The sequence below is a fragment of the Shewanella decolorationis S12 genome (assembly GCF_000485795.1).
GTDB lineage: Bacteria > Pseudomonadota > Gammaproteobacteria > Enterobacterales > Shewanellaceae > Shewanella > Shewanella decolorationis.
This window is the reverse complement of sequence record NZ_AXZL01000053.1, coordinates 57672-114530: the sequence shown is the minus strand read 5'-3', so window position 1 is coordinate 114530 and position 56859 is coordinate 57672. Positions and strand designations below refer to the sequence as shown.

General features: G+C 48.6%; 47 protein-coding genes and 1 rRNA gene (1 of these 48 cut by a window edge). 19 read left to right on the top strand and 29 right to left on the bottom strand.

Features of this window, described 5'->3' with window-relative positions:
* The first annotated feature begins 199 nt into the window (after window positions 1-199).
* Together rrf and SHD_RS05595 are read left to right on the top strand one after the other, a co-directional pair.
* Window positions 200-315, top strand: a 5S ribosomal RNA gene (gene rrf, locus SHD_RS05600).
* Window positions 316-549: 234 nt separating this feature from the next.
* Window positions 550-3000, top strand: coding sequence for an EAL domain-containing protein (locus SHD_RS05595; protein WP_023266207.1), 2451 nt, complete (start codon window positions 550-552; stop codon window positions 2998-3000).
* Here SHD_RS05595 and SHD_RS05590 read toward each other — a convergent pair.
* Together SHD_RS05590 and SHD_RS05585 are read right to left on the bottom strand one after the other, a co-directional pair.
* Entirely contained in the window at window positions 2957-3970 is a 1014-nt protein-coding gene (locus SHD_RS05590; protein WP_023266206.1) for an alpha/beta fold hydrolase, read from the bottom strand. The two genes, SHD_RS05595 and SHD_RS05590, sit on opposite strands and share 44 nt — an antisense overlap.
* Window positions 3971-4072: 102 nt before the next feature.
* A complete protein-coding gene (locus SHD_RS05585) occupies window positions 4073-5878 on the bottom strand; it encodes a DUF885 domain-containing protein (protein ID WP_039977632.1) in 1806 nt (601 codons plus the stop codon).
* A 211-nt stretch (window positions 5879-6089) separates the two neighbouring features.
* On the opposite strand from SHD_RS05585, the gene add reads away from it, so the two are divergent.
* Entirely contained in the window at window positions 6090-7085 is a 996-nt protein-coding gene (add, locus tag SHD_RS05580; protein ID WP_023266204.1) for an adenosine deaminase, read from the top strand.
* A gap of 71 nt (window positions 7086-7156) precedes the next feature.
* On the opposite strand, the gene hemN is transcribed toward add, so the two are convergent.
* From hemN to SHD_RS05555, 5 genes are all read right to left on the bottom strand, one after another.
* Window positions 7157-8533, bottom strand: coding sequence for an oxygen-independent coproporphyrinogen III oxidase (hemN, locus tag SHD_RS05575; RefSeq protein ID WP_084294842.1), 1377 nt, complete (start codon window positions 8531-8533; stop codon window positions 7157-7159).
* Window positions 8534-8791: 258 nt separating this feature from the next.
* The gene (locus tag SHD_RS05570) at window positions 8792-9259 is read right to left on the bottom strand and encodes a DUF2489 domain-containing protein (protein WP_011624631.1); all 468 of its coding nucleotides are present in this window, start codon (window positions 9257-9259) and stop codon (window positions 8792-8794) included.
* Between the two features lie 68 nt (window positions 9260-9327).
* The gene (gene yihI / locus SHD_RS05565; protein WP_011718820.1) at window positions 9328-9882 is read right to left on the bottom strand and encodes a Der GTPase-activating protein YihI; all 555 of its coding nucleotides are present in this window, start codon (window positions 9880-9882) and stop codon (window positions 9328-9330) included.
* 82 nt (window positions 9883-9964) lie between these two features.
* Window positions 9965-10603: a class I SAM-dependent methyltransferase gene (locus SHD_RS05560; RefSeq protein ID WP_039977643.1), complete on the bottom strand. Its 639-nt coding sequence runs from the start codon at window positions 10601-10603 to the stop codon at window positions 9965-9967.
* Between the two features lie 823 nt (window positions 10604-11426).
* The gene (locus tag SHD_RS05555; RefSeq protein ID WP_023266200.1) at window positions 11427-12050 is read right to left on the bottom strand and encodes a c-type cytochrome; all 624 of its coding nucleotides are present in this window, start codon (window positions 12048-12050) and stop codon (window positions 11427-11429) included.
* A 169-nt stretch (window positions 12051-12219) separates the two neighbouring features.
* On the opposite strand from SHD_RS05555, the gene yihA reads away from it, so the two are divergent.
* A complete protein-coding gene (gene yihA / locus SHD_RS05550) occupies window positions 12220-12879 on the top strand; it encodes a ribosome biogenesis GTP-binding protein YihA/YsxC (RefSeq protein WP_023266199.1) in 660 nt (219 codons plus the stop codon).
* Between the two features lie 974 nt (window positions 12880-13853).
* Here yihA and polA read toward each other — a convergent pair.
* Window positions 13854-16622 (bottom strand): DNA polymerase I, encoded by a 2769-nt coding sequence (gene polA / locus SHD_RS05545; protein WP_023266198.1) that lies wholly within the window; start codon window positions 16620-16622, stop codon window positions 13854-13856.
* Between the two features lie 385 nt (window positions 16623-17007).
* On the opposite strand from polA, the gene elbB reads away from it, so the two are divergent.
* Window positions 17008-17664: an isoprenoid biosynthesis glyoxalase ElbB gene (elbB, locus tag SHD_RS05540; protein WP_039977630.1), complete on the top strand. Its 657-nt coding sequence runs from the start codon at window positions 17008-17010 to the stop codon at window positions 17662-17664.
* A gap of 76 nt (window positions 17665-17740) precedes the next feature.
* On the opposite strand, the gene glpG is transcribed toward elbB, so the two are convergent.
* From glpG to SHD_RS05515, 5 genes are all read right to left on the bottom strand, one after another.
* The gene (gene glpG, locus SHD_RS05535; RefSeq protein WP_023266196.1) at window positions 17741-18583 is read right to left on the bottom strand and encodes a rhomboid family intramembrane serine protease GlpG; all 843 of its coding nucleotides are present in this window, start codon (window positions 18581-18583) and stop codon (window positions 17741-17743) included.
* Entirely contained in the window at window positions 18580-18885 is a 306-nt protein-coding gene (gene glpE, locus SHD_RS05530) for a thiosulfate sulfurtransferase GlpE (protein WP_011718813.1), read from the bottom strand. Before glpE ends, glpG begins: the two co-directional genes overlap by 4 nt.
* A 98-nt stretch (window positions 18886-18983) precedes the next feature.
* Window positions 18984-20009: an L-threonine 3-dehydrogenase gene (tdh, locus tag SHD_RS05525; protein WP_011627691.1), complete on the bottom strand. Its 1026-nt coding sequence runs from the start codon at window positions 20007-20009 to the stop codon at window positions 18984-18986.
* A gap of 11 nt (window positions 20010-20020) precedes the next feature.
* Window positions 20021-21214: a glycine C-acetyltransferase gene (locus SHD_RS05520; protein WP_023266194.1), complete on the bottom strand. Its 1194-nt coding sequence runs from the start codon at window positions 21212-21214 to the stop codon at window positions 20021-20023.
* 259 nt (window positions 21215-21473) lie between these two features.
* Window positions 21474-22121, bottom strand: a complete 648-nt coding sequence (locus SHD_RS05515) for a TetR/AcrR family transcriptional regulator (protein ID WP_011624620.1) — start codon at window positions 22119-22121, stop codon at window positions 21474-21476.
* Between the two features lie 245 nt (window positions 22122-22366).
* Here SHD_RS05515 and waaA point away from each other — a divergent pair, with 245 nt between their 5' ends.
* Window positions 22367-23641, top strand: a complete 1275-nt coding sequence (gene waaA / locus SHD_RS05510) for a lipid IV(A) 3-deoxy-D-manno-octulosonic acid transferase (protein ID WP_039977629.1) — start codon at window positions 22367-22369, stop codon at window positions 23639-23641.
* 14 nt (window positions 23642-23655) lie between these two features.
* Here waaA and SHD_RS05505 read toward each other — a convergent pair whose 3' ends face one another.
* Window positions 23656-24408 carry a 3-deoxy-D-manno-octulosonic acid kinase gene (locus SHD_RS05505; protein ID WP_023266192.1) on the bottom strand — a complete coding sequence of 251 codons (753 nt, stop codon included), beginning with the start codon at window positions 24406-24408 and terminating at the stop codon, window positions 23656-23658.
* A gap of 88 nt (window positions 24409-24496) precedes the next feature.
* On the opposite strand from SHD_RS05505, the gene SHD_RS05500 reads away from it, so the two are divergent.
* Genes SHD_RS05500 through SHD_RS05490 form a run of 3 tightly spaced genes read left to right on the top strand, consistent with a single transcriptional unit; the run spans window position 24497 to window position 27774 of the window.
* Entirely contained in the window at window positions 24497-25540 is a 1044-nt protein-coding gene (locus SHD_RS05500; RefSeq protein WP_039977627.1) for a glycosyltransferase family 9 protein, read from the top strand.
* A 52-nt stretch (window positions 25541-25592) separates the two neighbouring features.
* Entirely contained in the window at window positions 25593-26678 is a 1086-nt protein-coding gene (locus SHD_RS05495) for a glycosyltransferase (protein WP_023266190.1), read from the top strand.
* A 19-nt stretch (window positions 26679-26697) separates the two neighbouring features.
* The gene (locus tag SHD_RS05490) at window positions 26698-27774 is read left to right on the top strand and encodes a CDP-glycerol--poly glycerophosphotransferase (RefSeq protein ID WP_023266189.1); all 1077 of its coding nucleotides are present in this window, start codon (window positions 26698-26700) and stop codon (window positions 27772-27774) included.
* Between the two features lie 35 nt (window positions 27775-27809).
* On the opposite strand, the gene SHD_RS05485 is transcribed toward SHD_RS05490, so the two are convergent.
* Window positions 27810-28982: a glycosyltransferase family 4 protein gene (locus SHD_RS05485; protein ID WP_023266188.1), complete on the bottom strand. Its 1173-nt coding sequence runs from the start codon at window positions 28980-28982 to the stop codon at window positions 27810-27812.
* Window positions 28983-29298: 316 nt separating this feature from the next.
* A complete protein-coding gene (locus SHD_RS05480) occupies window positions 29299-30369 on the bottom strand; it encodes a glycosyltransferase (RefSeq protein WP_023266187.1) in 1071 nt (356 codons plus the stop codon).
* A 276-nt stretch (window positions 30370-30645) separates the two neighbouring features.
* Here SHD_RS05480 and coaD point away from each other — a divergent pair, with 276 nt between their 5' ends.
* Both coaD and SHD_RS05470 read left to right on the top strand, forming a co-directional pair.
* Window positions 30646-31137 carry a pantetheine-phosphate adenylyltransferase gene (gene coaD / locus SHD_RS05475; protein ID WP_011718800.1) on the top strand — a complete coding sequence of 164 codons (492 nt, stop codon included), beginning with the start codon at window positions 30646-30648 and terminating at the stop codon, window positions 31135-31137.
* 66 nt (window positions 31138-31203) lie between these two features.
* Window positions 31204-32676 (top strand): capsule assembly Wzi family protein, encoded by a 1473-nt coding sequence (locus tag SHD_RS05470; protein ID WP_023266186.1) that lies wholly within the window; start codon window positions 31204-31206, stop codon window positions 32674-32676.
* Window positions 32677-32733: 57 nt separating this feature from the next.
* On the opposite strand, the gene SHD_RS05465 is transcribed toward SHD_RS05470, so the two are convergent.
* Together SHD_RS05465 and SHD_RS05460 are read right to left on the bottom strand one after the other, a co-directional pair.
* Window positions 32734-33741: an NAD-dependent epimerase gene (locus tag SHD_RS05465; protein WP_023266185.1), complete on the bottom strand. Its 1008-nt coding sequence runs from the start codon at window positions 33739-33741 to the stop codon at window positions 32734-32736.
* A 24-nt stretch (window positions 33742-33765) separates the two neighbouring features.
* A complete protein-coding gene (locus SHD_RS05460) occupies window positions 33766-34929 on the bottom strand; it encodes a nucleotide sugar dehydrogenase (protein ID WP_039977641.1) in 1164 nt (387 codons plus the stop codon).
* A 233-nt stretch (window positions 34930-35162) separates the two neighbouring features.
* On the opposite strand from SHD_RS05460, the gene SHD_RS05455 reads away from it, so the two are divergent.
* From SHD_RS05455 to SHD_RS05445, 3 genes are read left to right on the top strand one after another with little or no spacing between them, the layout of a single operon-like run.
* Window positions 35163-35894, top strand: coding sequence for a glycosyltransferase family 2 protein (locus SHD_RS05455; protein ID WP_011624605.1), 732 nt, complete (start codon window positions 35163-35165; stop codon window positions 35892-35894).
* 1 nt (window position 35895) lies between these two features.
* The gene (locus SHD_RS05450) at window positions 35896-36555 is read left to right on the top strand and encodes a TVP38/TMEM64 family protein (RefSeq protein WP_023266183.1); all 660 of its coding nucleotides are present in this window, start codon (window positions 35896-35898) and stop codon (window positions 36553-36555) included.
* Between the two features lie 13 nt (window positions 36556-36568).
* On the top strand, window positions 36569-38293 hold the full coding sequence (locus SHD_RS05445; protein WP_023266182.1) for an ArnT family glycosyltransferase: 1725 nt from the start codon (window positions 36569-36571) through the stop codon (window positions 38291-38293).
* Between the two features lie 61 nt (window positions 38294-38354).
* Here SHD_RS05445 and mutM read toward each other — a convergent pair whose 3' ends face one another.
* From mutM to SHD_RS05405, 8 genes are all read right to left on the bottom strand, one after another.
* The gene (gene mutM / locus SHD_RS05440; RefSeq protein ID WP_023266181.1) at window positions 38355-39170 is read right to left on the bottom strand and encodes a bifunctional DNA-formamidopyrimidine glycosylase/DNA-(apurinic or apyrimidinic site) lyase; all 816 of its coding nucleotides are present in this window, start codon (window positions 39168-39170) and stop codon (window positions 38355-38357) included.
* A 24-nt stretch (window positions 39171-39194) separates the two neighbouring features.
* A complete protein-coding gene (locus SHD_RS05435) occupies window positions 39195-39650 on the bottom strand; it encodes a hypothetical protein (RefSeq protein ID WP_011624601.1) in 456 nt (151 codons plus the stop codon).
* A gap of 81 nt (window positions 39651-39731) precedes the next feature.
* Window positions 39732-40715, bottom strand: a complete 984-nt coding sequence (gene moaA / locus SHD_RS05430; RefSeq protein WP_023266180.1) for a GTP 3',8-cyclase MoaA — start codon at window positions 40713-40715, stop codon at window positions 39732-39734.
* Between the two features lie 16 nt (window positions 40716-40731).
* Window positions 40732-42531 carry a bifunctional molybdopterin-guanine dinucleotide biosynthesis adaptor protein MobB/molybdopterin molybdotransferase MoeA gene (locus SHD_RS05425; protein WP_023266179.1) on the bottom strand — a complete coding sequence of 600 codons (1800 nt, stop codon included), beginning with the start codon at window positions 42529-42531 and terminating at the stop codon, window positions 40732-40734.
* 30 nt (window positions 42532-42561) lie between these two features.
* A complete protein-coding gene (mobA, locus tag SHD_RS05420) occupies window positions 42562-43155 on the bottom strand; it encodes a molybdenum cofactor guanylyltransferase MobA (RefSeq protein ID WP_023266178.1) in 594 nt (197 codons plus the stop codon).
* A complete protein-coding gene (locus tag SHD_RS05415) occupies window positions 43139-43846 on the bottom strand; it encodes an energy-coupling factor ABC transporter ATP-binding protein (protein WP_011718789.1) in 708 nt (235 codons plus the stop codon). The genes mobA and SHD_RS05415 overlap by 17 nt, the downstream gene beginning before the upstream one ends.
* A gap of 3 nt (window positions 43847-43849) precedes the next feature.
* A complete protein-coding gene (locus SHD_RS05410; RefSeq protein ID WP_011624596.1) occupies window positions 43850-44557 on the bottom strand; it encodes an ABC transporter permease in 708 nt (235 codons plus the stop codon).
* Window positions 44554-45378 carry an ABC transporter substrate-binding protein gene (locus tag SHD_RS05405; protein WP_011624595.1) on the bottom strand — a complete coding sequence of 275 codons (825 nt, stop codon included), beginning with the start codon at window positions 45376-45378 and terminating at the stop codon, window positions 44554-44556. The genes SHD_RS05410 and SHD_RS05405 overlap by 4 nt, the downstream gene beginning before the upstream one ends.
* Before the next feature lie 284 nt (window positions 45379-45662).
* On the opposite strand from SHD_RS05405, the gene SHD_RS05400 reads away from it, so the two are divergent.
* Window positions 45663-47045, top strand: coding sequence for a sigma-54-dependent transcriptional regulator (locus SHD_RS05400; protein ID WP_011718787.1), 1383 nt, complete (start codon window positions 45663-45665; stop codon window positions 47043-47045).
* Window positions 47046-49181 carry a sensor histidine kinase gene (locus SHD_RS05395; RefSeq protein ID WP_023266176.1) on the top strand — a complete coding sequence of 712 codons (2136 nt, stop codon included), beginning with the start codon at window positions 47046-47048 and terminating at the stop codon, window positions 49179-49181.
* A 255-nt stretch (window positions 49182-49436) separates the two neighbouring features.
* On the opposite strand, the gene SHD_RS05390 is transcribed toward SHD_RS05395, so the two are convergent.
* Together SHD_RS05390 and SHD_RS05385 are read right to left on the bottom strand one after the other, a co-directional pair.
* Window positions 49437-49904, bottom strand: coding sequence for a GNAT family N-acetyltransferase (locus tag SHD_RS05390; RefSeq protein WP_023266175.1), 468 nt, complete (start codon window positions 49902-49904; stop codon window positions 49437-49439).
* Between the two features lie 99 nt (window positions 49905-50003).
* Window positions 50004-50663, bottom strand: a complete 660-nt coding sequence (locus tag SHD_RS05385; protein WP_039977624.1) for a 7-cyano-7-deazaguanine/7-aminomethyl-7-deazaguanine transporter — start codon at window positions 50661-50663, stop codon at window positions 50004-50006.
* A gap of 242 nt (window positions 50664-50905) precedes the next feature.
* Between SHD_RS05385 and SHD_RS05380 the strand changes: the two genes are divergently transcribed.
* Window positions 50906-51631 (top strand): type 2 periplasmic-binding domain-containing protein, encoded by a 726-nt coding sequence (locus tag SHD_RS05380; RefSeq protein WP_039977621.1) that lies wholly within the window; start codon window positions 50906-50908, stop codon window positions 51629-51631.
* Window positions 51632-51639: 8 nt separating this feature from the next.
* Here SHD_RS05380 and SHD_RS05375 read toward each other — a convergent pair whose 3' ends face one another.
* Complete coding sequence (locus SHD_RS05375) at window positions 51640-52998, bottom strand: isochorismate synthase (protein WP_039977619.1); 1359 nt, start codon at window positions 52996-52998, stop codon at window positions 51640-51642.
* Window positions 52999-53406: 408 nt separating this feature from the next.
* Here SHD_RS05375 and SHD_RS05370 point away from each other — a divergent pair, with 408 nt between their 5' ends.
* A complete protein-coding gene (locus SHD_RS05370) occupies window positions 53407-55674 on the top strand; it encodes a TonB-dependent receptor plug domain-containing protein (RefSeq protein ID WP_023266172.1) in 2268 nt (755 codons plus the stop codon).
* A gap of 1 nt (window position 55675) precedes the next feature.
* Window positions 55676-56859, top strand: the 5' portion of a protein-coding gene (locus tag SHD_RS05365) for an ATP-binding cassette domain-containing protein (protein ID WP_023266171.1). Its footprint extends 184 nt past the window's final position; the window shows 1184 of its 1368 coding nt (coding positions 1-1184); the start codon lies at window positions 55676-55678; the stop codon falls past the right edge of the window.

Below are 56859 nucleotides of genomic sequence, written 5' to 3'. Positions count from 1 at the left end.
GATAGGTCAGGTGTGTAAGCGTTGTGAGGCGTTGAGCTAACTGATACTAATGACTCGAGAGGCTTAACCATACAACCCAGATGGGTTTTACTAAGTAGTACTTAGACGAATACAAACACTTAAGAAGTGCACTCAAACAGCTTTCCGAATTCATTTACTGCCTGCATGAGATAAGACGGGTAAGTAAATAGCAAATTTGCTTGGTGACAATAGCATTGTGGTCCCACCTGATCCCATCCCGAACTCAGAAGTGAAACGCAATCGCGCCGATGGTAGTGTGGGGTCTCCCCATGTGAGAGTAGGTCATCGCCAAGCGCCTAATTAAACAATGAAGCCAGCTGAATAAGCTGGCTTTTTTGTTTTTCGCGTTTGCCATTTCAAGGTTCAATTCTTCAAGCTTGTGTTGAGTTTAGATTCCTAGCTCTTATCCCGTAGATTTTATTATTTAGTCTAAAATAGCGGCACTTATGTTAAGTCTTTTTGCTTAGTCATCGGTTTCCCGTTAGCATACGAGGCGTCCATTTCTTTATTGAAGATATTTGGCTACCCATGCTTCGCAAACTCTCGCTCGCCGTATTGATACCTGCATGTATGCTGGCACTGTATTTAGTGTTAGTAACGGCTGAGTATTTTTATGAGAGTGAGTTGGTGCGTAATGAATTAGCCGATCGCCAAGTCAGCCAGATCAAGCAGCAGTTATTGCGTATGCAAGCCGTGGTGCAATCGGCGCAAGCATTACAAGACATAGAACGGATCGAGCAGGAAGTCTCTCTGGCAACCTTAGATATGAACGTCATGGTTTATATCTTACTGGACGCAAATAGTCGGATCCGCTTTGCAAATCATACCGTTTGGCGTGATAGCAATGCCATCGAGGTTATCGATGGATATGATGTAGTTAAGCATCATGCGGTGGTGCAATCCGGTCAAGCGAGCATTTTGGTGAATCCTGAGCGGTTGTCTATTCAAGCTTATTATCCTGTGGAAGCTCAATATCCCGGCGCTACAGAGCTCGTCTATCTCGAGTCTGATTTAGCGCCTCTAGTTGCGAGAGCTTCTACCGAGTTACAGCAACGATTTATGCGTGTCTGGGGGCTTGGGGCGCTGCTGCTAATCGGTTTTACCTTCGTTTTATATTATCTGCTAATCCGCCCATTCAAGATGTTGAGTCAATCGGCCAAACACGTTGGAACTCCCGAGTTTTCAACTCAAGTGCCTTGGAGCGCGTCCGAGGTTTTATCCCTACAGACAAGTCTGCAGCAGGTTCATGAGCGCTTAGCGCGAGCCGTTAAGCAGCTCAATGACAGTGAGCAACGTTGGTTGTTTGCGGTCGAAGGCTCGCGAAATGGTATTTGGGATTGGGATATACGGACTGGCGAGGTGTTTTTGTCTGATCGCTGGAAGGAAATGATTGGCTATCAGCCTGACGAACTCGAAGGCGCATTCCAGACTTGGGAGAGCCGTTTGCATCCCGATGATAGACAAAGCGTGCTGGATTGCCTACAGGAATATGTCAGTGGCAAGACAAAAGAATTTGAGAGTGTGCATCGTTTACTGCATCGCGATGGCCATTATGTCTGGGTATTCGACCGTGGCATGTTGGTCGATTGGGATCATCTCGGTCGTCCCACTCGCATGATCGGTATTCATGTGGATGTGTCTGAGAGTGAGCGAAACCATGCCGCTATCGCCGAGTTGGTTAAGCAGTCTGAGTCTGACGATAGAATGCTGCCCGAAGCTTTTATGCAACAGTTATCCCAATATATCAGCCAACGACCCTGCACAGGTCATTGGGGCGCGTTATTGTTACTCAATGTGGAAACTCATACTGTTAGCAATACGCTAACACCCCACGAACTTGATCGCTTGTTGTCGCAACTGAATGCGAGGCTCTCAAGTTATTTTGCTGAAAATATCCTGGTATCCCATATCGAGCTTGGGCGTTTTGCCATTTTGACCAAAGAGTTGGCGGCTGACGCTACGATGGCCGGGCGCAGAGCCTTGGCGTTAGCAACCGAGTTAAGGCACATGACGACGCGTCCATTCCATCAAGGCGAGCAAAGTGACAGCTTCAATGCCGATATTGGTATTTGTTTATTGGATTCGGTTGAAACCCTCGCTCCCGAAATCGCACTGCGCCGCGCCGAATTGGCGCTGCAACATGCTCATTCGCTCGAGCAGGCCGGTTGTGCCTTCTATCATCCTGATTTAGAACATATTCAAGATCCCGAATTGTCGTTATGCCAGCAATTAAAGCGTGCGATTACAGACAATCAGTTGTCATTGATGTTCCAGCCCGTTGTGGATATGCAAGGGAAGATAGTCGCTGCGGAAGTCTTATCCCGTTGGCATTTAGCCAACGGTGATATTATCCCCGTCGCTAAGTTTATTGGCCTCGCCGAGCGCCATGGTCTGATTGCATCACTCGATTTAAATGTGGCTACGCGCGTTTGCCAGTTGATTAAACAATTTAAACAGCAGGGCATTAGCCTGCCTCGTTTAACTTTGAATATCAGTACTTTATCTTTCTGCCAAGCTGATTTCGTCGAGCAATTAGTTGCCTTAACCCGTCGCTATGAATTGGATGACAATCAGCTGGGGATTGAGTTAACTGAGAGTGCATTACTAACATCAGCCTCCTTTATTCAGCCGAGGATCAGTCTGCTTGCGGAAGCTGGAATTGCGATAACATTAGATAACTTTGGTGCGGGACAAGGCGCCTTGAGTTGCTTGCGTCACTATCCCTTGAATGAGGTGAAGCTCGATTTACATTGTGCCGCTAACTTAACGACGGATACGAGCTGGGGCCAAGCGCTGATTCAGTCGGTACAAGCCTTTAACTTGTCTATCGTGGCCAAAGGTGTCGAGTCACCACAGCAACAACAACTCTTTAGCCACTTAGGTTGTACCCACTTCCAAGGCTACAATATTGCGCGTGCCTTAAGTGTTAATGACTTTAAACAGCTTGTTTGTCCACGTCCCTTGTTGCGTAGCGTTTAAAAAAGTCGAGCGCGTAATTAAGCGCTTGATTACGGTAGCTATCTTTCTCCATAAAAATCTCATGGGCAGCCCCTGCAATCACTTTTAATTGGCAATTTGAGCTTACCGCCAGATTTTGTGCTGCATTGTCGACAATCTTATCTTCACTGGCCTGCAGGATCAGAATAGGCGTACGGATATGTGCTGTGGCCAAGACACAGGCATCGGCCGCATCTAAAGATTCAGTCAGCCAGCGGTTAGTGGGGGAGCCTAACTGCAGCTTTGGCGCCGCATCGTACAACTCTCGGTAGGCTTGATAACGACTCTGGCAATGGGTGAGATCATTGCCCTTAAAGGGAGCTGCCTTATAGTTTTGCCCGCTGAGGACATAGTTAGGTTCCCCGCCGTTGAGACTGGCATCGAGTTTACTCGCAAGCCAACGGACAAACCCTTTCGGCATAGGTAACTTAATACCATACATGGGAGCGGATAATGCCGCCGCCGTAAACACATCCGGGTGTTGTTTAAGATACAAGGTGCCGATAGCGCCGCCCATAGAATGCCCGAGCAAGAACAGTGGCGAAGTGGCATGTTTGAGTACAACGGTTTGCATAAACAGAGCAAAGTCGTCGATATAGTCGTTGAACCGCCGCACGTGGCCTTGATGGGGATTTGCCGTCATGCGACTCGATAATCCCTGGCCGCGGTGATCTATAGCAAATACCGAATAGCCTTGCTGGTACAAATCAAAAACGAGTTCTTGATACTTTAAGTAGGACTCAACCCGGCCACTGCTGATGACTATGCTGGCATGGGCCTTGGGATGCTTGACCATCATGTAGGCCAAGGTTAATCCATCGGGCGTTTTGAGAGTGTCTTGGACAACGGTTTGCCAGAAGGCTTGCTGTTCAGAAGTATTTAAATCGTGTTCCGTTGAAAAAGCTACCTTGGAAAACTCTTCCCTTGGAAAGTTTAGGGGCGTTTGGCTCATACTCTGTCGCACATCTCGGGCAAAAAGGTTTGCTAGAGTGTATCAGAGAACTGGGGCGGGCAGGAAAGGGAGCAGGAAAATACCCGCTCCCTTGGGATGAGCTTAAATCGCGGCTTTTTGCGCTTCGATAAAGTCGTTAATTTGTTGCTCCAGCACCGACATAGGCACAGAACCATTTTCTAATACCGCGTCGTGGAAGGCGCGAATATCAAATTTATCGCCTAAGGCTTGCTCGGCTTTCGCGCGTAGGCGTTTAATGGTGAGCTCACCAATTTTGTAGGAGAGCGCTTGTCCCGGCCAGGTAATGTAACGGTCAATCTCAGTCGTCACATTGTGGAGCGATAACGCCGTGTTGCTCGCCATAAATTCGATGGCTTGCTCTCGGCTCCAACCTTGGGCGTGCATCCCCGTATCGACAACGAGACGAGCGGCGCGCCACATCTCATAGGTTAGACGACCAAAGTTACTGTAAGGGTCTTGATAGAATCCCGCTTCTAAGCCTAAGTACTCGCTATACAATCCCCAACCTTCACCAAAGGCCGAAATATAGCTGTAGCGACGAAAATCAGGCAATGAGCTCAGTTCGGAGTTGAGTGAAATCTGCAGATGATGCCCGGGCACCGCTTCGTGCAGCGTTAGCGCTTCGAGTTCATAGAGAGGGCGCTTATCTAAGGCGTAGGTATTTACCCAGTAGTAACCCGGTTCGTCATCACGATTAGATCCTGAATAACGGCCTGAGGTGTATTTAGGAGCGATTTCGGCCGGCACCGGCGCGATACCGTAGGGTTTTCGCGGCAATTTACCAAAATATTTGGGCAACATGGCATCGGCTTTTTTGGCAATAAATGCCGCTTCCTTCAGGAGCTGATCCGCACTGGTGGTGTAAAACTGGGGATCGGTTCTTAAGAAATGTAAAAAGTCGGCAAAGCTGCCTTTAAAGCCAACAGACTTAATGACTTGCTCCATTTCCTGGCGGATACGCTTCACTTCTTTTAAACCGAGCTCGTGCACTTCGGCCGAGGTCATATTTAAGGTTGTGTAGTAGCGGACGCGATTCTCATAGAAGGCATCACCATCGGGTAAGCTGTTGGCGGCAATATTTTCCCGAGTGTTGGGCATATACTCCTGAGTCATAAAATCATAAAAAGCCTGATAGGTTGGGAGCACATTCTGCTCGACCGATGCTCGGCCTTCTTGGGTCAGTTGCGTTTTTTGCGCCTCAGTAAAGTGGCTTGGGTATTGAGTAAAAGGCTTGAAATAACTGCTTTTCTCTACCGGTAAGATGTAAGCACTAATGCTGTTTTCAAATCCCTTAAGCGTGGCTTTAGGCGGTGTAATACCTTCCTTTAGTCCTTGTTTTAACCAATGGGTTTGCTGGGCAAAATAGGTCGGTAGTGCCTTGAGCTTGCCTAGGTAGTTTTGGTAATCCTCTAGGGTGTTGAATCGCCCTTGCGCAATGGAGGATATATAGGCGTGGAAGCCACTCTCTGCGGTGATCGGCAGGTAGTAATCCTTGTATTTATACAGGTCGACCTCGTTTTGGATCTGATCTTCGAGGATTTGGGCATTGATTTTATCCTCTTTACTCAGTTTGCTGCGATCCAGCGCTTTCAATTGGGCGAGAATGGCCATTTGTCCCTGATTGAGCTTAGCTAAGGCTTCTGGAGACAGATCTTGCAGTTTACCCGCAGCACTCTTATCCCCCATTCCATAGGCCATTTCTGGGCTGGCACTGAGTAGGAGTTGCCAACTTTGAACCACAATTGCTTGCAGTGCTGGGGCCATAGTCTTGGCTGTGGACTGCGCAACGGCTACCGTTGTTTGTTTGGTGGATTCGATTGGGGGCTGAACCGCGCTACAGGCACTAAGTGCGCAAATCAGTAAGCTTGGGGTAAAGAGTTTATGCATGATTTATCTCGGATATTTTCGTTGTTATTGAACTCATTATGCCTGAGGTTTACCCCAGATTGTTGTACGCATATTAAGCAGAATTGTGACTGAATGTGAATTTAAATCCCGCCCTTAGCTAAGTGCCACCAAAGAATGCGTGTTAAACTTAGGGTCCGCCCTAGACCAAATAACAAAAGCATTGGCTGGGTAGTTCACATAGGGGTTAATTATGATCAATACATCCATTCCATTGGTGGATTTGCATCGTCACTTAGATGGTAACGTGCGAGTGAATACCATTTGGGAACTCGGACACCAACACGGCATTGCTTTACCTGCCGATTCTTTAGAGACTCTCGCGCCATTTGTACAAATTCAGGGGAAAGAAACCAGCTTAGTCGCCTTCTTGAAGAAGCTTGACTGGATGGTGGCAGTGCTAGCTGATTTAGATGCGGTAAAACGTGTCGCCTATGAAAACGTGGCCGATGTGGCGTTATCTGGCCTTGATTATGCGGAGCTGCGTTTTAGTCCATATTACATGGCGATGAACCATAAACTACCGATTGAAGGTGTGGTTGAAGCGGTTATCGACGGGGTGAAAGCGGGCCTGAAAGATTACCAAGTTAAAATCAATCTTATCGGGATTATGTCGCGCTCATTCGGCCAAGCAGCTTGTACTCAGGAGCTCGAAGGCCTGCTCGCCCATAAACAACATTTAGTCGCGATGGATTTAGCCGGCGATGAGCTAGGCTTCCCTGGCGAATTGTTTAACGAGCACTTTAAGCGAGTGCGAGATGCGGGCTTAGCCATTACCGCCCATGCGGGGGAAGCGGCCGGTTCACAAAGTATGTGGCAAGCGATTCAGGAGTTGGGCGCGACACGTATCGGCCATGGTGTGAATGCGATTCACGATCCTAAGCTGATGGAATATCTCGCTAAACACCGTATCGGTATCGAATCTTGCCCAACCAGCAACCTGCACACGTCGACCGTGGCTTCCTATGCGGAACATCCCTTCAGAACCTTTATGGATGCTGGTGTGTTGATAAGCCTTAACACCGATGATCCAGGCGTGAGTGCGATTGATATCAAGCATGAATACCGGATTGCCAAGTCAGAACTGGGACTAAGTGATGCTGAGTTGGCTCAGGTGCAACGCAACGGGGTGGAAATGGCATTTTTATCCGAGAGCGAGCGCAAGGCGCTGTACGCGGCTAAAGCTTAAGTAAACGGCTCTTTTACCCAATAAAAAATCCGACATTAGAGTCGGATTTTTTTATTGGAGATGCGTCTGTGTTAGATCACACGGGAGAACTGTTGTTGACGCGCTTTTTGACGGTAGTAAAGGTCGAAGCACATACAGATATTGCGGATCAACAGACGGCCAGTGGGGCTGATAGTGATCTTTCTGTCGGTTACCTCGACTAACTTATCGTCGATAAAGGTTTGCAGCAGTTTTAAGTCTTCGGCGAAGTATTCCTCAAACTTAATACCTAGTTTTTCGTCCATTTTTGCCATATCTAAATCGAAGTGGCAGATCAGTTGTTTGATCACTACACGGCGGATTTCGTCGTCACGGTTCAGGCTACAACCTTTCCACAGTGCATGTCCGTCTTTGTCGATGGCTTCGTAGTAAGGACGAATGTCCTTCTGGTTTTGCGCATAACAATCGCCGATTTGGCTGATAGAAGACACGCCAAGACCTAGCAGGTCGCATTCTTCTTGGGTGGTATAACCTTGGAAGTTGCGGTGCAGTTTGCCTTCGCGTTGTAACTTAGCCAGCTCATCGTCAGGCTTAGCGAAGTGGTCCATACCGATGTACTGATAACCCGCGCCAGTTAAAGTTTCGATCGTTTGATGCAACATCTCGAGTTTTTGTTTTGGCGAAGGTAAATGTTCATCTTTGATCTTACGCTGCGCGGCAAAACGCGCGGGTAAATGAGCATAGTTGAACACAGATAGACGATCGGGCGACAGGTCTAACACGCGCTGCATGGTGGCGGCGAATGTTTCGGGTGTCTGATGTGGCAGACCGTAAATTAAGTCGATATTGGTTGAGACAAATCCCATGGCCTTGGCTTTGGCCATTAAATCGAAAATAAATTGCTCGTCCTGCTCACGGTTAACCGCGACTTGTACTTCTTTATTGAAGTCCTGCACCCCGATAGAAATGCGGTTAAAGCCCGCTTCTTTTAAGGTATCGAGCATTGAAAGCTCAATCTCACGCGGGTCAACTTCGATAGAGAACTCACCTTCAGCGGCAAAGTTAAAGTTAGCCTTGATTAAGTCGGTTAACTTCAGAATTTGCTCAGGATTTAAGAAGGTTGGAGTGCCGCCGCCCCAGTGCATTTGGGTGACTGTGTAGTGCTTAAACAGCGGAGCGCGCTTAATAATTTCGTGGCTCAAATACTCGATATATTGATCGGCCTTGTGGGCGTGGCGAGTAATAACTTTATTACAGCCACAGTAGTAGCAAAGTTTGGCGCAGAAGGGGATGTGAATATACAGCGACAGTTTGTCACTCTTACTGTTTTCAATCGCCGTTAACAGGTTTTGTTCAGTGAATGAATCATCGAACTCCAGCGCCGTTGGGTAAGAAGTGTAACGGGGACCGCTGTAGTTATATTTTTCGATCATCGACTGATCCCAGCTTATCTGAGTGGGCTGCTTCAAGGCGTGTCCTCCGAGGGTAAATTAGCAACAAGCGAAGTATGCAAGGTTCTTAGCCAAATAACCTTGATCTAGGTTGTAAAAATGATGTCTGTCCTTTTAGAAGTTACGCAATATCTATGAAAAAGGAGCTAATGTCTGTTGTTTTTTGGAGGTTTTGTGCACAGGCTCACGTGAAGCCGTACTCTGTGTGGGAAAAGAAATGCGGGAGCGATTGGGCCTCAAAGCCAAGGTTTTGGCCTTGAGGTTAATGTCGTCAGCTTAATGTGGGGCTTTTAATTGATAATTTGAGAGCTTTTTGGCATCGGCAGTAATACCCTCGGCCAGTTCAGCTTCAGATTTCATGCGGACAAAATCGAGCTTCATGCGTTCTTGCTTTGGCAGGGCTTGGCGAGCTTCCATAATCGGGTGATCTTTAATCAGCTCAAAGTGTTGGAAGAATGCTGGGAACTCAGGTGCCACGCGCTCGCTTAAGGATAAAATTTCAAATAAACGGCCAATCCTCACTACGCCTTCAGAGATTTCGCAGCGGTCGTCAATCATGGCGGTGGCGATATAACGAATATCTTCTAGTACTTGGGCGCGCTTCGCGTTAGCCGCTGCTTCACGCTCGGCAGTGAGCGCCTGTTGGCGTTGTTTCTGTTGCTTGAGCTTGAGGAGTAAGAAAGTGGCGTAACTACTGAGGGCAACAATGATGATAAAACCAAGCAGGATAAGAGTGGTAGACACGTAAACTCCTTGTTTAGACTGCATAAAAACAAAGGCTGAGCGCTTTGTTTTTATGCATATTCTAAGATTTAAAACTTATCTTGATAATCTTTTAGTAGGTCGGCACCGGATTCAAAGCGATCGAACAGGTCATCATCTGAATCGACTTTAGATTTTTTCGCTGGCGCTTCATCTTCTAACTCATCGCTGATACCCAGTTTAATCATCAGGGCTTCAATCTTGTTCAGCTGCTGATCTAACCATTGTTGGTCGTCATTGCTTAAGTTACGGCCTTCTTCCAGCATATCGAGTAACTGGTTCAGTCTTGGATCTTCTTCCAGCTTCAACAGTTTTTGCTCGTCGGTTAACTTGGGTTGCTTAACCTTAGGTGTGGCTGGCTTTTCTGTTGCAGTTGGTAAGGCCAATGCCACAGGCTTTTTGCTGCCATGGCGAGGATCTTTCTTCTGTGCAGCCTTTTTCTGTGGTGCTTGAGCCTGGATCAGCGCCTCATTATGACGACTGCCAGACTTGTTGCCCTTTTCGGCGCGCTTGCCAGTGACTTCTGCACGGTCCTGCTTTTTCACTCTTGGCTGTAATTTAGGGCTATTCTCGCCGCCCTTGCGTGTTTTCTTGCTACGAGACATGATTTTCTCAATTGTTTACAACGTGTGGCCTAGCCGATACGGGATCGACTCGGTACTAAATTCGGTCGGCTGTTATACCAGATTATGATGTTTTTTGCATCAAAACGAGGTCTTTCGCGGCAAATAATAGTTCAAAATCGCTATTACTCGCTAGGTATTCAAAGGTTTGTCTTTGGTAAAAACTCACGTGAGTGAGATTGTTTTTATAATGCCATTTAGCAAAGCCTTCTAAATCAATTAATAAGGGTGTGCTAATCGCTAACCAGCCCCCCGATTTGAGTAAACGGGTCAGTAAACTCCATTCTCTACTGGGGTGCTGAAAATGCTCAAAGACTCGGTAGCAACAAATAAAATCATATTCTTGCTTAAGTGTTTCGTGGTCGGGCGCGAAGAAAGGATCATACTGCTTGAAAGTGTGTCCCGCCGATTCAATGGTCGCCAGACTGGTTTGATCTAACACGCGTCCAAAATTTAAGCCCGTGAGGCTCCCTTTTTGCTGCAATTGTATTTGTGTCAGTAGCGGTAAAATAAATTGCGAGAGTTGGCGCTGTTTGGCGGCAATCCGCGAACGGCCATAACGTTGTTTTTCTGCCGCGGGAGGAAGATGGCTATTTGCGTCGGCAAAGGTGAGTCCGCATGTCTGGCAAACATAAAAACACCGTTTCTTGTCCTGAAGGAGCAACAGTGTTTGCGTGCTATGACAAAGGGGACATCTGCGCATTGAGTCAACTAGAAAAGTATTAAGGTCTTGATTGTAACAATTATATTGCGGAAGTGCACTTTCGGTGCTGGATGTATGCTGGTGGAGAATCACAAAGAAAAAAGGCGGCAGTTAAACTGCCGCCTTACAAACGGTGCATTTTGCACCCTATTCTGATTCCAAGTATCCTTACTTGCTATGCGACTTTCCCGGTCGGTATCCTTCTTTTTTTTACTGCTTTCCCTGCATCATTTTAGTTATCGGTCTTCCAGACACTTAATTAGTTTCTGTTGCCATCCAGACCACAGTTTCCGTAGATGGTCTCAAGACACATCTTTATTACAGCGTCATCAATGACATTAAGTTAACCATCCATGTTGCTTGAAGTACCTTCCAGTGATAACAAGCTTCCAGCCAGTGCATCCAAAGCTATTAGCTTCCTTTGCTACAGTTTGAATCATTCAAACTGTGTCCTGATGGGGCAAGTTACCCTGAGTGTAAGGCGATTTGCTTATCGCAAATTGGCGTTATCGGCCATCCCTTACAAAAATGTACTGACCGGGATTTCAAGGCGAAATCACTGCTCTTATTATTATTAGAGAGTGGTCTTAGTTATATTATTGTTATTGAGAGTCTTTATTCTTATATCTTGAATGTTAATTATACCGAAATCTGCAAGTTATTATTAATTTATTTGTACAAACAGATGGGTTTATCTCGGTACGGGGCTTATTAAACCCAAATCTGTGATCTATGTCAAGCATGAATCTTTATCAGTTTACGTTAACGTAAACTTTGTGGCGATAAAAAAGGGTGACAGTGCACCCTTTTTTATCGCTAAAACCTATTTCAGGTTAGCAATGTACTTAGATAATGCTTCGATATCACTGTCGCTTAACTTTTTCGCGACATCTTGCATCATGCCGTTGAGATCGTTGTGGCGACCTGCATCACGGAACTTAGTCAGTTGGATCTTGATGTAGTTAGCGTGTTGACCGGCTAATGCTGGGAAACCAGCTGATTCAGCACCTTTAGCATCTGGACCATGACATGCCATACAAGCTGTGATGCCGCGTGATACATCGCCACCTTTGTAAAGTTTTGCACCTAGCTCAGGAACATCTTTCGCTTCAGCAACTTGGATTGCTTGGCTAGAGAAATAAGCGCTGATATCAAGAATATCTTGATCGCTTAGAGGCATTGCCATACCACTCATGATAGGATCCATACGACCATCTTTACCGCCAGATTGCGCCGCACTACGGAAATCATGTAGTTGCTTTTGGAGGTATGTGGCGTGTTGGCCCGCAAGCTTAGGGTACATATCGATCATACTGTTACCGTCCATGCCGTGACAGGCAGAACAAACGATAACTTTAGTTTTTCCCGCTTCAGCATTACCTTCAGCAATCGCAGGTGAAGATATGGCGGCAACTACAACAGACAGCGCAAGAGCTAACTTTTTCATGGCGTTCCAACTTCTGGTTAAGATTATTATCCTGAGCTTACTAGGGTGACCCGCAAGCGTGGTAAAATATGTTTAATGTGATCGGGGTAATATTTTACACGAAAACGTGGAAAAGTAAGCAATTCTTCATAAATTATGGTATTGCGCAGTAAATATATTGGAGTAAATAGTGACTGAATCTCATATAGATTTTCGCAGGGCGAAGTTTTTAATCAGTGCACCTGACATTGCACATTTGGATCAATATCTGCCCGGCGACGTTGGTGTTGAGATTGCTTTTGCTGGTCGCTCTAATGCCGGAAAATCGAGTGCACTCAATGCATTAACTGAGCAGAAAAACTTAGCGCGTACCAGTAAAACCCCGGGGCGCACTCAGCTAATTAACGTATTTGAACTCGATACGCAGCGCCGATTAGTCGATTTACCGGGTTACGGCTTTGCCCAAGTGCCTCTAGCCATGAAATTAAAGTGGCAACAATCCCTCGGCGAATATTTGCAGAAGCGTGCGTGCTTAAGTGGCGTTGTGGTATTGATGGATATTCGTCATCCGTTGAAAGATTTGGATATGCAGATGATCGAATGGGCGGTTGCGAGTGAAATTCCAGTACTCGCATTACTGACTAAGTCCGATAAATTGGCGCAAAGCGCGAAGATGAAAACCGTGAACGAAGTGCGTAAAGCGCTGGTTGAGTTTGGTGATTGGGTACAGGTTGAGCCTTTTTCTGCGCTCAAGGGCACGGGCAAACCTAAAGTGCTGAGTATTCTAAATGAATGGTGTCATCCGCAATGGTTGGCCGATGAGTTAGAAAACCAAGACGACGCTGAGTAAGCCTTTTGCTTTATGGTCGGATGCCACTAGCGCATTCGGCCATCTTCCCCTGCAATATCCCCTTATAAAACATCTATTTCACCCTGTAAATTTTGGGCAAAAAAATAGCCGATAACATTAGTCACCGGCCAAAATTTTAGCTCTTTTGGGGAGAAGCTAAATTCAACAAGACTCAAGCACCATCAAATTACCTTCAATGGTTCTCAATGAAGACAGCATACATCGAATTTACCTTTTATTAAAGTAAATACTCTAAAATTTACTCGCCTTTGTTGAAATCATCCCTAGACTGAAAAAAGAGCAAAAAAAAGCCCCAGCAAACAAGTTGCTGGGGCGCCAGAATTTGGCTCGTCACTATAAGTGAAATAAAGGTCTGAAAGATAGAACATCTTAACCTCTGTACCCTACGCAGTGAATAATACGCTATTTATCTCTAAATGGAAAACAGTTTTTTTGAAAAAGTGATAATTGTGTGCGGTAGATCTCAAGTTTTAGGTGAAAAAACCAGCTGTGTTTGATCTAATATTTTCACAAAAGACATTTAAACCACTGATTTCGCTAAATTGACCGTATTTTTAGTACAGAACTGATCAATTCTTCAGATTTAATGTTTTTACTCTATTTTGGTGATTGTTCTTGGTTGTATCCATCAGCGAACGATTGTTTAGGCTTGTATGGAGTGTCACGCGGATAGCTGGTTGTGCTTATAGCGGTGTTGAAGCTGTGAGAATTGAGGAGGGATGCATTAGTGACGGGGTGCATTGTACGGTGAGTCAAATGCTGCTTCCCGCTCTTGAGGGGGGAGCCATCAGGGGATTCGCCTGAGTAAACAACCTTTCCTCATCTTGTTCTCTGCAGCGTTGATTTTTGCGACACCTAAGAGTTGCACCAAATATAAAGGCCCATCCTGTAAAGAATGAGCCTTAGTACGAGTCAGCAACGAGTGTTAGAAGTTAAAGTCTAGCGTTTGAATGCTAGTGGGCTTGGTCCCAGTTATCGCCAATACCAGCTTCTGCCAGAAGTTCCACATCCAGATTGGCTGCTTTTGCCATAAGTTCACACACCTTGAGCTTGAGTGTTTCGGCTTTATCTGCATCGACTTCGAATACTAATTCGTCGTGGACTTGCATGATCATTGCGATTTCACCTTGGGTATCGGTTTTTATCCAATCGGCAATGCTGATCATGGCTTTTTTAATGATATCCGCGGCGGTGCCTTGCATTGGGGCGTTAATCGCGGCTCTTTCTGCTGCTTGGCGGCGCATTGCATTGCGGTCGCGAATTTCGGGTAAATACAGGCGGCGCCCAAATAACGTAGAGACATAGCCAAGTTCTGCTGCACTGGCTCGTGTTTCTTCCATATACCTTAATACGCCTGGATAGCGAGCGAAGTAAGTGTCGATGTAAGTTTGTGCCTCGTTGCGGGGAATGTCGAGCTGACGCGCCAATCCAAAGGCGGACATGCCATAGATAAGGCCAAAGTTAACGGCTTTGGCGCGGCGACGCTGCTCCGAGGTGACGCTGTCAAAGTCGGTGCCAAATACTTCGGCGGCGGTGGCTCTGTGAATGTCTTTACCTTCAGCGAAGGCTTTGAGTAAGCCCGCATCTTGGGATAAATGCGCCATGATCCGTAATTCAATCTGCGAATAGTCGGCGGCCAAAATCTTACGTCCTTGAGGCGCAATAAAGGCTTGGCGAATACGACGACCTTCCTCGGTGCGGATAGGAATATTCTGTAGGTTTGGTTCGCTCGAGGACAAACGCCCCGTTGCGGCGTTGGCCTGATGGTAGCTTGTGTGTACCCGACCCGTTTTCGCGTTCACCATTAGAGGGAGCTTGTCGGTGTAAGTACTCTTTAGCTTGGTTAGGCTTCTATGCTCAAGGATCACTTTAGGCAGAGGGAAATCCAATGCCAACTCAACCAGTACTTCTTCCGCGGTAGAGGGGGCGCCCTTAGGGGTTTTTTTGATGACCGGATAACCCAGCTTTTCAAAAAACAGCACTTGTAGTTGCTTTGGTGAGCTTAAATTGAATTTTTCACCTGCAATATCATAAGCTTTTGTTTCTAACTCATCGATTTTACGGGCAAGTTCATCACTCTGTTGGCCGAGCAACATACTATCGATAAACACACCTTGGCGTTCAATATCGGACAGTATTTGGATCAGCGGCAGTTCAATATCGGTAAAGACTGAGGCTAATTCGGTCTCTTTTTCGAGTCTTAGCCACAAATGTTGATGTAGGCGTAGGGTAATATCGGCATCTTCCGCCGCATAGGGCGCTGCTGTTTCTAACGGAATTTGGTTGAAGGTCAGCTGTTTAGCACCTTTACCTGCGATATCTTCAAAGGCGATATTTTTATGGCCTAGGTATTTAAGCGCCAACCCATCCATATCATGGCGTGATGCTACCGAGTTAAACACATAGGATTCGAGCATAGTGTCGAATACCACACCTTGGAGTTGTATGCCTGCATTGGCCAATACGCTGATATCATATTTCAGGTTTTGACCGACTTTTTTGATCTTGGCGTCTTCGAGTATCGGGCGCAGTTTTTCGAGAGCGGTTTGCTTGTCTAATTGTTGAGGCGCGCCAACATAATCGTGGGCTAAGGGCAGATAGGCGGCTTTACCCGCTTCAACAGCAAAGGACAGGCCAACCAATTCCGCAACCATATAGTCGAGGCTGGTGGTCTCGGTATCTACGGCCATTAATGGCGCTTGCTTGAGTTTGGCAATCCACTCATCGAGCTGAGCTTCGGTCAGAATCGTATCGTATTGGGTTTCAATCGTGACGCTGGGCGCTGATTCTTCTTGGGGTTCGGTCGTTTCGACTTTTGCTGCGGCCGTCGTTGGCGCCTTATTATCTAAGACTTCGGCAAGCCAGCGTTTAAATTCCATTTCGCCATAGCATTTGATCAGCTCATCCCTGTCAGCGGGTTTGGCTTCGAGTTCATGCCAATCTTGTTCGAGCTCAACATCGGTTTTAATGGTGGCAAGCTCATAGGACAGTTTTAGCATGTCGGCATTGTCGATGATTTTCGCCGCCATGGTTTTTGCGCCCCTAAAGCCTAATTCGGTGACTTTTTCGGGCTCTGCAAGCAAATTGGCGACACTGCCCGCCCCTGTGAGCATGGCTAATGCGGTTTTTTCGCCTACGCCGGGTAAACCGGGAATGTTATCTGCCTTGTCGCCCATCAGCGCCAAGAAATCGATAATTCTGTCTGGACCAACACCATATTTAGCCGCAACCTCTTCAGGGCCCATGATGGTATCTGTCATGGTGTTGATCAGCGTGATATTTTCATCAACCAGCTGCGCCATATCTTTATCACCAGTGCTGATGAGTACGGCGCGGTTTTCGCGGCTCGCTTGGCGAGCGATTGTGCCGATAACATCGTCCGCCTCAACACCAGGAATAGAGATTAAGGGCAGGCCTAAGGCACGGATAATACGGTGTAGTGGTTCAATTTGTGAGCGCAGGTCATCCGGCATAGGTGGGCGATGCGCCTTGTATTCTTCATATAAGTCATTACGGAAGGTTTTGCCTTTAGCGTCGAACACCACAGCGATATGGCTAGGTTGATAACGGCTTAATAAACTGCGAAGCATATTCACTACGCCATAAACAGCACCAGTAGCTTCGCCCTTTGAGTTTGTCAGGTGAGGAGGCGCATAATAGGCGCGATATAAATAAGAAGATCCATCCACAAGGACAAGTGGGTTATTGGCTATGGTAGGCATAAGTAATTTTCGTTTATCGATGACTTAGATGGCGGTAAGCATGCCACAGATACGGTATTTCAGCCACGGCAAATTGACTCTCAGCCTGTGGATAACTCTGTGAGTGAAAAAGTCAACTGTGAATAATGGCGATGTTTACGGCTTGGTGCGATATTTTTAAGTTGTTGATTTTTATATTTTTAAAATATTTGTGTGAGTTCAATACTGTTTCTTGAAAAATCTTCCTGATTTGTGGATTTTTTCTTGACTCCGTAAAATACCTAAAGGCTGCGTTAATTTTCACCGACCCTTAGATTCGACGAACTAAGTTAGCATGATTTTTAAGCAGATCAACCATTTTGTTTACAGTTTGTTAAAACCAAATGACATAAGAAGGATATTTATAATGAAAAAAATCGCAGTATTGCTCAGTGGGTGCGGTGTTTTCGATGGAACAGAGATCCATGAATCGGTTTTAACGTTATTATCTCTGTCGAAAGCGGGGGCTCAATATCAATGTTTTGCTCCTGATATCAATCAGATGCATGTTGTTAATCACTTCACGGGCGAAGTAGACAAGACGGCGACACGAAATGTGCTAGTTGAATCGGCACGTATCGCCCGTGGCGAAGTAAAAGCAACCACCGAACTCGATATTACCGATTTCGATGCACTGGTTATCCTTGGTGGATTTGGGGCGGCGAAAAATCTGTGTAACTTCGCCACTAATGGCAGTGAGTGTGAAGTGAATCCACTCGTTACTGATTTTATTAATGAATTTATTCTAGCGAAAAAGCCTGTCGGCTTTATTTGTATCGCGCCTATGATGATCCCGCGTTTATATGGACACGGCGCTAAGGGCACTATCGGTAATGATGTGGATACGGTAGCAGCCTTTAATCTGATGGGCGGCCATCATCAGGCGGCGACTGTGCATGATATCGTGGTGGATGAGGCGAATAAGATTGTCAGCACACCCGCTTATATGCTGGCGGGGAACATTGCCGAGGCGCACTCTGGCATCGAGAAGCTGGTCGCCAAAGTATTAGAGCTGGCCAAGTAACAGCGCCTAAATGCAGCAGGGTAAGCCTTTGGGCTTACCCTGCTTTTTAATCGAGCATGGAAGCAATCGCGGTGAGTTAGCGAGTGACTTTACTGCGACTATCGAACCAGCCTTGGGCGAGACCTATCAGTAATCCGCCAATATGGGCGCCATTCGCTACTGACACGCCTAAGAAGTCCGTAAAGCCTAACACCAGCCAAATCAACATAAATCCCATGTAGGAGGGCGGTAAACCTATCCCCGCAGCGGGTTTGCGGATCCCCATAACCCAAGTGTAACCGGCGACGGCATACACTACGCCCGACAGCCCGCCAAAGTTGGGGCCGCTAACATAGTATTGGACGACATTGGGTAAAGTACCGGCGACCAGTAGCAGGATTAACAGCGGGGCTGTACCTATGCGAGTCTCGATTTTTCCACCCAAATACCACCACCAGAGTAAGTTGAAGATGATATGCATGGCCGAAAAGTGCATCAGGCTTGGGGTAAACACGCGCCAGAATTGACTAACATTGGTGTCAGGCACCGCACCGAAATAGGAGAGTGTTTCATAAACCGGGCCGCCGAAGCCTAAATTCATCGCGGCATAAATCAGTACACAGAGGCCAAAGATGATAAGAGTAACTGGGCCTGCACCTGTGATAAATTGCGCAAAAAGCTGTAAAGAAGGGGCGCCATAGTCGAGCTTAGTATGAGTATCACCATGCTCCCACGAGGCTTGTAAGTATTTGTTATCGTAAGGATGGGCGATAAAATGGGCGAACTCTTTACGGGCTTGCTCGGCATCTTGATCGCGGATAACCAGAATAGCGACTCCCTGCGGCAATGGCTGAATCTGGCAGTCTATCTGTTCACCTTTGAGGTAATCGACAAAGGCCTGCGCGGCTCTGCTGTTGGGGAGTCTGCCAATCTCTATCATGCATTGGCCTCATGCCAAGCGCTAAAGCCACCATCTAGGCTATAGACATCATCAAAGCCTTGTTCACAAAGGTATTGTGCGGCATTTTGGCTGCTGATGCCATGGTAGCAAACCACCACTAAAGGACTGTCCATATCCGCTTGGCCAATAAAGTGCGCCAGATTCTCGTTATTCAAATTAAATGCGCCATCAATGTGGCCGTTGTTAAAGCTGTGACCATCGCGAATATCGACGATTTGCACTGGCTTTGACTCGGTCATTTGCACTAATTGATTAACGCTAAGGTGTTTAAAGGAAGACATAATAAAACCTGAAATAACTGAAAAGGGATAAGCGATGGGATAAGTGTGCAACATGGGGCTGCATGTGTACAGCCCCATGATTGGCATCGCTGAGAGAATTAATCCCAGCTGAGGATGACTTTACCAGATTGGCCCGAGCCCATAGCGTCGAAGCCTTTTTGGAAATCATCAATCTTGTAGTGGTGCGTGATAATAGGCGAAATATCTAAGCCAGATTGGATCAAGCTTGCCATCTTGTACCAGGTTTCGAACATTTCACGGCCGTAAATGCCTTTGATGACCAGACCCTTGAAGATCACTTTGCTCCAATCAATCGCCATTTCGCCACCTGGAATGCCGAGCATCGCGATTTTGCCGCCGTGGTTCATGGTATCTAACATGGCGTGGAAGGCTGACGGTACGCCAGACATTTCGAGGCCCACGTCGAACCCTTCGGTCATGCCGAGTTCTTTCATCACGTCTTTCAGGTTTTCCTGAGCCACGTTAACGGCGCGGGTAGCACCCATTTTACGAGCTAACTCTAAGCGGTATTCATTAACGTCGGTAATGACCACATGGCGAGCACCAACGTGGCGACATACGGCCGCAGCCATAATACCGATAGGGCCCGCGCCAGTGATTAACACGTCTTCGCCCACTAAGTCGAATGACAGCGCAGTGTGCACTGCGTTACCGAACGGGTCGAAGATAGACGCTAAATCATCGCTGATATCATCGGGAATTTTGAAGGCGTTAAAGGCTGGGATCACTAAGTATTCGGCAAATGAACCTTCGCGGTTTACACCCACACCTGAGGTGTTGCGGCATAAATGGGTGCGACCTGCGCGGCAGTTACGGCAGTGGCCGCAGGTGATATGGCCTTCGCCAGAAACGCGGTCACCAATTTTAAAGCCACGCACTTCTTGACCGATATCAACCACTTCACCCACATATTCGTGACCTACCACCATAGGTACAGGAATGGTTTTTTGTGACCATTCGTCCCAGTTGTAGATGTGCATGTCGGTGCCACAAATGGCGGTCTTTTTAATCTTGATCAGCAGATCGTTGTGGCCCATTTCAGGCTTAGGCGCATCGACTAACCAAATGCCTTTTTCGGCTTTTAACTTGCTTAGTGCTTTCATTTTGTAGGGTCCTAAATAATCGCCATTTCTTTAGCGATACGGGTAAAGGCTTCAATCGCTTTGTCGAGTTGCTCACGGGTGTGTGCCGCCGACATTTGAGTACGAATACGGGCTTGTCCCTTTGGCACGACAGGGAATGAGAAGCCGATAACGTAAATATGTTCTGCTAATAAACGGTTAGCGAAATCGCTCGCCAGTTTGGCATCGCCAATCATCACTGGGATAATCGCGTGGTCGGCGCCGCCTAAGGTAAAGCCTGCCGCTGACATTTTTTCGCGGAAATAACGGCTGTTTTCCCATACCGCTTCACGCAGTGCTTGGCCCGATTTGAGCATCTCTAATACATGGATAGAGGCCGTTACAATCGAAGGCGCCAATGAGTTAGAGAATAGGTAAGGGCGTGAGCGTTGACGTAACCAGTCGATGACTTCTTTTTTACCTGAAGTGAAACCGCCCGATGCGCCGCCTAAGGCCTTGCCTAGGGTGCCTGTGATAATATCGACACGGCCCATTACACCACAGTGTTCGTGCGAACCACGGCCGTTTTGACCAACAAAGCCCACTGCATGTGAGTCATCAACCATGACTAATGCGCCGTATTTATCGGCTAAATCACACACGCCTTGCAGATTGGCGATGACGCCGTCCATTGAGAATACGCCGTCGGTAGCGATCAGAATATTGCGCGCGCCAGCATCTTTTGCGGCGATTAATTGCGTCTCTAAATCCGCCATATCGTTGTTGGCGTAACGGAAACGTTTGGCCTTACATAAACGCACGCCATCGATAATAGAGGCATGGTTTAGGGCGTCGGAGATAATCGCATCTTCGGCATCTAACAAGGTTTCGAACAGACCTGCGTTGGCGTCGAAGCAAGAAGAATACAGAATCGTGTCTTCCATGCCGAGGAACTCACTCAGGCTGGCTTCGAGTTGTTTGTGGATGTCTTGGGTTCCACAAATAAAACGGACTGAAGCCATACCAAAGCCGTGGCTGTCTAAGCCTTGCTGTGCGGCTTTAATCAGTTCTGGGTGGTTGGCTAAGCCTAAGTAGTTGTTGGCGCAAAAGTTAACAACTTCTTGGTGATTAACTTGAATGGCAGTCTGTTGCGGTGAGGCAATAACACGCTCGCTTTTATATAAACCTTCGGCTTTAACATCGGCAAGCTGTTGATTAATCTGTGCGTAGAATGAGGTAGAGGCCACCTGATATCTCCTTAGTTAACTTTATTCTGATTCTGGGAGTTGCGGCATTCTAACGCTAAACCCTATCGGCCTACAGCCTTTTTTTCATGCAGGTTAGCTAGATAAATTAGTTTAGGGCTAAAGGGGTTGTTACATTATAAAAACTAATGTGCAACATGGTCGGCTTGAGGGGTGCATCACCGCAGAGGGTATAAATTGAGCCCGCATTTAGCACCTTTAACCTGTTGAGTTTAGTGCTAAATGCGATGGCTTGCGGTGATTAGAGTGAATCTTGGGTCGCTAGCTCGTGATAGTGTTGCTCTAAACGGCTGAAGGTCGCTTGAGATGTTGGGGTGGCGTAGGCCTTAAAAATCATCAATACCCGCAGTACACCTTCGTACAGAATGCCTTTAGTGATGGTTGAAGTGCTGGATTGGGTGAGTTGATAACCAATCCAAAAACTCACAATCATCTTAATGGTGTCGGCAAGTTGGGTGATTTTGTCATTGTCGATATTTAAAAAACCATCCTGCTTGAGTTTATCCAGCACGTGGCTCGAACGCGTTAATACTTGCTGCTGCGCCTGCAGATAACGGCTTTTTAATTCTTCATCGCGGGCGAGAATATCGGCCAGATTGGCGTACATAAAACGGAATTGCCACAGGGTGTAAAACATCGCGTCGAAATAGCCGATCAATTGCTCCACATTGACTTGCTCACCTTCATAGGGTTGGAATCCCGATTCGAGGTGCGCCTCGTAGAGACTGAAGATCGAGCGGATAATGTCTTCCTTATTACGGAAGTGATAATAAAGATTCCCGGGACTCATATTCAGGTGAGCGGCAATATGATTGGTGGTGATATTTCGTTCGCCGTGCTCATTGAATAGCTCAAGGCTGGCATAGATGATTTTGTCGCGGGTTTTCATATATTTTCCAAGTGGCTAGTGAACGCTACAAATTGATTAAAGAAGGCTAACCAACGACCGCTACACTGCTGGTAAATTATCCCTAATTTAAAATCGTATGGATTCATCCCAATGAACAAAAATTCAATACGATTGATATCCCCAAACAATCTCAAGATGCTGAAACTCGTATCTTGAGGACGCTTGGGGATATTATGCTAACATTGCCACTATTCATCAGGCAAAAACTCATAAGCACGATTTTTATGAATCGATTTTTTTACAGTGTGCTGCTTTATCTATTATCCCCTCTGCTGATTGTCTATTTGGCGTTCCGTGCCATTAAAAGCCCTGATTACCGTGGCCGCTGGGGCGAACGTTTCGGATTAACACGACTGGCACCAACGGATTTACTGATCCACTCGGTTTCTATGGGCGAAACGCTGGCGGCGATTCCGTTAATCCGTCAGATCCAACAGGCGCATCCACAGCTTAAGATTACGGTCACAACCTCAAGCCCCACGGGTTCTGCTGAGGTGCGTAAAGCCCTTGGTGATCAAGTGCAGCATTGCTACTTACCCTTCGATTTGCCTTGGTGTGTGAACCGCTTTCTGCGCCAGTTATCCCCTAAATGGTGCATTATTATGGAGACTGAGCTGTGGCCGAATCTCGTGGCGCTGGCGGCTAAGCGCGGCGTGCGCTTGATGCTCGCTAATGCTAGGCTGTCGGCTAAATCTGCGGCGCAATATGCCAAGCGTCCACAGTTGAGTCGCCCCATGTTGCAACGTTTAGATGTGGTTGCGGTGCAGACGCAAGCCGAGGCGCAGCGGTTTATCGACCTTGGGGTGCCTGCTGATAGAGTCACAGTCTGCGGCAGTTTGAAGTTTGATTTAACTATCACCCCTGAACGATTAACCCTAGCGCGAGAACTAAGGCAGACTTGGGGGAAAGAGGATGCGCCCGTATGGGTGGCTGGGAGTGTTCACCCCGGTGAGTTTGATGCCGTGCTGAGCGCCCATAAGCAGCTGCTCGCTAAATGGCCAGAGGCGTTATTGGTGATTGCGCCGCGTCATCCGGAGCAGTTTGCGGCGGTGGCCGATGTCGTCGCCAGCCAAGGTTTTGAATATGTGCGCCGCAGTGAGGCTCAAGCTATCACCGCCACGACGCAGGTGCTGGTGGGCGATACCATGGGTGAATTGTTAACCTTCTATGGCGCGGCCGATCAAGCCTTTGTGGGCGGGACGTTAATTGAAAATGGGGGCCATAATCCCTTAGAACCCGTGGCCATGGACGTGCCTGTGATGGTGGGGCCAAATCATTGGGACTTTGCCCAAATTACCCAAATGTTGGCAGATGCGGGTGGCCTGCGAATTGTGAGTTCAGGCCAAGAGTTGGGTGAGAATTTAATTCAGTATTTTGAGCAGCCTGTGTTACGCCAACAAGCCGCTGAGGCAGGCCTTGCCGTGGTAGAGGCTAATCGTGGTGCCTTGCAGCGTCAGTTTGCTCTCGCCGAATCCTTACTCTCGCGCCAAACAGCCTAACGCCGTTTAGGTGATTAGGCTTTGGGGAGCACTGAGTGATAGCCCGCTAGCAGAGCCGTCCAGTCGGCGGGTGTAAAGGTAAGCGATGGCTGTTTTCCTTGTTCTTTATTGAAGGAGCGTAGCAACCTATCAAGGTTCGCCTTCTGCCATTGGGCATGGGGCGTTTTGATTTCACCCCGGTCAAAATCAATCAGATAGAAACGTTCTTGTACGCCATCTGCTTGCTGTGGTTGCCACAAAATATTTTTCGCGTTTAAGTCGGCATGGTAAACGCCGCGGCGATGAAATTGGGCAATGGTGGCGCCGAGAGCTTGCCACTGCTCTGGAGTCATAGCGCCTTTGGTTAACTTAGCGACCAAGTCTTCGGCGCCATCGACCCGCTCGATAATAATGTCGGCACGGTAGAACAAGCCATCGCGCACAATATTGGCGGCAATAGGTTTAGGCACCGCAAATTGCTCGCGGTAGAGCAAGTCAAGTAGCCTTAATTCGCCCATGGCGCGGGTATTTTCAAGCCCGGTATAGAAGTAGGCATCCTTACTGAATTTCTCCATCAGGCCGCCGCGCCAGTAATGTCGCAGTACCCAATGATTGTGCTCAAATGCTACAAACCAAGTGGTGTAACGTCCCTTGGATGATCCCACTACCGCGGCTTGTTCACGCCAGAAATCCACCGAAAACCAAGCTGGAGTGATGTCTTCAGGCGTATCTTGGCAAAGTGCCATATAGCCATCGGCGGTATTTATGATTTTGATTTGTGCGTTCATGGGAGATTTGTTGACTTAAGCGTGGCACCTGCGGCCATTCTACATTAAGATCCTTAGCTTGCGCCAAATAACCTTAAGAGCTATTCGCTTGAGTTTAAATCCCAACACCATGAATTCTCTCTGCCTGCTTAGGCTATCGGCTATCGGTGACGTCTGTCATGCCGTGGCTATGGTGCAGGCGATTCAACGCCAATATCCCCAGCTCAAAATCACTTGGGTGATAGGCAAGCTCGAATACCAACTATTAAAGCACTTGCCCGGTATTGAGTTTGTGATTTTCGATAAATCCCAGGGCTGGCGCAGTTACCTTAATCTGCATAAGGCGCTAAAAGGCCGTCGCTTCGATGTCTTGCTACACATGCAAGTGGCGCTACGTGCGACCTTAGCCTCCCTCGCGATTTCGGCAAAGGTTCGGGTCGGATTCGACCGTGCCCGCGCCAAAGAAGGTCAATGGCTGGTCACCAATCATAGGGTCGAACCTTTAGCAAAGCCCCATGTGCTGGACGGCTTTATGGGATTCGCCAAGGCGATTGGCGTTAGCGATATCACCCCGAGTTGGAATATTCCAGTCCCTCAAGCTGATACTGAATTTGCCCAGCGCCAGATTGCCGATGGCGAGAAGGTATTAATCATTTGCGCGGCCGCCAGTAAAGCCGAGCGTAATTGGCTGCCCGAGCGTTATGCCGCCGTGGCACAACATGCGGTGAATAAGGGTTATCGAGTCATTCTCTGCGGTGGCCCAACAGCACTTGAAAATACATTGGCCGACGATATTGCCAATGCATGCTCTGCCAAACTCGATAACTTAGTCGGCAAAACCAGTTTGACTCAATTGCTGGCTCTGCTGAAACGCGCCAGCCTAGTGCTAGCGCCCGATACTGGCCCTGCACACATGGCGGTCACGCAAGGGACGCCAGTCATAGGTTTATATGCCCATTCCAATCCAGGTCGCACTGGGCCTTATTTATCGCAGCAATATGTGGTGAGTGCCTACCAAGAGGCCATCGCCTCACAGCAAAGCGGTGAGGTGAAATGGGGCACTCGTGCCAAGGGCGAGCACCTTATGGCGCTAATTAGTGTTGAAGCCGTGATAGAGAAATTTGATCAGGTTATTCAGCAGACACACAGTTAACCACTGTTAGCCTGTCACCCTGAGTTTTAGATTATCGTTTAGGAGAAAAATCATGCGGATAGCCATAGCCATCGACAGTTTAGCGGGTGGTGGAGCCGAAAAGGTCATGATTACCTTGGCAAAGCAGTTTATTAGCCTAGGGCATGAGCCGCATTTTTTGGTCATGGAAGATAATCGTTATTACGAAACCCCTGAAAATTTACCTGTACATCAATGCTTTGCCGACAAAGATAAAGATTATGATCACTTTGGACGCCTAGGGGCATCGGTCGATAAGTTACGGGCAAAGATTGCCGAGATTGAGTCCCGAGTCGGTAAGTTCGATCTGTTTTTATCCAATCTTGATAAAACCAATTTGATGATGACCAAAACTGGGGTGACACCTCTCTATGTGATTGTGCATTCATCGGTTGAAGAAGAATTGAGTCGTCAGTTTAAGTTAGGCCCCTTCGCCTACTATAAGAAACTGCGGGCGAAAAAAGCGCTCAATGGCCAGCATTTGATCACTGTGTCCAACGGCATCGCCAAAGAGATTCAAGCTAAGGGACGCTTGCAGCCTGCATCAATGCGAACTATCTACAATCCATTTGAATTTAATGAGATTGTTGCTCAGTCACAGCAAGATAATCCGCAAATCCCTCAAGGTGACTATCTGATCCACGTGGGACGTTTTGCTAAGCAGAAGCGCCACGATGTGTTGTTTGAGGCCCTTAAACAGACCCAAAATCAGTTACCCGTAGTGCTGTTATGCCATAACCATAAGAAGGCGATTAAAGCGGCGAAGAAATACGGCATCGAGAAGCGCTTAATCATTCCTGGATTCCAGAGTAATCCTTTTCCTTGGATCAAACGTGCGAAAGCTCTGGTGCTGAGTTCCGATTTCGAAGGATTGCCGACGGTATTAATCGAATCCTTAGCCTGCGGCACGCCAGTGGTCAGTACCGATTGCCCACATGGGCCGAATGAGATTTTGACCGGAAATCTGGCTCCCTATCTTGTGCCCCGTCGTAATCCTACTGCTTTGGCCAAGATGATTGACGCCGTGGTCGCCCAGCCGCCATCCCTCGAAAATGTGGAGATTTTAGCTAAGGTGGATGCGACTGCGATTGCCGAACAATATCTCGCGCTAGCGAAATAATTTACCCGAGGAGAAAGCGGTGGAAGCGCGTAAATCAAATAAAAGACGTTATTTGTTCTACATAGCACAGAACTATTCCTATGCGATGCTAAGGCCGCTGCAGCAAGTGATTCTGGCGCGTGGCGATGAGGCGTGTTGGTTCCTCGAAGGCCGTGAGGTTGACCCCAAATTCCTTAAAGCGGATGAAAAACGCTTACCCGATATCGATGCCGTTAAGGCATGGAAACCCGATGCCGTGTTCGTGCCGGGTAACGTAGTGCCAAGCTTTATCCCTGGAGTAAAAGTGGGGGTGTTCCACGGTTTTAATGCGGGCAAAATGAATCATAAGGGGCGAGAAGATCACTTCGAAATCCGCGATTGCTTTGACTTGTATTGCACTCAGGGGCCGGCGACGACGCTGCCTTTCCTTGAGCTAGAGAAAAAAATCGGCACCTTTACCGTGGCTGAAACGGGTTGGCCAGCGCTCGATCCTTTATTTATTGAAAATAAAGATAATCCTTACATTAAGCCCGATGATCCACGGCCTGTAGTGCTGTTTTGCTCGACATTCTCCCCCAGTCTGACCTGTGCGCCTGAGGTATTCGAGCAGATTAAAGCCCTGTCGCAAAAGAGCCAGTGGCGCTGGCTGGTACAATTCCACCCTAAGATGAAGCCAAGTATTGTTGAGCAATACAAGACTCTCGAAAATGAGAACCTGCAGTTTGTGGAAACCGACAACGTGATCCCGCTTCTGCAGGCGGGAGATGTGATGCTCTGCGATACTTCTTCGATTTTATTGATGTTTTTAATGCAGCGTAAGCCTGTAGTTACCTTTAAAAATCAGTCACCGAAGGCGCATTTAATCGATATTAACCGAGTCGAAGAGATTGAACCTGCACTCACTAGAGCGCTTAGCCGCCCCGATGATTTGATGGCGCATATCCATGATTATTGCAATCAAATCCACCCCACGGGAGATGGTCAGTCTAGCCAGCGTGTACTCGCGGCGACCGATGCCTTGATCGATAAGGGAACCGCTTGGCTTAAACCTAAGCCATTGAACCTACTGCGACACTTTAAAATGCGCCGCAAGTTAGGCTATTGGAAATTGTTTTAAGAAAAAGTAAGGCCGACATAGTGTCGGCCTTGTTTTTAGCTTTGTGCTTTAGTCTCTTCAACCAGCTTAAAGATAATCTCCTGCATATTTTTCTGAAAATCTTCAATACTGTGAGTCGCTTTGATGTAGTTCACCGCTTTTAGCGCCAGCTCTTGGCGGAGTGGCTCGTTTTCCATCAAATGGCGGATACCGTCGACAAAGAGTGGGACTTTATCGAAACCATCCCCTAATACCGTGCCAGTAAATACCCCAAATTGGCTGGTGAGTTCATCGGGATCACGACAGCTCACGAGCAGCGTTCCGTAGGATAAGGCTTCCAAAAACGAAATCGGTAGCGCCTCGTGGATTGAGGTATTCACTAAAATCTTAGCGTCCTTAATCAACTGCGCCTTTTTCTCACCCTCAATATGCCCCACAAAGTGTAAGTTAGGGATATCGAGGTAGTTATTCATGATGGATTGGTTTTTCTTCGACTGTCTAAAAGATTGACCAAGCATGAAAAATTCATATTCTGGCATCAGTTTGGCAATCTCACAGAACAACCAACCACGCTTAACCGACTCGATGCGACCGAGAAAGATAATGTGATTTTTCTTCGGATGGGTTTCGACATCGAAGCTGTGATCAATCTCGATAGGATTAGGTAAGTATTTGATCTCGGTTTTATCGTCGAGGTTGTAGAGATCCCGCGCTTTTCTATCGAGAAAACGCGCTTGAGAAATAAACGAGACTTTACCTGCGGCCCATAGGTCGTGGACAAATTGATAAATGTTGCTATCCCAATAACTTTTCTCAGGAAAGAGTTTTACGGTATTAATTTCGTCCCATTCATAATCGGGGCGTGGATCTTGAACCCAGAATAACAATTTTTTATCGATATTGGGGATTGTTTTAAGAATACGATAGGAATGGGTCGTCATTTCGATGGATAAGAAAAGATCATAGTTTTTCTTTTTTAAGAATCTAATATTAATAAAATCCATAAACTTAGCGGCAAGACGATACACTTTGATACCATCGATCATATAACGACGGGGAATTAATCGCTGTTTGCTGCAATCTTTTTTTATCAGTACTTCTACTTCAATGTTCTCATTGGGCAAGTGTTTGGCGATCAGATGACGGGCCAGAAAGCCGTATCCACCGTACACTGTACCTGTACCACCAAAATATTCATCGACCAATAAAGCGACCTTTAGCTTACTCATAACTACCCCAAAAATACTCACTAATTCCGTTTGTGAGATAAATTTATTCCAAGCGGAATATTTTGAGGTTTTTAATTATGGCGATCAATTAAATAATGATTTAATTAATGCAGGACGCGGTATTATATAATTAATTGTTCGTTAAATGTTTTTAATTTGTATCACCTTAATCAATAAGTCTGATGAAATTAATGGTTTGTTGATACATTTGTTATATTAATTTTTATTTTAAATGGTGTTTCATGCTGTATCAATTTGTTGCGATTTTAATTAGAACGCCAATATAAGAAATGGCGTTCTAATTAAAAGTGAAAATTTATTTCGCTAAGTTAATATATTGAGCGGCAATATATTGGCTGTCTACGGCCTTTAATATTTCTAGATTGTCTAAAGCTGGTGGTGAGGCCAAACACTCCAGTGCCTTTTGTGCCAACAGCGCGGGTTGGCGAACGGGGACGAGATATTGTGCTAAATGCCCTGTGAGAATTTCATTGGGTCCGTGTGGGCAATCAGTACTGACGACAGGTGTGCCACAGGCTAAAGACTCAATCACCACGGTCGGTAAGCCTTCAAAATCTGAGCTGAGTAGCATCAACTCGGCCTTGGCAATCCAAGCGTAGGGATTGTGTTGAAACCCTGGAGTGATGATTCTGTGTTCGACACCGTATTTCTTAGCGAGTTTGCGTGCCTTCTTTGGGCGGTTGCAAAGCAGGACAAGCTTAGGGGCCGTTGGCATATCCCTGAGTGCCTTAAACAAAATATCGTGGCGTTTTTGCCGTGTCACGCGGCCGACATGGATCATATAAGGCTCGCTTGGGATCTCGGCAATTTCTTCCTGAGTCTTCTTGCGGATTTCCTCCAACCTAAAGGGATTATAGATTGTCTGAACGCTTTGTGGTTTGAGCCATGAAGTGGCTCTGAGCTCATCGGCGATGCCATTGGAAACTGTAATGATCTTTTTGCCAATCAGTGCCTTGGCCTTTTTCCAGCGACGCCAGAAATGCACTGGACCACGCTTTAATTCCATCAAGAGTTCTTGCTTGAGGGCGCAGTGGCAAAAGTAATAGCAGGGATCGAAATCGCAGCCGGAAACAACGACATCGCAGTCGGTAGAGTTACTTAAAAATAGCGAGAACTTACCCGATTGTTCCGCTTCGGCCACCTTGGCCTGCAGGCGTTGTCTTTGCTCCTGTAGGCTTGGCTTTTGGCCAGCTTCATAAAGATAATGAATCGTCACATTTTCTGGCGGCATAAAATCCCCCTCTTTATGGAACACAAAGAGGTGAACATCTTGCCCGGCTTCCTGCAGCACTTCGGCCTGTGATAAGGCGATTTTGACTGTGCCGTTCGAGAAAAAGTTATGGCAAAAAATGGCGATTTTTTTCATATAAGTGCTCTGATTACGTGGACTTAATCGGTTGTGGTGTGGTTTCAATCCATCGAGGTTGGACTAAAAGCCGCTGCCTACTTAAGCCAATATATAGCGAGTCGGCATTATATCAGTTCATGCCTTTACATGGGCTTAATCCGAGGAATTCTTGCCAGTATTTCAATTTTTAACGGGATTTTCAGCGGTTTTTATCGGGATGATTCACTCAAGTGGCTAAAACGAGTAGACTGGCGGCAATGATTTTTGGGTATCTATCTGAGTCGAGTCAGCAAAGTGCATACAAGAGCGATTTATCCTGGGACCTTCGATCCCATTACCAATGGTCATGCCGATTTGATTGAGCGTGCGGCTAAGTTGTTTAAGCATGTGATTATTGGCATTGCGGCCAATCCATCTAAGCAGCCAAGGTTTACCCTCGAGGAGCGCGTTGAGCTGGTAAACCGCGTCACAGCCCATTTGGATAATGTGGAAGTGGTTGGTTTTTCGGGCCTGCTGGTGGATTTTGCCAAGGAACAGCGTGCGAGTGTGCTGGTGCGTGGTTTGCGTGCGGTTTCCGACTTTGAGTATGAATTCCAATTGGCCAACATGAATCGCAGATTAAGCCCTGATCTTGAGAGCGTGTTTTTAACGCCGGCCGAAGAAAACTCTTTTATTTCTTCCACCTTAGTGAAGGAAGTCGCGCTGCATGGCGGCGATGTGAGTCAATTTGTACACCCTGAGGTGGCAAGCGCGTTGACCGCCAAGCTTAACCTCGCAAAAGCCTGATAAGGCTGAGTATTTCCATAAAACCTTTGAGGCATCAGGCCTCGCGATGATAATAAAAAGGATGTTATGAAGGCTTTTTTGACCCCCACTATCCTCGCTGCTAGCGTTGCATCTGGTTTACTGTTTTCTGCTTCCGTTGCTGCCGCCCCTTGGGTGGATGCCTCGGATATTTATTTAAGAGCCGATATTCAAGCTCTGGCCGATGCGGGCGTGATCCGTGTGCCAGTGAATACCTTTCCCTTGATGTGGTCTGGTATTGGTGTCGACTTGGCGAAAGTCGAACCCGAGCTATTGTCTCCCCGATTAGTGCAAGCCTTTGCCCGAGTTAACTTTTACTATCAAAATGCCGTCGATAATCGCGGCAATGCTAGGGTTAAACTCTCGGGGGCGACCGATCCTGCTCGCTTCCAGCATTATGGCTCCGACTACCGTGAAAAGGGTGAGGCTAAAGCCTCCTACGAATACTTAGGCTCACGTGTGGCCTATAAAACCACAGTTGCTGAGACCTACGATCCGCAAGATAACAAAAACTTCCGTCTCGATGAGTCTTATTTTGCTGTAATCATGGGGAACTGGATTGCGACCTTAGGTACGGTTGAGCAATGGTGGGGGCCGGGATTTGACTCGGCATTGCATCGCTCTAACAATGCGCGCCCTATGCAGTCACTGTCGCTTAGCCGTAATAATGCCGCCGCCTTTGAAACGCCATGGTTATCTTGGATTGGTCCTTGGACTTTCAAGACCGGTTTTAGCATGGCTGAAAAAGAGCGTGCTGTGCCTAAAACGGCGGAATGGGATATGCGTTTCACCGCCAAACCCCTTCAGCAGCTAGAAATTGGCTTGTCTTGGTCAACACTATTTTGTGGTGAAGGACAGAATTGCGACTTCGATTCTTGGTGGGACTCGGTGGCAAGCAATGCGGTGTGCATCGACGGTTCGGATTCTTGCTTGGCCGATCAACGCCGTGATGCGGGCCATAGAACCCAGAGCATCGATTTACGTTATGCCGACACTTGGCAGGATATCCCCGTTGGTTTGTACCTTGAGCATAGCTGTGAAAACGGCAGCGATTGCGGCTCACTTTGGGGGATAGATACCCATTTCGGTACATCGGGTAAGCAGTTCAAGCTATTTATGGAATACTCGGATACCTTTGTCGAGTGTGATGGCAAGTCTAACTGCTTCTATGAAGATCCTGTTTACCTCAGTGGAGCGCGTTACTACGGCAGAGCTTTAGGTTCGACCTATGATAGCGATGCCCAAGTCTTTGTGTTTGGTTTGGTTGGTCAGTTCCATAACAGCCGCGGTTTTACCTCGCTCCTGCGTTATGCCAAGTTGAATAAAGACGGCACCAATGTGGCGACCACATGGGCGCCACAGCCACCGAAGGAAGACTTGCTGATGCTGGAACTTTCTTACCGTATGCCGGTGTGGAAGGGCATGTGGAGTCTGGGCGGTACAGTATCGAGATCGGAATTTGATGTACAAGAAAACGATACTAATGCGACTTTCTTCAGCAGTTTCGAATACCGTTTTTAAGCGCTAATCCACTAAAAAGGCCTGCTAATCAGCGGGCCTTTTTGTTTATCAAAGAACTTACTTCGCATAAAACGCGCGGTACCACTCGACAAATCTGCCCACCCCGGTATTGATATCCACTTGGGGTTTATAACCCACCGCCTTGAACAGGTCTTCGGTATCGGCCCAGGTGGAATGCACATCACCGGGCTGCATGGGTAAGAATTGTTTGTTAGCCTCAATACCGAGTGCACTTTCGAGTGCGGTAATAAAATCCAGCAATTGCACAGGGCTGCCATTGCCTATGTTGAATACGCGATAGGGTGCGCTGCTATTAGCAGGTGTACCAGTTTCTACACGCCAGTCCGGTGTGGGGCGAGGAGGTTTGTCTTGTACCCTGATGATGCCCTCAACGATATCGTCGATATAGGTGAAATCACGGCTGAGATCGCCATGGTTATACACATCGATAGTGTCGCCCGCGAGAATGGCTTTTGTGAATTTAAACAAGGCCATATCGGGTCGTCCCCATGGGCCATACACGGTAAAAAAGCGCAAGCCTGTGGTGGGTAACTGATAAAGATGCGAGTAAGTGTGCGACATTAACTCGTTGGCTTTCTTGGTCGCCGCGTACAGGGATATCGGATGATCGACACTGTCCTCGGTCGAAAATGGCATCTTTTGATTCAAGCCATACACTGAGGATGAAGAGGCATAGACGAGATGCTCAATCTTATGGCGACGACAGCCCTCTAAAATAGTGAGATGCCCAACTAAATTACTATCGGCATAGGCGAGGGGATTATCGAGGGAGTAGCGCACCCCAGCCTGCGCGGCGAGATGGATAACCCGTTGAAAACCTTGTTCTGCAAACAATGCTGCTATGCCGTCTCTGTCGGCTAAGTCCAGTTTGATAAAACGGAAATTGCTTAAGGCCTCGAGCGGTGCCAGTCGAGCTAGCTTTAGCCCAACATCATAATAGTCATTGAGGTTATCGATACCGACAACCTCATGGCCCTGTGCGCAGAGGCGCTCACTGACTTTAGCGCCGATAAATCCGGCGGCGCCTGTGACTAAGTATTTCATAGTAAACCTTTATATTTTGGACGCTTAGTCGTGATGGAACAGATCCCGGGTGTACACCTTAGCGGCGACATCTTCGAGTTCATTGGCCATACGGTTAGAAATAATCACATCGCACATGGCTTTAAATTCATGTAAATCGCGGATCACCTTCGAGTTAAAAAACTCGTCTTCCTTGAGTACGGGCTCATAGACCACGACTTCGATGCCCTTGGCCTTTATGCGTTTCATCACACCTTGTACCGCCGAGGCGCGGAAGTTGTCTGAGTCGGATTTCATGATTAAGCGATAGATCCCCACTCGCTTCGGTTGCTTACTGATAATCGCGTTGGCGATAAAATCTTTGCGGGTCGTGTTGGAATCGACAATGGCGCTGATGAGATTGTTAGGCACATCGTTATAGTTGGCCAGCAATTGCTTAGTGTCCTTGGGCAGGCAGTAACCGCCATAACCGAAGGAAGGATTGTTATAGTAATCGCCGATGCGCGGATCTAAACATACGCCTTCGATAATCTGGCGAGTGTTGAGCCCTCGGCTCTCCGCATAAGTATCCAACTCATTAAAGTAGGCGACGCGCATGGCTAAAAAGGTGTTGGCAAACAACTTAATTGCCTCGGCCTCAGTGCTGTCTGTGAGTAAAATCGGAATATCTTGCTTAATGGCAGCGCGAGCAAGCAGATTGGCAAAGGCTTGGGCGCGCTCGGAACGTTCACCCACTATGATCCGCGAGGGGTGCAGGTTATCGTAAAGCGCCTTACCTTCGCGCAAAAACTCAGGCGAAAATAAGATATTGTCACTGTTGAGCTTACTTCTCAGCCCTTCGGTAAAACCCACTGGCACAGTCGATTTGATGACAATGGTGGTGTCAGGATTCAGGGCGAGCACTTCCTTCGCCACCCGTTCGACCGACTGAGTATTAAAGTAGTTGGTTTGTGGGTCGTAATCCGTAGGAGTGGCTATGATGACAAAATCGGCTTCTTTAACGACGCTTTTGTCGCTCGTGGCACTGAGATTTAAGGCTTTATGCTGCAGGTATTCTTCAATCAGACTGTCGGCGACCGTTGGTTTACGCGCATTAACTAACGCGATGCGCTCGGGCATCAAATCAATCGCTACTACATGGTTTTGCTGGGCGAGTAAAACCGCGTTCGATAGGCCAACATAGCCCATTCCAACTACAACTATGTTCATAGGTTTTATACAGTTTGGCATTTTGTTTCTCAAACTAGCATTTTCTGCGGCATTAGAATATGTCATTTCGATGAAATTCACAGTTCCAAATTAAGTGCTCTTTTCTCGATTTTCACCCGTATACAATGCTGGGCTCGCGTTCCGTTTAATTCATAACATCCTATCAATGCAGATTTTTGTTTGCCACAATCCTATGTTACCGTACTCATGGTTATTAAGCTTGGAGCCTTAACGTGATTTCAGTCGTGATCCCCGCCAAAGATGAAGTGGGCAATATTGGCCCATTAATGAAAGAGATATGCCAAGCCCTGCAAGGGTTGACTGAGTTTGAAATTCTTGTTGTCGACGACGGTAGTCAGGATGACACCTTTGGTGAAGTTATGCACACCGCAGAGGTGATGCAATGCGATGCTAAAGCCATTCGTCACGAGCGTAGTACGGGCCAAAGTACCGCTATCTCCACTGGCGTTTTACACGCCCGCGGTAAATACATCGTCACCTTAGATGCCGATGGACAAAACGACCCTGCGGATATTCCCGCCATGTTGGCCCAATTGCCGCAAATTCATGCCGAACATTTTTGTATTGCCGGTTATCGCAAAAACCGCAAGGACACGGCGTGGAAGCGATTTCAGTCCCGCTTTGCGAATAAAGTGCGTGATGCACTGTTACACGATGGCGTACCCGATACCGGATGTGGCTTAAAACTCTTCCCCCGCGAAACCTTCCTGCGCATGCCTTACTTCGACCATATGCACAGATATATCCCTGCACTCGTGCGCCGCATGGGGGGCGAAGTGTTTATTTCTGTGGTTAATCATAGGGATCGCCAAGTAGGCGTATCTAAATATACCGCTTGGAATCGGGTCTGGGTCGGAATTGTCGACATCATGGGCGTCATGTGGCTCGGTCGCAGGGCGAAAATAGCTAAGGTCGCCCGTAGCGAAACCAGCTGGCACGATTAAGATGAAGCGACTCTATAAGGCGATTTTTATCGTCTTTATTTTGCTGGTGTTAATGTTTGCGGCCCAGCAAGGGTTATTCGAGCATGTAACCGATAGCAATTGGGTGGCACACTTTATTGCCGCTCAAGGGGCTTATGCGCTGGCGGTATTGCTGATGGTTGGCGCCTTGTTTACCGCTGTCGGTGGGCCGAGGCAGGTGATCGCCTTTGTATTCGGCTTTGCCCTCGGTGGCATCTATGGTGGCTTATTTTCCACCTTAGCGGCATTGCTGGGTTGTGTGCTGGCGTTTTATACCGCGAGATTAACCATTCGAAGCAGTCTGCAACGACGTTTTGGCAATCGTTTACAAAAGTTTGAGGCGCTGATCATTCATCGGACTTGGTTAAAAGTCTTAATGATCCGTCTGTTACCCGTGGGCAGTAATCTGCTGACGAATCTGTTTGCGGGAGCTACACACATTCCTGCAGGGGGATTTATGTTTGGCAGCGTGCTGGGTTATTTGCCGCAGATGCTGATTTTCAGTTTTGCGGGCGCGGGCATTGGCTTATCTGATCATAACCAACTGGGGATCAGTATCGGGCTGTTTATTATCTCGAGTCTTATCGGTGCTTACCTTTACCGTTCTAGCCTGCGTAAGCAGGTGGATGAATTGGAAAACTAAATAGGGATTAGGAATGGATGCATTGAATCGTCGTTTCAATAGCGAAGATTATTACCAAGTACTCTGGCCGCTGCTGTTGATGAGTTTGCTGATCTTGCTGGTTGGCATAGGTTTTCGTTCCCCTTGGCCCGCCGACGAGCCGCGGTTTGTTGAGGTCGCGCGGGAAATGGTGGCCTCGGGTCAATGGTTATTCCCTACCCGAGGCGGGGAATATTATCCCGATAAGCCGCCAGTGTTTATGTGGGCGATTGCCCTGTTTTATCAACTCACGGGGTCGTTAAAACTCTCCTTCTTACTCCCCAATGCCTTTTGTGGCTTGCTGACGGTATTCCTTGTCTATGATCTGGGTGCCAGATTGTGGAATGTGCGGGTTGGCCGCAACGCCGCCCTATTGCTCCTTATCGTGCCGCAGTTTTTGATGCAGGCGAAAAATGCCCAGATAGATGCCATGGTGATGTGCTGGATAACCGTGGGATGTTACGGATTAATCAGGCATTTTATGCTTGGGCCTAAGTGGCATTGGTATTTTATTGGCTGGGCATTTATGGGGCTTGGGGTGATCACTAAGGGGGTTGGTTTCTTGCCCCTGTTGTTGCTCATTCCAATTGGGATTTACGCCTTCAAAGATAAGACCCGTTTCGAGGGCCGCTTAACTTGGCTTTGCCTGGCGGGGCCGTTGGCCATGCTGGCCGTGATTGCCTGTTGGTTAGTGCCAATGGTGATGACAGTTCAAGCCCATGGCACGCCCGAGATGGTGGCCTATCAAAATAATATTTTGTTTAAGCAAACGGGCGAGCGTTATGTCAATGCTTGGCACCATATCAAGCCATGGTATTTCTTCGTGCTGAGTGTGATCCCTTGGATGTGGTTCCCGATTTCGTTACTGTTGGTCGCCTATTGGAAACAGTGGCTGCAAAAGGTGAAAGCCGATCCCACCATCGCGATTCTGCTGATTTGGGTCGGACTCGTGGTGCTGTTTTTCAGTATCAGCCCGGGCAAGCGCAACGTGTATATTCTACCCGCATTACCTATGTTGGCCTTGGCGGCATCGGCGGTATTAACGGGTGTTTCACCCAAAGCTTGGTTTGAAAAACTAGTCACTGGTGTGCTGTGGTTCTTGGGCGCACTCGTGTTAGTGGCCGGCGTGCTGGCATTTATCCATCACCCTGCACTTGTCAAAGCGCTGGCGGACTATACTGATGATCTCACTGGCATTGGTTACTTATTTATTGTGCTCGGGGTGCTTTGGTGTGCCTTGCTGTGGCTAGCGCGCCGTCAGTTTGCATTGGTGAAGGTGGGGTTAGTTTCAGCCTTGGGCTGGGTGCTGGTGAGCACTTGGGGTTACGCTATGCTCGATGAAATGCGCACTCCCAGAAGCCTGATGCTACACACTGCTGAGGTGATAGGTGAGGATGCCGAACTTGGCCTAGTAAACTTTAAAGAGCAATTTATTCTGTTCTCGCCCATGAGTGTGACGCACTTTAGTTATCTCGCGCCGGTAGAAGAACAGGAGCGTAACGCGTGGCAATGGATGCAGGAGAACAAACAGCGTTATGTGTTAGTGCCTAGCGGTGCTGAGCTGAGTTGCTTCGATATCAAAGGCGGTAAGAGCATGGGGATTGCCCACCGTGACGAATGGATTTTGTTATCTGCGTCAGAGCTTAAGCCTCAGTGCCAAGCACCAGAGCGTGTGTACCGCTACTTTACCGACCATCCAGGTCGTTGGTTAAAAGAGTAATCAACAGCCATATCGAAGAAGCTAAAAATGCCTGCAATTGCAGGCATTTTTATCGGCGAGATTAACGCGTCTGGCAGATGCCGCAAAATACTGTGGTGCGTTGACCCAGGCGGATTTCGCTGAGTAGATTGCCGCACTGAGTGCAGGTTTCGCCGCCGCGGCCGTAAACATGCAGCTTTTGCGCGAAATAGCCGGGTTTACCCTCGGCATTGGTGAAGTCTTTAAGCGTAGTACCGCCCTGTATGATGGCGTGGGCGAGGATTTGTTTGACCTCGGCAACCAGTACCGTTAAGCGTTCAATATCTATCTTGCCTGCCTCCGCCTCGGGGTGTATTCCAGCGGCAAACAGTGCTTCGTTGGCGTAAATATTCCCTACACCTACCACAATATGGTTATCCATCAGGCAGAGTTTGATGGCCTTCTTCTTGCCCGCCAGTGCGCCAGCTAACTGATTGACGTTAAAGGCGTCGGTCAGAGGTTCTGGCCCGAGTTTTTCCAGTAGCGGATGGGCTTCCTCTGGCAATTGGCACCATAACCAAGCGCCGAAACGTCTCGGATCGTTAAATCGCAGAATTCGGCCATTGGCGAGGACAAGATCGATATGGTCGTGCTTCTCCACTGGCGTGTCATGGGGCAGGATCCGCAAGCTGCCTGACATCCCCAAATGCACTATGCTGGTGCCGGCATCGGTATCGATTAACAGATATTTAGCGCGGCGACGCACTTGGCGTATGGTTTGGCCGATGATCTGTTTGGCAAGTTCGGGAACGGGCCAACGCAGTGAGGCGTTACGGATTACGAGGTCAACCACGGTTTGTTCGACAAGATGTGGGGCTATGCCCTGACGGGTGACTTCGACTTCTGGTAATTCCGGCATGATTGAGTTCTTTTAGGTAATAGATTAGCTGGTGGATTTGGCATCGAGAATAGGCTGTAAATCGGCCCTTAGGCTGGGGGGCACTAAATACCAGTTGCCAGCGGGTGATTTGAGCACACCGTCCTCGGGGAAATAAATCCAACGTTGCGATTGGCGGATCTCGGCAATTTGGATCACCAGTTCCTGCGGTTTGCCTGTGGGTTGTGGTGCCTCGCTGAGGGGCGAGACTTTTAGGCCTTGCCAAGCTTTGGCCCATTGGGCGCAGTTGAGCACCAGCGGATCGCACTCCCAACCTGAGGCTTGTTTATGCAGCCACACACCATCTAGCTGCAACTGTGCCAGCGGCGCATTGTCATCAAACAACAGCTGGGCATCACTCGGCACATTATGGGTTTTCTTGTCCATAAACGTCAGCACCGCAATGATAAAAATGCAGGCAAGAATAATGATGTTATTCCACTGTTTACGAGTAAGCGCCATAGGAAGAGTGACACAAAAAATGGGACTGATGCCATGAGTGTATCACGGCAAAATAGAGATGCTAGCCCTAGGATGAAGGGGTTAACCGCCAGTGCTATTCATAAAGCGCAGGATTTGCACGCCACTATTATCGAAAACATGCTGCTTAGGTTTGAGCTTGATACCTTGGTGAATCGCGGTTTTAAGGCGCTCAATGTCCCCGGGATATTCTCGCACAATGCTTTTTAAATCAATGGAGTGTTCATTACCTAGGCAGAGTAATAATTGCCCCTCTACGGTTACGCGCACTCTATTACATTCGTGGCAAAAGTTGTGGCTATGGGGTGAGATAAACCCGATATGAATCGGACTATCCGCCATGGTGTAGTAACGCGCGGGGCCGCCAGTGCGTTTATTGGAAAGTTGCAGGGGATAATGCTCGTTAATCATGGCCTTTACTTCATCACTGCTGCAATGACGCGCGTCTTTACGCTCGTCCATTTCACCCAGCGGCATTTCTTCAATAAAGGCGATATCTAGGTTTCGGTCACGACAAAAATTAACCAGATCAATCACTTCATGGTCATTTTGCTGTTTAAGGATCACCGCATTGATTTTAATGCGCTCAAAACCTGCGGCGATGGCCGCATCAATCCCTTCGATAACACGTGCTAATTTGCCGTTGCGCGTCAGTTGGGTAAAGAGCTCGGGGTTAAGGGTATCTAAGCTGATGTTTAAGCGCTTAAGACCCGCATCAAACATAGGTTTGGCAAACTTACTGAGCCTAGAACCATTAGTGGTCATCGATAAATCTTTGAGCCCTGGGAGCTTGCCCAGTAAGTGCACCAGTTGATCGCAATCGCTACGCACCAAGGGCTCGCCGCCGGTGAGGCGAATTTTAGTCACCCCAAGTTCAGTAAAGGCTTGGGCAATCCAAGCCAACTCTTCGAGGTGCAGAACATGGTCTTTGGGCAAGAAGCAGGGATCTTCCGTCATGCAGTAGACACAACGGAAGTCGCAGCGATCCGTCACTGAGAGTCGTAAATATTCGACCTGACGGCCAAAGGCATCCACGAGTTGGCTCATAGGGACTCAGTGGCTCTTATAGAAGATCGGCAAAAGGTTGAATAAACACGGTTTCACCCGCATTCACCGCCTCAGCATCATCTCCAATGATGATAAGGCAATTGCCTTTGACCATAGAGCTGAGCATGCCCGAACCTTGGTTGCCAGTGCTGGTCACATGCAGCCTGCCATCATTACCGAGGCGATAAATTCCGCGGATAAACTCAGTGCGGCCCGTGCGGCTACGCAGGGTTTCATCGGTAATCGCCGGGAATAACGGCGCCTGCCAGTTTGTTTCACCGCCGAGTTTACGCAGCGCAGGTTGCACAAATTGCAGGAACGACACCATCACAGCCACCGGATTGCCGGGCAAGCCGAAGAATAGGCTATCGCCGACCTTACCAAAGGCGAGTGGGCGACCGGGGCGCATATTGATCCGCCAGAAGTCGATATTGCCAAGGCGTGCCAGCACGGCCTTGATGTAGTCGGCGTCGCCAACGGAAACGCCGCCTGAGCTGATCACCACATCGGCCTGCGCCGCGGCTTTGGTTAAGGTCGCTTCGAGTGCGCTTTCGGAATCTTCAATAATACCTAAGTCAATGACGTCACAACCTAAACGTTTTGCCATTGCCTTGATGGTGTAACGGTTCGAGTCATAGATACAGTTTGGATTCAAAGCCTCGCCGGGTTGGCTGACTTCATCACCTGTGGAGAACACGGCCACGGTCGGGCGACGATAAACCGTCACATGGTCAAGGCCGAGGGAGGCTAATAAGCCCTGTTCGGCGGCGCTTAGGCGTGTGGCTTGGGTGAGGGCGACTTGGCCTTGGCCTATGTCTTCACCCGCAAGGCGAACGTGTTGGCCCTGTTGAATGCGGCCATCGAAACTGACCTTGGCATTGGCCTCGTTAGCCAGCTCTCGAGGTTGAACTGTATCTGCGCCAGCAGGTACGGGCGCGCCCGTCATAATGCGCACGGTTTCACCCGCTTTGAGTGTGCCCGAATATTGATGACCGGCGAGGACTTCGCCGACTAAGGTAAAGCTTGTAGGCAGTGGATCTTGATAGGCGAAGGCATAACCATCCATCGCCGAGTTGGTTTGTTGCGGCACATCCACGGGCGAAATGCTGTCGCGGGCGAGCACGCGGTTATCTAACGCATCTAAACCTACCTCTTCCACCTCAGATACTGGGGCGACATGGGATAAAATCTGCGCCAAGCCTTGGCTCACGCTGAGGTTTTTATCGCTGCCCAAGGTGCAGGCATCGACAGTCGCTATTGGTAATGCGGGGTTGGGTGCTTGCCAGCTATTGGCATATTCCATCACAAAGTCAGCAATTTGCGCGACATTGTTAAGGTCGAGTCTTCTTAGCTCGCTCGGCAGCTCTGTGTCATCACAGCAAGCGATGGCGAGAATATTGTCGTCTTGGGTATAGATAAACGGCTTACCGTGGGCAGCGCGGTGCAGCTCAATTTTCGGTAATGTGAGTTTTTTAAAGCCTTCGACTAAGACGATATCGACTTTATCGGCTTCAATTTGCTTGAGCAGGTGGACAAGCTCAGGGTCGCCATCGCGGGCATCTTCGGTCATTAGCGCCCAGCGCACATGGGAGGCGACTAGCATTTGCCGCGCACCGGCTTTGCGCATCTCGTAACTGTCTTTACCGGGAATATCGACATCGAAATTGTGGTGAGCATGTTTGATCACCGCCAGACGCAGGCCGCGCTGATTTAATTCGGGGATCAATTGCTTGAGTAGGGTGGTTTTCCCCGTGCCGCTATAGGCACAAAATCCGAGAACGGGAATAGATAGCGGATTGACGAAGGGAGTACTCATTTGCACCTCTAATCTAGGAAATTTGAAGCCTTAGCTTTGGTTTATCTCTGCTGCCAGTCGTTGTTTTTGTTCTGGCGTGTTCACATTGACGAAGGCATTGGGTTGATCGGCAAAGGCCGCCACGGCAAAGCGATGTTTGGCATACCAAAAATCAATTTTACGCTCACCCGCTTCGAGAAAGGCGGTCATCGACTCGCGCAGACTTGGCTTTAGTAACATCACCACCGGCTGCTCACGCTCACCATCGCTGGCAACGGCAAGTTCAGCATCGTTTGCCTCAATGGCGGCCAATAAACGGGCGACTAAATCCCGCGGCAGCAGCGGACAATCGCAGGGTACTACGAGCAGATAGTCTGCTTGAGTGTGACCCATAGCAGTGATCATGCCCGCCAAGGGGCCGAGAAACCCAGTATGCTCATCGCTCAACACCGTAAAACCGAACTCAGCATAACGTGTTTGGTTACGATTTGCGTTGATCAGGATCTCCTTAACCTGAGGTTTTATCCGCTCGATAGTGTGTTCAATCATGGCCTTGCCGTTTAGCTCGACGAGGCCTTTATCGTCCCCGCCCATACGGCGCGCCATACCTCCGGCAAGAATTACGGCATCAATTTGCAACGACATATAAAGATCCCTGTGTGGAGTTTGTGGGCGTTTGCTGACGGGAGGTTATCACCTGTTGGTCTTCAATGTGCCACTGCTGCTCGCAAATGGCGGTGAGCGCACAGTTTTGGTGGCTGCTTAATAGCATTCCCGTCCCTTGCTGTTTGAGCTGTTGGATCATTTGCAGCACTAAGGCTTGGGAGTCTTTATCCATGTTGGAGGTCGGCTCATCGAGCATCAGTAACTTTGGCTGCAATATCCACGCGCGGGCGATGGCGAGTCGTTGCCTTTCGCCGCCGGATAAATTGCTGGCTCTGGCCTGTAATAGCGAGCCTAGTTGCGCCATCTCAATTGCTTGGCCAATTCTACGTTTGGCTTCGGTTTTTGAGGCCGCAAAGGGTAAGCCGTAGGTCAGGTTGTAATTGACTGTACCATCGAATAGATAGGGATGCTGGTGGAGGTAAACGGCTTTGCCCAGCAAAGGATTGCGTGTCCACCATGCATCCTTTTTAAAGCCGCTGACTTCAATCTTGCCCTTAGATGGCGGCTGTAAACCCGCGAGGATCTTCATCAGGGTCGACTTGCCCGAGCCGTTGTCACCCTGCAAATAAATGACGTTCCCTTGGCACAACTCTAGGCTATGGGCTTTGAATAATAAGCGCGGGCCAAAGGACATTTCCAAGTCACGGGCGATCAGTTTGGCTTGGGTCATAAGTTAATGGCTCCTTGGCGTTTCTTTGCCGCGTAAACTACCTAAGGCAAAGTTGAGGATCAAGGCCAAGATTAGCAGCACTAATCCGAGGGCGATAGCTTGGGCGAAATCGCCTTTACTGGTTTCCAGTGCGATAGCCGTCGGGATATTACGTGTTACGTTTAAAATGTTGCCGCCGACCATCATAGAGCAGCCGACTTCGGTGAGAATACGGCTAAAGGCTGCGACAATCGCCAGCAATAATGGCATACGCAGTTCGCGGCACACGGTCCAGACCGCGCTAAACCAAGAGGCGCCTAAGGTGCGAGAGGTTTCCCATGCCCGGCGATCGACACTGGTGAAGGCCGCTTGACTCATGGCGATCATCACGGGGGCGCAAATCATCATTTGGCCGAGGATCATCCCCTCTTGAGTGAACAACCACTTTAAATCCCCAAGCGGGCCGTTGCGGGTCAAGATGAGATACACCAGCAGGCCGATAACGACCGTGGGGATAGATTGCAATGTTTGTACTAAGTTAGTGACAAACCACTTTCCGGGGAAATGGGCAAACGCCAGCACAAAACCGAGCACCATAGAGGGGACTAAGGTGATGAGCAGCGCCGCGAAAGAAACCGAAAACGAGACAGAGATGATGGACCAAACGTCGGGGTCCAATGAAAACAGCAGGCTTAACGCCTGCTGTAACAGTGCTAGCCAGCCTTCGCTCATTCGCTATAGGTTGCCTTGAACAGTTGCTCGCCTTCAACTTTGAAGTTGTTGATCATGGCTTGACCTTCTTTGCTGATCAGCCAGTCACTGAAGGCTTTGGCGCCCTTGTGGTTCAGATCTGGGTATTTAGCTGGGTTGATCAGAATCACTTGGTATGGGTTCGCCAGGGTTTTACCGCCATCGAAATCCACACCTAAGTCCAGCTTAGTTTTGTACGCCACGAAAGTACCACGGTCAGACAGCGTATAACCTTGTAATTCGTTTGCCATCAGCAGGGTTTTACCCATGCCTTGACCTACTGAAGTGTAACCTTTGAAGTCAGGAGTCACGCCTGCGGCTTTCCATACTTCTAACTCTTTGATGTGGGTGCCAGAGTTGTCACCACGAGAGACGAAAGGTAAGCCTGATTTGGCGATTTTTGCGAAGGCTTCTTCGGCAGTTTTGCTTTCACGTAGTTTTGCTGGGTCGTTTTTAGGACCTAACACCACGAAATCGTTTTCCATAATGCCACGTGGCTCAACACCAAAACCGTCGGCAACAAATTTTGCTTCAGCACTTGGGGCGTGGGTCATCACTAAATCCACATCGCCTTGCTCGCCCAGTTTCAGCGCTTTACCCGTACCCGTTGCGATAACTTGTACTTTGTAGCCTGATTCACTTTCAAACTTAGGCAGTAATTCTTTTAGCAGACCTGAGTTTTCAGTACTGGTGGTGGTGGCTAACTTGATCACTTCAGCCGATTGAGCGGGTAACACTGTGAGCATGCTGGCTGCAACAACCAGGCCCAGTAATGACTTCATATGGGATTTCACGTTTAGCATGGATACTCCTTGGCGAAAAATAGGGTTCCGACTCAATTGCCTACTGAGTGGGAGGTTCCGTAAATTGTAATGCGTTCGATTGAAAGCAAATAGGATGCCAAACCAACAATGACGCATTTACGTTCACAGCTTGATCTAAATTGTGACCCTGATCTCAGGCTCAACAAATAGTTTGCAGACAAATTGTCTCAGCGCATGCTTCTTATGGTTCATAGTGACCTATTTGTCTAGTTTCAATGCTAGAATTGGTCGCAATTGAGTCAAAATGTCCAGAAGTGAGCACTATGAGCCAGATAGATAATAACCTCAAGCCCCTTCCTTCCGCTGTGTCTGTCCTGATCGTCGATGACGAGCCGGGGATGCGTAGCTTTTTGAATAAGGCGCTCTCGAAAAAATTCGCCTTAGTCGAAACGGCGGGCAGTATTGAAGATGCTGAGCAGTTACGTAGTCGCTGCCACTTCGACCTATTGATTGTCGATATCCGTTTACCGGGTCGCTCGGGTATCGAGTGGCACGAAGCCTTAGATGAACAAGGCCGCCGCTCCGATGTGATTTTTATGACCGGCTATGCGGATTTAGAAGTCGCGATTAAAGCGCTGCGAGCTGGCGCCTCAGACTTTATTATGAAGCCCTTCCACCTCGAGCAGATGATGTCGGCGGTTGACCGTTGTATTGAACGCCGTTTGCTGCGCCGCGAAAACTTAATGCTGCGCCGTGAAGTCTCCATCGGCTATTCCTCCACCATTATCGGTAGCAGCGAAGCCATGAAGTCGGTCAAGCAAGTGATTGAGCGCGTGGCACCGACCAATGCCGTGGTGTTAATTCAAGGCGAATCGGGCACGGGTAAAGAGCTGGTCGCGCGCCAATTACACCTACTCAGCGGCCGCCAAGGGCCATTTGTGCCCGTTAACTGCGGCTCTATCGCGCCAGAACTACTGGAGAGTGAACTCTTTGGTCATACCGCGGGGGCATTTACCGGTGCTAAGGGAAATCGCGAAGGCTTATTCAGCTTTGCCTCCGGCGGCACTATTTTCCTCGATGAAATTGGTGAGATGCCCCTCAAGATGCAGACGGCATTGCTCAGGGTATTAGAGCAAAAGGCGATTCGCCCTGTCGGCAGTGAGAAGGAAGTCAATATCGATGTCCGGGTGATTGCGGCTACTAACCGCACGCTGGTGGATGAAGTCGAGGCGGGTAACTTCCGTCGTGATCTTTATTATCGATTGAATGTGCTGGATATTTTAATTCCTCCCCTGCGTGAGCGTCCGGAAGATGTGGTCGAATTGACCCATCACTTTACTCGCCAGTTAGCGGCCGAATTGGGTGTGCGTGAAGTCGTGTGGAGCCATGAGGATATGGTGAAGCTGCAACAGCACGAGTGGCCAGGCAATATCCGTGAACTGCGCAATATGATTGAACGCTGCATTCTGCTCGGCAAGCCGCCAGCGGAATACTGGAAGCAGCAGGTCAAGACAGAGTCTTCGGCCTCCCAAGGTTATCCCTTAGATTGGCCGTTGAAAGAAGTGGAAAAACACCATGTGACCAGCGTGGTGGATCTGCACTCTGGCAATAAATCAGCAGCGGCGAGGGACTTAGGCGTTTCCCGTAAGACCTTAGATCGCAAGTATAAAGAGTGGTTTGACGTTAGCGACGAGCAGGAGTTCTAAGTGTCGTTTTTTACTCACTTTTTTGGTGTCAGTTGGCAGCAAATGCAGGCCAAAGTGCGTTATCGCATTCTGATCCTCACCTTGCTGCCGATTTTGCTCACCTTGGTGAGTTTAGTGTTTATCACTATTTACTGGAATATCAGTTACACAGGCAAGCAACTGTTTATGAAGGTAAAAGCCGATCTGGCTGTGGCTGAAAATACCCTGCAACAGGTGCAAGTTCGTCAGGAGAAACAGCTCGAGAGAGTAATGACCTCATGGACTTTTCAAAATGATTTTCGGCCCATTCTCACTGGCGAGTTGGCCCACAGGGCGAGTATAGATGCCTTTCTAAATGAGCAAAAAAAGCAACTCGATCTGGATTTTCTAAGGCTTGTCAGTGTGGCCGAGGCCGCGTCTGACCCAGATTTACGACAAATTTTACCGAAAATGGGTGGTCTTTTACCCTATTCGGGGCTGATGGTGTTATCGCCTGAACGCTTGGCGCGGGTCGATCCGGATTTAGCCCAAAGGGCGGCGATTCCCTTACTAGCGACACTGCGGGCGCAAAGCCCAAATAAACAAGTGGAAGACCGTGGGTTACTGAGCCGCAGTTTGCTGCCGATCCCCGATTTTGAGGGCAAAGTGGCTTGGTATCTCGATGGTGGCGTGCTGTTTAATCGGGATACGCGCATCGTCGACCATATCCGCGACCTCGTGTACGACAAGGGCACGCTGCCGGAGCGTTCCATCGGTACTGTGACCATTTTCCTCGACAATATTCGTGTCTCAACCAATGTGCCTTTGCATTTTTTCCCACAGTCGAATGAACCCCAAGGGCGAGCGCTCGGCAGTTTAGTGTCGGAGGAAGTGCGCGAAAAAGTGCTGAATCACGGTGAGTTATGGGTCGATCGCGCCTTTGTGTTTAACGATTGGTTTATTTCCGCCTATGCGCCCTTAGAGGATATCCGTGGGCAACGTGTCGGTATGATCTATACCGGATTCTCAGAGTCGCCCTTTATCCATAACTACCTGCTTAATATCATAGAACTAGGCACCATTCTGATGCTAGTGCTGTTGATCTCCGGCTTGTTGGTGTACCGCGGTGCTTACAGCTTGTTGCAACCGATTGAGCGCATTCACCATGTGGTGCAAGCGGTGCAGTCTGGTCGCAATGTGCGTATTGGCGCCTTGGGGCTGGACAGGGATAACGAATTATCGAATCTTGCTGAGCAGTTCGACCGTATGCTCGACTTATTGCAGCGGCGCAACGCGCAAATCCAAGCCGCCGCCGAACAACTCGAGATGAAGGTCGAGGAGCGGACTCGTAGCCTGCAGGATAAGACTTTGGAATTGCAGCGCAACGTGGCGTTACTCAATGAGACTCGCCAGCAGTTAGTGACCAATGAAAAGTTAACTGCGCTGGGTGAGCTAACCGCAGGGATTGCCCATGAGATCAATAATCCAACGGCGGTGATCCTCGGCAATATGGAGCTGCTGCGTTATGAGCTTGGAGATAATGCCGAGTCGGTAAAAGAAGAAATCGACCTTGTTATCCAACAGGTTGGCCGTATTAGCACTATTATCCGCAGCCTGCTGCAATACAGCCGTCCTGGTGAGTTTAACGCTCCTTTAGAGATGCATCCTATTACGCCTATCATCGAGGAAATGCTGGTATTAGTACGGCACTCGATTCAAAAACAAGAAGTGGTGCTGATAACTGAACTGAACGCCAGCTGCCCAGTGCAGGTTAACCGTCCACAGTTGCTGCAAGTGCTGATTAACCTTGTGGTTAACGCCGCCCATGCGATGGATGGTAAGGGCAGGATTTGGGTGCGAACCTATGATTGGCTACAGCAAGATATGCCGATTGGGGTGAAAATTGAGGTCGAGGACGAAGGCTCTGGGATTGCGCCTGAGCAGCTAGGGCGGATTTTTGATCCCTTCTACACCACACGTAAAGACGGCACAGGCCTTGGATTATCTTTAAGTTACGGCATTATCAAGCGCATTGGCGGCACCATAGAAGTGAGTTCTGTACTGGGTAAGGGGTCTATCTTCACTATTGGTTTGTACCATGAGGCGAAGGAAGATCAGCAAAACAACCCCTACGATGGCTTACATTTTTCCGGCCAAAGCACCGAAATGTCATCTTAGAAGCGACTCTGCACAAAACGCTATGAGATTGATTCACTGAATAAAAAGCAAAAAAAAGCCGGATGATGAATCCGGCCACAAAAGAGTGTGTGTGAGCAATGTCGTGCTTGCAAACTCAGGAGCACTTTAACAACGTCAGATTACCAGTCATCCGTGTTAAAGATGAGTTTTGGAACGCAAGTTAACGATAATGATTCTCAATTAGGTTTGCAAGCTATTTCTCGCAAAAAATGCACATTTTTATGTAAATCGCCTTTAAGCTGTCGCAATCGACTTGCTTAAATGCAGTTTATGGTCGATAAGGCTTTGCGGATCGGCCTTTAGTTCAGTAATCAAATACTGGTTTCTAATCAACAGATTGAGCATGGCGGGGAAGCGGTTCATGGTCTTAACCTGGATCAGCTTGTAGCCTTGGCGGCTCGCCCAGGTTTCTTGGTATTCCAATAGGCTTTGTGCCAGACCTAAACGTCTAAAGTCGGTCGCAACACCGCCTAACCAACTGTAAAACACGGCATCAGCCTGTTCGTATCCCAGTTTAAAGCCTGCCAATTCACCTTCCACATAGGCTAAGATAATCAAGCAAGTCTTATCCGAGAGACGTTCAGCAAGTGTTTCGCTGGTCAGCGGACGGTCGAGTTCAGGGATTTGCTTGCTCAGTTCGATAAGCTGTGTGGTCAACTCAGGTGTCAGAGCTGTCAGTGCTTTGATTTCAATTGAATACATAATTTTCTCTCACAGAAAATCAGCCCCAAATGTGCATAAACACAGTGGGGCTGAACAAAAAACTGCTCAAATTATAACAGGTCTGGCCAGTTGAGTTAATCAGGAAAATGATTTTTGTGGACTGGTTTGCAAGATCTTGTCTTGTAAGACCTTCAGCAGGACGCCGTAGGCGGGCAGGAATAACCCTAAGCTCACGAGTAACTTGAAGCTGTAATCCACGGCCGCGATTTCGGGCCAGTTGGCCGCCATAAAGCTGTCTGTTGAGGCATAAAAAGCGACACTGAAGAACACTAAGGTGTCGACTAAGTTACCGACAATGGTCGATGCCGCAGGCGCGACCCACCAAGAACGGCTCTGGCGTAGGCGAGCGAAGACTGTGATATCCATCAGCTGACCAATCAAATAAGCCGCGAAGCTGGCGAAGGCGATGCGAAACACAAAAGTGTTCCATTGGCTTAAGGAATCAATCCCTTGGAAGCTACCTTGATGGAATACCACACCCATGACATAGGAAATCATCAACGCGGGCACCATGGCCTTGAGAATGATGCTACGGGCAGGTGTTTGTCCAAAGATGCGCACGGTGAGATCGGTCGCAAGGTAAACAAAGGGAAAACTAAACGCGCCCCAAGTGGTGTGAAAACCAAACAATTGAAACGGTAGTTGTACCAAGTAGTTGCTGACGCAAATAATCAGTATGTGAAATCCCACTAATAGTAGGAGTGCGCGGCGAAGCTGCGCAGGGGTTAACATTAACATATGTGGCCTTTTTAGTTGTGTAGGGCGGGGTGAGGGAACCCGCTAAATGATCTGTTGTTATTTTACCCAATATCAGCGTGCTGAAATCGGGGTCGCCATTATAGTGACCAGGTTCGAAGATGCAAGCTTACTGTTTATATTCCAAGCAATTTAGCCTTGAGTTTCGCAGAGGAGTGGTAGATAAGGTCACAGCACAGGCAGGGAAATTATCCTACACTGTTAAGAAATGGGAGGAGAACGCGATGCGATCATTTCTTGCGGCCTTGTGTTTTAGTTTATTGAGTTTGTGTTCCTACGCGACACCGGCTAAACCCGTGGTAATTCATCTGGTCACCGCATCGTGGCAGGGTTTCTCCAATCCCGACGAAACGGGTTATTACTTCGATATTCTCCGCAAGGTGTTTCCTGCTCCCGATTGGCAACTCGAGGTGCAGTTTATGCCCTTTGCCCGCACGCTTTATATGGTTGAAACCAGCAGAGTGGATATGATCCTCAGTGTTTACAAGGGGGATGTGAAAAACAGCCTACTGAGTGAAAACCCCGTTGAACTTGATTCTATCGATGCCGCCGTGACTCCACAAATTGCGGCGACTTGGTCGGGTATGGAGAGCTTATCCCACAAGAAAGTGCAGGCCATGCTGGCCTATCGCTATAACATGCTGACGACGATCCCGATGTTTTATGAGGAAGGCAGCGACATCTTAAGCATGCTAAATAGTGTGAATGCGGGGCGAACCGATGCCGTGCTGGATTACAGAAAGAATATGGAGACTCTCGTCCCTCAATTGAAGGCGCCGCAGCAGTTTGTGATTATTCCTGGAGTGCTTACCGCCGAAACCTATTTCGCCTTTGCCAATACGGAAAAAGGGCGGATGCTAAAGCAACATTTTGATATTGAACATAAAAAGCTGATTGATTCCGGTGAGCAGGAACGACTCTACACTGAGACTAAGGCCAATGGCTATTGAGCTGGCCGTTAGAGTTCGATCAAAATTGACATAATCGTCGCCAGCTTATTCTCCAGCTCCTGCCATTCCGCCTCAGGATCTGAACCCGCAATAATCCCCGCTCCGGCAAACAGATTGATCTTGCCAGGTTCAATCAAGGCGCTACGAATCGCCACCGAAAATTCACTCTCATACTTATTGAAATAACCACAGGCACCGGCGTACCAGCCGCGCATATAGCCTTCGCGTTCGCGAATAAAGCGCATGGCAGACTCGCGGGGAAGGCCACCCACAGCAGGAGTTGGGTGCAGTGCCTGTAGCAATTGGAAGTCATTCACGTCCTGCTTTAACTCGGCACGAATGGCGCGGTGGAGATGCTGAATATGGTTTAGCTTAAAAATCGTCGCGGTTTCTTCGGCGCCCACATGTTGGCTCAAGGGGGAGAGCATACTGACGATATGGCGGCGAACCAGCTGGTTTTCTATGCTGTTTTTGTTGTCTTCGAGCAGCGCGTTGGCCAGTGCCGTGTCTTCTTCTTGGTTTAAGCCACGTACTGTGGTGCCAGCAAGCGCCTCGGTAAACAATTCCTGCTGACGACGGCGAAATAATCGCTCTGGCGAGCAGGAGATATAAGTGCGCTCGGGGCTAAATTGGAAGCCAAATTGGAAACTATTCGGATTACGCCCCTGCCAACAGGCCAATACCATCCAAGGATCGACCTGTGCATTGACCTCCAGCTCAGTGTGGCGCGACAGCACCACCTTGGGCGTCTCTTGGTTAAACTTGGGCTCAACCACTTGCTCGATTAAGGTCTTCCAGCGCGGAAAATCGGGAATATCGGTGCGGCTCAATAGCGCAAGTTTATTGGGCGGTGCGAGCGGACGAGCCGGTAGCACGGCTTCTATCGCGGCAATGGCGAGGTCGATTTCCGCTTCGGGATGCCTATCGGCAAAGTTCAGATTGACCCGCAAACTGAACTGGTTCGCGCTGCGCCTAAATTCGATACGCGGAAGCACAAAGCGACTATTACCAAACTCAGGCCAGGACTCTATGCTGCGGTCAAACGCCACGCCGCCGTAGTAACGGATCTCGGGATTTGTGGTTAAGGCGCGTTGCTGCTGGTAAATTTCCGCTAAGGTGTCATCATCGACGCCGGTTTCAAACTTAAAGTCTTTACAGGCGCCAATCGCCGCCACTTCTTCAACCTTGTCACGTCCATGCCAGTAGATGCGCGGGTATTGGTTTTGGGATGCCAGCCATGAAATCAAAGGGATAGAAACAGTTGTTAAGGATAACTGCACTATCGGCTCCGTCGGTGGAACCTGCTTCAATTGAATGAGTTTGTCGATGAGAGACTTAAGGTCTTCAGACAGGGCGTGAGCGGGCAAATAAAACTCCAAAGGTAACGAGATGAAGGTGGTGGCTGAAGTTCCGGCAGTCAGCGGTAAGTTAATCCATTCTTTTTAAAGCTATTTACACCGAGTGGGTGAGAGCGTGTAAATAAGAATCTTTCGCTCAAATTAAAGGCCGAGGCCGTCAGTGTCAAGATGCAACCCACGAGTGTGTGACTTTTGCCATAGTCTCATTTTGCGGCGCTTAAAAATGTGACCTAGATGGGTCTTTTTGTCGATACCGTTGTCTGTGTTGGACATTTTGTCTCTTTGTGATGCATCGCATTTTCCATTTGTTGCAATTAGTCGATCTGGGTTGGTTTTTGATTTTTTTTCAGTTGAGACGGAAATTCCTCAGACCACAATAGGGGGCACATCTTAAATTTCCTGTATGACAACAATAATATGATTACCAGAAATACCGCCTTTAGAGTGTCGTCCTTAGCGCTGGCAATTGGACTGAGTTTTACTGCCTCAGCCGATGAAATCGCCCGCGATCCCCTGTTGAATGTGAATGAAGTGATTGTCGTCCATGGTGAAGGTGCCGATGCGGAGCAATTGGCAACCACCCATTGGAGCATCGACGAAGCCGAAATTCGTGCTCTGGGTGCGCAGACCTTAGATCAAGTGCTGAAGAATGTGCCCGGGGTTTATATCCGTGTGGGTGGTGATGGCACCCCTAGGGTCGATATCCGTGGTTTTAAGACCCGCCATGTCACTCTGTTGGTGAATGGCGTGCCCATGAGCAGTGCCGACGATGGCCAGTTCGACCCAAGCGTGATCCCTACCAGCCAAATTGCCTCGGTTGAAGTGTCAGTTGGCCCGACTTCTGTGCTGTACGGCCCAAGCGGTGCCGGCGGGGTGATCAATATTATTACCAAGCAAGGCAGCACAGCGCCCGCTTTGTCTGGACGTTTAGAAGCGGGTAAAGACAATACCTTTAATGGCGATATCAGCGCCGCAGGTTCGGGCGATGATTGGCAGGGATTAGTGAGTGTGAGCCGTCAACAGACCGATGGTTTCCCGATGTCGAACGATTTCGAGCCGACCCAATATCAAGACGGTGAGCTGAGAGTGAACTCAGATAAAGAAGTCACCAACGTCTATGCCCAAGGCAGCTATTGGTTATCGGATAAGACACAGCTGATCGCCAATATGGCACTGCGTAATGGTGAGTGGGGTAAACCCTCACGTGATGGTACTGGTAGCGGTAAGCTCAAGTATGAGCGTACCGACGACTATGATTCGCATACCTTCCAACTCGGCTTAGCCCATCAGTTTGACGATACCTTTACCCTGCGCGGATTTGGTTATCACAATCAAAGCGATACCTTAGAAGCAGCCTATGCCGATGAAACCTATCAAGCATTGACGCAAACCCAAGATGGCCGTTCCGTGGTGCAAGGGGTCAATTTACAGTTAATCACCGATTTTCATAAAGCAGGGCTGTTAACCACCTCTGTGATTGCTGAAGAGCAGAGCTGGAAGTCTGTAGTGGACACTTACTCCAGTAACGCTGGCAGCGGTACTGGCAATAACTCGGGTACTGGCACTGGTTCAGGTTCTGGCAGCGGTTCTGGTAGCGGCAGTGGAACTGGCTCTGGTGGTGGCACGGGTAACGGTGGCGGCACAGGCTCTGGCGGTGGCACGGGTAGCGGCGGCGGAACAGGCTCTGGCGGTGGCACGGGTAGCGGCAGTGGCGGCGGAAGAGGCTCTGGCGGTGGTACTGGAAGCGGCAGTGGAACAGGCTCTGGCGGTGGTACGGGTAGTGGCAGTGGAACAGGTTCTGGCGGTGGCAATGGTAGCGGTGGCGGTTCTGGTGGCGCTGAAAACCTAAATGATTCTGCATGGTTATATACTGCAGCGGCCGAATATCAGTATCAGTCTGAACATAACTATGGCTTCACCTTGGGCGGGGCTTTCCATTCACTCGATACCTCAGACGGTACAGATGATAACTACTCGGCGATGGCCTCTAGTTATTGGCAGATTGTGCCTGACTCTCGTTTGAGCCTGAGTGTGGCACGCAAAGTACGTTTCCCTTCTATGGTGAATTTGTACTCGCAATCATCGGGTAACAGTGATTTAGAAGCGGAAGAGTCTAAACATGTTGAGCTGGGTCTGGATCAAAACCTACCAGCCAGCACCGACTTCTCGCTCTATGGTTTTTACACCGATGCGAAGAACTATATCGCCAAAGATACTGATGGTTTCTACCAAAATATGGGGCGCTATGAGTTCAAAGGGGTTGATTTCCAGATTAACAATCATGCGATTGAGCATTTAGATCTGAGCTTCTCTTACAGCTTCCTAGACTCGAAAGAAATGGAAGGCGACGATACCTTAGATGCACTGCAATACCGTCCTCGTCACCAGCTGCGCTGGCAAATGAGCTACGAATTCCCATTCGAGACGCAAGTCCACCTCAATGTGGAGCGTATCCTCGATCAGGTTTATGCGACTCAGGTGAAAGTGAACGGTCAGAACCAGTATCAACAGCAGTCGCTGGATAACTACACCTTAGTGGATATCAACTTAGTGCAGCCGCTGATCGCCGATAAGCTAGAAGTGTATCTGCGCGCCACTAACCTATTGGATGAGAACTACTACCAGAGTGAAGCATTGCCTCAGGCTGGCCGTCAGTTCTTCGTTGGTGTGAACTGGCAGATTTAAGATGAAATTACTCGAGCTCGACGGTGTCAGCTTTAACTATGGCAGCCAATTAGCCCCGGTTTTACAGGAGCTTAAGCTCTCGATTGGCGCAGGCCAATGCCATTGTGTGAGCGGGCCAACGGGCTCGGGGAAATCGAGTCTACTCAATCTACTGGCGGGCGTGCTGTCGCGTCCCCATGAGGGCGATATTTGGCGTCATCCAGAGCTGGTGACTGGCTTAGTGATGCAGGATCCTCAAACCCAGCTACTGAGGCAAACCGTGGGCGCCGAAGTCGCCTTCGCCTTAGAGAATCTCGGCATCCCCGCCGAGAATATGTTGCCTAAGGTGCAGTTAGCGCTGCGACGCGTCGGGCTGTTTTTACGGCTCGATACCCCTGTCAGTACGCTTTCCCTCGGCCAAAAATACCGTTTGATGATTGCCGCCCAGTTGGTGTGCGAGCCGCATTTACTTTTGCTCGATGAGCCATGGGCGCAGCTCGATGATCACGGTGTAAGCGAGCTATTGGCTGTGCTGCGAAATCTGATTGCCGAAGGTATGGCATTGGTGCTGGTGGAACATAATGCGGCGGCTTTTGCCGAGATTATCCAGCACTATTGGCAATTAGAGGCTGGCCGTTTATCCGAGGGAATATACACCGTCAACGATGCCCCTGTGCAGGATGTGCCAGTGAGAGCTTGGGGAGGCGCCCATCACTTAGGCAAAGTGCTGGTCAGCGCCGAGGCGTTTGATTTCTGTTTCGATGGTTGTCAGCCCTTGTTTAGCTGTCCGCAAGGGTTTCAACTGCATGCGGGCGAGATAGTGACCTTAGTGGGGGATAATGGCGCGGGTAAAACCAGCCTCTTAAAATCCCTCGCGGGCATGCTGCACTTAAAGCTACGTTTGCCACTCAAGGTGCTAGGCCGTAAACCTAAACTCGGTGTGTACGGCGCCGAGTTAGGGCTATTGCTGCAAAGGCCGAGTCGACAACTGTTTGAAACCAATGTGCTGGCCGAGATGCAGTTTAGTTTGAATCGTTTCGAACTTCCGACTGCGCGTGCCGAGCAAATGTTGCTTGATCTCGAGTTGAGCGCTCTGGCCGAACAGTCGCCCCATAAGCTGTCCTATGGTCAACAACACCTGATTGCCTTGGCATCCTTAGCCTGCTTGCAGCCTAAGGTACTGCTACTCGATGACCCGCTCGCGGG

Excerpts from the sequence above, each read along its gene's own strand:
- SHD_RS05595 (WP_023266207.1), top strand. The coding sequence starts at position 550 with ATGCTTCGCAAACTCTCGCTCGCCGTATTGATACCTGCATGTATGCTG.
- SHD_RS05590 (WP_023266206.1), bottom strand. The coding sequence starts at position 3,970 with ATGAGCCAAACGCCCCTAAACTTTCCAAGGGAAGAGTTTTCCAAGGTA.
- SHD_RS05585 (WP_039977632.1), bottom strand. The coding sequence starts at position 5,878 with ATGCATAAACTCTTTACCCCAAGCTTACTGATTTGCGCACTTAGTGCC.
- add (WP_023266204.1), top strand. The coding sequence starts at position 6,090 with ATGATCAATACATCCATTCCATTGGTGGATTTGCATCGTCACTTAGAT.
- yihI (WP_011718820.1), bottom strand. The coding sequence starts at position 9,882 with ATGTCTCGTAGCAAGAAAACACGCAAGGGCGGCGAGAATAGCCCTAAA.
- SHD_RS05560 (WP_039977643.1), bottom strand. The coding sequence starts at position 10,603 with ATGCGCAGATGTCCCCTTTGTCATAGCACGCAAACACTGTTGCTCCTT.
- SHD_RS05555 (WP_023266200.1), bottom strand. The coding sequence starts at position 12,050 with ATGAAAAAGTTAGCTCTTGCGCTGTCTGTTGTAGTTGCCGCCATATCT.
- polA (WP_023266198.1), bottom strand. The coding sequence starts at position 16,622 with ATGCCTACCATAGCCAATAACCCACTTGTCCTTGTGGATGGATCTTCT.
- elbB (WP_039977630.1), top strand. The coding sequence starts at position 17,008 with ATGAAAAAAATCGCAGTATTGCTCAGTGGGTGCGGTGTTTTCGATGGA.
- glpG (WP_023266196.1), bottom strand. The coding sequence starts at position 18,583 with ATGATAGAGATTGGCAGACTCCCCAACAGCAGAGCCGCGCAGGCCTTT.
- glpE (WP_011718813.1), bottom strand. The coding sequence starts at position 18,885 with ATGTCTTCCTTTAAACACCTTAGCGTTAATCAATTAGTGCAAATGACC.
- tdh (WP_011627691.1), bottom strand. The coding sequence starts at position 20,009 with ATGAAAGCACTAAGCAAGTTAAAAGCCGAAAAAGGCATTTGGTTAGTC.
- SHD_RS05515 (WP_011624620.1), bottom strand. The coding sequence starts at position 22,121 with ATGAAAACCCGCGACAAAATCATCTATGCCAGCCTTGAGCTATTCAAT.
- waaA (WP_039977629.1), top strand. The coding sequence starts at position 22,367 with ATGAATCGATTTTTTTACAGTGTGCTGCTTTATCTATTATCCCCTCTG.
- SHD_RS05505 (WP_023266192.1), bottom strand. The coding sequence starts at position 24,408 with ATGAACGCACAAATCAAAATCATAAATACCGCCGATGGCTATATGGCA.
- SHD_RS05495 (WP_023266190.1), top strand. The coding sequence starts at position 25,593 with ATGCGGATAGCCATAGCCATCGACAGTTTAGCGGGTGGTGGAGCCGAA.
- SHD_RS05485 (WP_023266188.1), bottom strand. The coding sequence starts at position 28,982 with ATGAGTAAGCTAAAGGTCGCTTTATTGGTCGATGAATATTTTGGTGGT.
- SHD_RS05480 (WP_023266187.1), bottom strand. The coding sequence starts at position 30,369 with ATGAAAAAAATCGCCATTTTTTGCCATAACTTTTTCTCGAACGGCACA.
- SHD_RS05470 (WP_023266186.1), top strand. The coding sequence starts at position 31,204 with ATGAAGGCTTTTTTGACCCCCACTATCCTCGCTGCTAGCGTTGCATCT.
- SHD_RS05465 (WP_023266185.1), bottom strand. The coding sequence starts at position 33,741 with ATGAAATACTTAGTCACAGGCGCCGCCGGATTTATCGGCGCTAAAGTC.
- SHD_RS05460 (WP_039977641.1), bottom strand. The coding sequence starts at position 34,929 with ATGAACATAGTTGTAGTTGGAATGGGCTATGTTGGCCTATCGAACGCG.
- SHD_RS05450 (WP_023266183.1), top strand. The coding sequence starts at position 35,896 with ATGAAGCGACTCTATAAGGCGATTTTTATCGTCTTTATTTTGCTGGTG.
- SHD_RS05445 (WP_023266182.1), top strand. The coding sequence starts at position 36,569 with ATGGATGCATTGAATCGTCGTTTCAATAGCGAAGATTATTACCAAGTA.
- mutM (WP_023266181.1), bottom strand. The coding sequence starts at position 39,170 with ATGCCGGAATTACCAGAAGTCGAAGTCACCCGTCAGGGCATAGCCCCA.
- SHD_RS05435 (WP_011624601.1), bottom strand. The coding sequence starts at position 39,650 with ATGGCGCTTACTCGTAAACAGTGGAATAACATCATTATTCTTGCCTGC.
- moaA (WP_023266180.1), bottom strand. The coding sequence starts at position 40,715 with ATGAGCCAACTCGTGGATGCCTTTGGCCGTCAGGTCGAATATTTACGA.
- SHD_RS05425 (WP_023266179.1), bottom strand. The coding sequence starts at position 42,531 with ATGAGTACTCCCTTCGTCAATCCGCTATCTATTCCCGTTCTCGGATTT.
- mobA (WP_023266178.1), bottom strand. The coding sequence starts at position 43,155 with ATGTCGTTGCAAATTGATGCCGTAATTCTTGCCGGAGGTATGGCGCGC.
- SHD_RS05415 (WP_011718789.1), bottom strand. The coding sequence starts at position 43,846 with ATGACCCAAGCCAAACTGATCGCCCGTGACTTGGAAATGTCCTTTGGC.
- SHD_RS05410 (WP_011624596.1), bottom strand. The coding sequence starts at position 44,557 with ATGAGCGAAGGCTGGCTAGCACTGTTACAGCAGGCGTTAAGCCTGCTG.
- SHD_RS05405 (WP_011624595.1), bottom strand. The coding sequence starts at position 45,378 with ATGCTAAACGTGAAATCCCATATGAAGTCATTACTGGGCCTGGTTGTT.
- SHD_RS05400 (WP_011718787.1), top strand. The coding sequence starts at position 45,663 with ATGAGCCAGATAGATAATAACCTCAAGCCCCTTCCTTCCGCTGTGTCT.
- SHD_RS05390 (WP_023266175.1), bottom strand. The coding sequence starts at position 49,904 with ATGTATTCAATTGAAATCAAAGCACTGACAGCTCTGACACCTGAGTTG.
- SHD_RS05385 (WP_039977624.1), bottom strand. The coding sequence starts at position 50,663 with ATGTTAATGTTAACCCCTGCGCAGCTTCGCCGCGCACTCCTACTATTA.
- SHD_RS05380 (WP_039977621.1), top strand. The coding sequence starts at position 50,906 with ATGCGATCATTTCTTGCGGCCTTGTGTTTTAGTTTATTGAGTTTGTGT.
- SHD_RS05370 (WP_023266172.1), top strand. The coding sequence starts at position 53,407 with ATGATTACCAGAAATACCGCCTTTAGAGTGTCGTCCTTAGCGCTGGCA.